Origin of the sequence: Enterococcus mundtii (assembly GCF_003957375.1) — a bacterium.
Classification (GTDB): domain Bacteria; phylum Bacillota; class Bacilli; order Lactobacillales; family Enterococcaceae; genus Enterococcus_B; species Enterococcus_B spodopteracolus.
This window is the reverse complement of sequence record NZ_CP025473.1, coordinates 1,053,529-1,111,199: the sequence shown is the minus strand read 5'-3', so window position 1 is coordinate 1,111,199 and position 57,671 is coordinate 1,053,529. Positions and strand designations below refer to the sequence as shown.

The 57,671-nt window shown below is 38.2% G+C and carries 54 protein-coding genes and 1 pseudogene (2 of these 55 only partly in view); 7 read left to right on the top strand and 48 right to left on the bottom strand.

Translation table 11 applies throughout. From position 1 onward, the window contains the following. The 4 genes from CYK55_RS05610 to CYK55_RS05595 form a co-directional block, all read right to left on the bottom strand. Positions 1-349, bottom strand: partial view of a helix-turn-helix domain-containing protein gene (locus CYK55_RS05610; RefSeq protein WP_034687849.1) — the 5' end (the start) only. The gene continues 1,136 nt to the left of window position 1, outside the view; the window shows 349 of its 1,485 coding nt (coding positions 1-349); it begins with the start codon at positions 347-349; its stop codon lies off the left edge, out of view. Positions 350-758: 409 nt separating this feature from the next. After that, complete coding sequence (locus CYK55_RS05605; RefSeq protein ID WP_034687851.1) at positions 759-1,706, bottom strand: ABC transporter ATP-binding protein; 948 nt, start codon at positions 1,704-1,706, stop codon at positions 759-761. Then, complete coding sequence (locus CYK55_RS05600; RefSeq protein ID WP_034687853.1) at positions 1,703-3,241, bottom strand: ABC transporter permease/substrate-binding protein; 1,539 nt, start codon at positions 3,239-3,241, stop codon at positions 1,703-1,705. The genes CYK55_RS05605 and CYK55_RS05600 overlap by 4 nt, the downstream gene beginning before the upstream one ends. 129 nt (positions 3,242-3,370) lie before the next feature. After that, positions 3,371-3,586, bottom strand: coding sequence for a hypothetical protein (locus CYK55_RS05595; protein ID WP_034687855.1), 216 nt, complete (start codon positions 3,584-3,586; stop codon positions 3,371-3,373). A gap of 504 nt (positions 3,587-4,090) precedes the next feature. Between CYK55_RS05595 and CYK55_RS05590 the strand changes: the two genes are divergently transcribed. Further along, complete coding sequence (locus tag CYK55_RS05590) at positions 4,091-4,756, top strand: YitT family protein (RefSeq protein ID WP_034687857.1); 666 nt, start codon at positions 4,091-4,093, stop codon at positions 4,754-4,756. 132 nt (positions 4,757-4,888) lie between these two features. Here the strand turns inward: CYK55_RS05590 and CYK55_RS05585 are convergent, their stop codons facing one another. The 5 genes from CYK55_RS05585 to CYK55_RS14010 all read right to left on the bottom strand — a co-directional run bounded on the left by CYK55_RS05585 (position 4,889) and on the right by CYK55_RS14010 (position 9,126). After that, on the bottom strand, positions 4,889-5,935 hold the full coding sequence (locus tag CYK55_RS05585) for a zinc-binding alcohol dehydrogenase family protein (RefSeq protein ID WP_425321190.1): 1,047 nt from the start codon (positions 5,933-5,935) through the stop codon (positions 4,889-4,891). Between the two features lie 154 nt (positions 5,936-6,089). Then, positions 6,090-6,782, bottom strand: coding sequence for a hypothetical protein (locus CYK55_RS05580; RefSeq protein ID WP_126134030.1), 693 nt, complete (start codon positions 6,780-6,782; stop codon positions 6,090-6,092). Positions 6,783-6,844: 62 nt separating this feature from the next. Beyond that, positions 6,845-7,813, bottom strand: a complete 969-nt coding sequence (locus CYK55_RS05575) for a LacI family DNA-binding transcriptional regulator (protein ID WP_034687860.1) — start codon at positions 7,811-7,813, stop codon at positions 6,845-6,847. A 156-nt stretch (positions 7,814-7,969) separates the two neighbouring features. Next, on the bottom strand, positions 7,970-8,731 hold the full coding sequence (locus tag CYK55_RS05570; protein ID WP_034687862.1) for an alpha/beta fold hydrolase: 762 nt from the start codon (positions 8,729-8,731) through the stop codon (positions 7,970-7,972). Positions 8,732-8,739: 8 nt separating this feature from the next. Further along, complete coding sequence (locus tag CYK55_RS14010) at positions 8,740-9,126, bottom strand: hypothetical protein (RefSeq protein ID WP_034687864.1); 387 nt, start codon at positions 9,124-9,126, stop codon at positions 8,740-8,742. 137 nt (positions 9,127-9,263) lie between these two features. On the opposite strand from CYK55_RS14010, the gene CYK55_RS05560 reads away from it, so the two are divergent. Beyond that, positions 9,264-9,812, top strand: a complete 549-nt coding sequence (locus tag CYK55_RS05560) for a DUF2179 domain-containing protein (protein ID WP_034687865.1) — start codon at positions 9,264-9,266, stop codon at positions 9,810-9,812. Positions 9,813-9,950: 138 nt separating this feature from the next. Continuing rightward, a complete protein-coding gene (locus tag CYK55_RS05555; RefSeq protein ID WP_034687866.1) occupies positions 9,951-10,562 on the top strand; it encodes a hypothetical protein in 612 nt (203 codons plus the stop codon). A 163-nt stretch (positions 10,563-10,725) separates the two neighbouring features. Here CYK55_RS05555 and CYK55_RS05550 read toward each other — a convergent pair whose 3' ends face one another. From CYK55_RS05550 to CYK55_RS05520, 7 genes are all read right to left on the bottom strand, one after another. Beyond that, the gene (locus CYK55_RS05550; RefSeq protein WP_034687868.1) at positions 10,726-11,577 is read right to left on the bottom strand and encodes a DUF1803 domain-containing protein; all 852 of its coding nucleotides are present in this window, start codon (positions 11,575-11,577) and stop codon (positions 10,726-10,728) included. Positions 11,578-11,675: 98 nt separating this feature from the next. Beyond that, on the bottom strand, positions 11,676-12,602 hold the full coding sequence (locus CYK55_RS05545; RefSeq protein ID WP_034687869.1) for a manganese-dependent inorganic pyrophosphatase: 927 nt from the start codon (positions 12,600-12,602) through the stop codon (positions 11,676-11,678). Positions 12,603-12,686: 84 nt separating this feature from the next. Next, the gene (gene pflA / locus CYK55_RS05540; protein ID WP_019724233.1) at positions 12,687-13,448 is read right to left on the bottom strand and encodes a pyruvate formate-lyase-activating protein; all 762 of its coding nucleotides are present in this window, start codon (positions 13,446-13,448) and stop codon (positions 12,687-12,689) included. Between the two features lie 203 nt (positions 13,449-13,651). Further along, positions 13,652-15,883, bottom strand: coding sequence for a formate C-acetyltransferase (pflB, locus tag CYK55_RS05535; protein ID WP_034687870.1), 2,232 nt, complete (start codon positions 15,881-15,883; stop codon positions 13,652-13,654). A 272-nt stretch (positions 15,884-16,155) separates the two neighbouring features. After that, on the bottom strand, positions 16,156-18,606 hold the full coding sequence (parC, locus tag CYK55_RS05530) for a DNA topoisomerase IV subunit A (RefSeq protein WP_126134029.1): 2,451 nt from the start codon (positions 18,604-18,606) through the stop codon (positions 16,156-16,158). Between the two features lie 11 nt (positions 18,607-18,617). Next, a complete protein-coding gene (gene parE / locus CYK55_RS05525; RefSeq protein WP_034687873.1) occupies positions 18,618-20,663 on the bottom strand; it encodes a DNA topoisomerase IV subunit B in 2,046 nt (681 codons plus the stop codon). Positions 20,664-20,930: 267 nt separating this feature from the next. Then, a complete protein-coding gene (locus CYK55_RS05520) occupies positions 20,931-21,356 on the bottom strand; it encodes a CoA-binding protein (RefSeq protein WP_034687875.1) in 426 nt (141 codons plus the stop codon). A 97-nt stretch (positions 21,357-21,453) separates the two neighbouring features. Here CYK55_RS05520 and plsY point away from each other — a divergent pair, with 97 nt between their 5' ends. After that, positions 21,454-22,089 (top strand): glycerol-3-phosphate 1-O-acyltransferase PlsY, encoded by a 636-nt coding sequence (gene plsY / locus CYK55_RS05515; RefSeq protein WP_034687876.1) that lies wholly within the window; start codon positions 21,454-21,456, stop codon positions 22,087-22,089. Positions 22,090-22,226: 137 nt separating this feature from the next. Here plsY and CYK55_RS05510 read toward each other — a convergent pair whose 3' ends face one another. The 12 genes and pseudogenes from CYK55_RS05510 to CYK55_RS05455 all read right to left on the bottom strand — a co-directional run bounded on the left by CYK55_RS05510 (position 22,227) and on the right by CYK55_RS05455 (position 35,437). Further along, positions 22,227-23,102 (bottom strand): aldose 1-epimerase family protein, encoded by an 876-nt coding sequence (locus tag CYK55_RS05510; RefSeq protein ID WP_034687878.1) that lies wholly within the window; start codon positions 23,100-23,102, stop codon positions 22,227-22,229. Between the two features lie 66 nt (positions 23,103-23,168). Next, positions 23,169-23,960 (bottom strand): GTP-sensing pleiotropic transcriptional regulator CodY, encoded by a 792-nt coding sequence (codY, locus tag CYK55_RS05505; protein WP_010735738.1) that lies wholly within the window; start codon positions 23,958-23,960, stop codon positions 23,169-23,171. 15 nt (positions 23,961-23,975) lie between these two features. Next, the gene (gene hslU / locus CYK55_RS05500) at positions 23,976-25,373 is read right to left on the bottom strand and encodes an ATP-dependent protease ATPase subunit HslU (RefSeq protein ID WP_034687882.1); all 1,398 of its coding nucleotides are present in this window, start codon (positions 25,371-25,373) and stop codon (positions 23,976-23,978) included. Positions 25,374-25,384: 11 nt separating this feature from the next. Beyond that, entirely contained in the window at positions 25,385-25,933 is a 549-nt protein-coding gene (hslV, locus tag CYK55_RS05495; protein WP_126134028.1) for an ATP-dependent protease subunit HslV, read from the bottom strand. 24 nt (positions 25,934-25,957) lie between these two features. Beyond that, positions 25,958-26,854 (bottom strand): tyrosine recombinase XerC, encoded by an 897-nt coding sequence (gene xerC, locus CYK55_RS05490; protein WP_034687884.1) that lies wholly within the window; start codon positions 26,852-26,854, stop codon positions 25,958-25,960. 278 nt (positions 26,855-27,132) lie between these two features. Beyond that, a complete protein-coding gene (trmFO, locus tag CYK55_RS05485; protein WP_034687885.1) occupies positions 27,133-28,458 on the bottom strand; it encodes an FADH(2)-oxidizing methylenetetrahydrofolate--tRNA-(uracil(54)-C(5))-methyltransferase TrmFO in 1,326 nt (441 codons plus the stop codon). A 22-nt stretch (positions 28,459-28,480) separates the two neighbouring features. Then, positions 28,481-30,559 (bottom strand): type I DNA topoisomerase, encoded by a 2,079-nt coding sequence (topA, locus tag CYK55_RS05480; RefSeq protein ID WP_019723732.1) that lies wholly within the window; start codon positions 30,557-30,559, stop codon positions 28,481-28,483. A gap of 126 nt (positions 30,560-30,685) precedes the next feature. After that, a pseudogene (gene dprA, locus CYK55_RS05475) lies at positions 30,686-31,542 on the bottom strand (DNA-processing protein DprA). Between the two features lie 55 nt (positions 31,543-31,597). Further along, positions 31,598-32,365 (bottom strand): ribonuclease HII, encoded by a 768-nt coding sequence (locus CYK55_RS05470; RefSeq protein ID WP_034687891.1) that lies wholly within the window; start codon positions 32,363-32,365, stop codon positions 31,598-31,600. Beyond that, positions 32,358-33,218: a ribosome biogenesis GTPase YlqF gene (ylqF, locus tag CYK55_RS05465; RefSeq protein ID WP_034687893.1), complete on the bottom strand. Its 861-nt coding sequence runs from the start codon at positions 33,216-33,218 to the stop codon at positions 32,358-32,360. Before ylqF ends, CYK55_RS05470 begins: the two co-directional genes overlap by 8 nt. Before the next feature lie 120 nt (positions 33,219-33,338). Further along, entirely contained in the window at positions 33,339-34,115 is a 777-nt protein-coding gene (locus tag CYK55_RS05460; RefSeq protein WP_034687895.1) for an aminoglycoside phosphotransferase family protein, read from the bottom strand. Between the two features lie 677 nt (positions 34,116-34,792). Next, positions 34,793-35,437, bottom strand: a complete 645-nt coding sequence (locus CYK55_RS05455; RefSeq protein WP_034687897.1) for a helix-turn-helix domain-containing protein — start codon at positions 35,435-35,437, stop codon at positions 34,793-34,795. Positions 35,438-35,649: 212 nt separating this feature from the next. Here CYK55_RS05455 and CYK55_RS05450 point away from each other — a divergent pair, with 212 nt between their 5' ends. Together CYK55_RS05450 and CYK55_RS05445 are read left to right on the top strand one after the other, a co-directional pair. Then, the gene (locus tag CYK55_RS05450) at positions 35,650-36,117 is read left to right on the top strand and encodes a hypothetical protein (protein WP_034687899.1); all 468 of its coding nucleotides are present in this window, start codon (positions 35,650-35,652) and stop codon (positions 36,115-36,117) included. Between the two features lie 87 nt (positions 36,118-36,204). After that, a complete protein-coding gene (locus tag CYK55_RS05445) occupies positions 36,205-36,603 on the top strand; it encodes a VOC family protein (protein WP_034687900.1) in 399 nt (132 codons plus the stop codon). A gap of 53 nt (positions 36,604-36,656) precedes the next feature. On the opposite strand, the gene lepB is transcribed toward CYK55_RS05445, so the two are convergent. The 14 genes from lepB to CYK55_RS05375 all read right to left on the bottom strand — a co-directional run bounded on the left by lepB (position 36,657) and on the right by CYK55_RS05375 (position 49,618). After that, entirely contained in the window at positions 36,657-37,208 is a 552-nt protein-coding gene (lepB, locus tag CYK55_RS05440; RefSeq protein ID WP_034687902.1) for a signal peptidase I, read from the bottom strand. A 248-nt stretch (positions 37,209-37,456) separates the two neighbouring features. Then, the gene (locus tag CYK55_RS05435) at positions 37,457-37,684 is read right to left on the bottom strand and encodes a YozE family protein (protein ID WP_034687904.1); all 228 of its coding nucleotides are present in this window, start codon (positions 37,682-37,684) and stop codon (positions 37,457-37,459) included. Further along, positions 37,681-38,199, bottom strand: coding sequence for a peptide-methionine (S)-S-oxide reductase MsrA (gene msrA, locus CYK55_RS05430; RefSeq protein ID WP_126134027.1), 519 nt, complete (start codon positions 38,197-38,199; stop codon positions 37,681-37,683). The genes CYK55_RS05435 and msrA overlap by 4 nt, the downstream gene beginning before the upstream one ends. Positions 38,200-38,231: 32 nt before the next feature. After that, on the bottom strand, positions 38,232-38,888 hold the full coding sequence (locus CYK55_RS05425) for a YpmS family protein (protein WP_034687992.1): 657 nt from the start codon (positions 38,886-38,888) through the stop codon (positions 38,232-38,234). Beyond that, the gene (locus tag CYK55_RS05420) at positions 38,881-39,777 is read right to left on the bottom strand and encodes an SGNH/GDSL hydrolase family protein (RefSeq protein ID WP_034687993.1); all 897 of its coding nucleotides are present in this window, start codon (positions 39,775-39,777) and stop codon (positions 38,881-38,883) included. The genes CYK55_RS05425 and CYK55_RS05420 overlap by 8 nt, the downstream gene beginning before the upstream one ends. A gap of 243 nt (positions 39,778-40,020) precedes the next feature. Further along, complete coding sequence (locus CYK55_RS05415; RefSeq protein WP_034687994.1) at positions 40,021-40,863, bottom strand: DegV family protein; 843 nt, start codon at positions 40,861-40,863, stop codon at positions 40,021-40,023. Positions 40,864-41,127: 264 nt separating this feature from the next. Then, on the bottom strand, positions 41,128-41,640 hold the full coding sequence (locus CYK55_RS05410; protein WP_034687996.1) for a dihydrofolate reductase: 513 nt from the start codon (positions 41,638-41,640) through the stop codon (positions 41,128-41,130). Between the two features lie 14 nt (positions 41,641-41,654). After that, on the bottom strand, positions 41,655-42,602 hold the full coding sequence (locus CYK55_RS05405) for a thymidylate synthase (protein ID WP_034687998.1): 948 nt from the start codon (positions 42,600-42,602) through the stop codon (positions 41,655-41,657). A gap of 10 nt (positions 42,603-42,612) precedes the next feature. Beyond that, positions 42,613-44,499, bottom strand: coding sequence for an ABC-F family ATP-binding cassette domain-containing protein (locus CYK55_RS05400; protein WP_034687999.1), 1,887 nt, complete (start codon positions 44,497-44,499; stop codon positions 42,613-42,615). A gap of 221 nt (positions 44,500-44,720) precedes the next feature. After that, on the bottom strand, positions 44,721-46,817 hold the full coding sequence (locus CYK55_RS05395; protein ID WP_034688001.1) for a cation:proton antiporter: 2,097 nt from the start codon (positions 46,815-46,817) through the stop codon (positions 44,721-44,723). A gap of 12 nt (positions 46,818-46,829) precedes the next feature. Next, on the bottom strand, positions 46,830-47,105 hold the full coding sequence (locus CYK55_RS05390) for a hypothetical protein (RefSeq protein WP_034688003.1): 276 nt from the start codon (positions 47,103-47,105) through the stop codon (positions 46,830-46,832). Positions 47,106-47,333: 228 nt separating this feature from the next. Further along, a complete protein-coding gene (locus CYK55_RS05385; RefSeq protein ID WP_010735761.1) occupies positions 47,334-47,789 on the bottom strand; it encodes a hypothetical protein in 456 nt (151 codons plus the stop codon). 265 nt (positions 47,790-48,054) lie between these two features. Then, the gene (locus tag CYK55_RS05380) at positions 48,055-49,260 is read right to left on the bottom strand and encodes a CCA tRNA nucleotidyltransferase (RefSeq protein WP_126134026.1); all 1,206 of its coding nucleotides are present in this window, start codon (positions 49,258-49,260) and stop codon (positions 48,055-48,057) included. A gap of 19 nt (positions 49,261-49,279) precedes the next feature. Next, positions 49,280-49,618 carry a nucleotide pyrophosphohydrolase gene (locus tag CYK55_RS05375; RefSeq protein ID WP_010735763.1) on the bottom strand — a complete coding sequence of 113 codons (339 nt, stop codon included), beginning with the start codon at positions 49,616-49,618 and terminating at the stop codon, positions 49,280-49,282. Between the two features lie 247 nt (positions 49,619-49,865). Between CYK55_RS05375 and CYK55_RS05370 the strand changes: the two genes are divergently transcribed. Further along, positions 49,866-50,744, top strand: coding sequence for a YitT family protein (locus CYK55_RS05370; protein ID WP_034688006.1), 879 nt, complete (start codon positions 49,866-49,868; stop codon positions 50,742-50,744). Positions 50,745-51,473: 729 nt separating this feature from the next. On the opposite strand, the gene CYK55_RS05365 is transcribed toward CYK55_RS05370, so the two are convergent. From CYK55_RS05365 to rpsA, 6 genes are all read right to left on the bottom strand, one after another. Continuing rightward, on the bottom strand, positions 51,474-52,034 hold the full coding sequence (locus CYK55_RS05365; protein ID WP_029594129.1) for a YpiB family protein: 561 nt from the start codon (positions 52,032-52,034) through the stop codon (positions 51,474-51,476). 5 nt (positions 52,035-52,039) lie between these two features. After that, positions 52,040-53,299 (bottom strand): tetratricopeptide repeat protein, encoded by a 1,260-nt coding sequence (locus CYK55_RS05360; protein WP_126134025.1) that lies wholly within the window; start codon positions 53,297-53,299, stop codon positions 52,040-52,042. After that, complete coding sequence (locus CYK55_RS05355) at positions 53,300-54,346, bottom strand: hypothetical protein (protein ID WP_034688010.1); 1,047 nt, start codon at positions 54,344-54,346, stop codon at positions 53,300-53,302. Between the two features lie 241 nt (positions 54,347-54,587). Beyond that, positions 54,588-54,863, bottom strand: a complete 276-nt coding sequence (locus CYK55_RS05350; protein ID WP_002290178.1) for an HU family DNA-binding protein — start codon at positions 54,861-54,863, stop codon at positions 54,588-54,590. A 245-nt stretch (positions 54,864-55,108) separates the two neighbouring features. Further along, complete coding sequence (der, locus tag CYK55_RS05345; protein WP_126134024.1) at positions 55,109-56,419, bottom strand: ribosome biogenesis GTPase Der; 1,311 nt, start codon at positions 56,417-56,419, stop codon at positions 55,109-55,111. A gap of 212 nt (positions 56,420-56,631) precedes the next feature. Next, a protein-coding gene (gene rpsA, locus CYK55_RS05340; protein ID WP_034688014.1) for a 30S ribosomal protein S1 crosses the window boundary here: on the bottom strand, positions 56,632-57,671 show its 3' portion. The gene runs 193 nt beyond the window's last position; 1,040 of the gene's 1,233 nt are visible here — the last part of the coding sequence; the start codon falls outside the window, past its right edge — the gene reads right to left on this strand; its stop codon occupies positions 56,632-56,634.

Sequence of the window (57,671 nt, the reverse complement as noted above, 5' to 3'; positions counted from 1 at the left end):
ACTGTGTCTCTGAGATAAACAAGCAATCACATAACTCACCTTTAGAAAGCTTCGGATTGAAGAAAATTTCTTCGATGATCTGGCATTCGATGCAATTTTGTAAAAACAAAGAATAAAGATGTGTTTTTGAGACTCCAAGTGTTTTATCCAAGAAAACACCGTGTTTAAAAGATGTTTCAATTGTAAGTGGTTTGATTATCTCATTTAAATGTTTGATATCCGTTCGTATCGTCTTTTCGACTCCCCCGATGACTTGGACAATTTTCGATACGGTCAACCATTCATTCTCCCACAGCAATTCTAATAAAGCTAATTGCCTTGTACTTTGTTTATTTAATATTCCTTTCATTTTACTCCCCCAAATCTAATAAAAAAGCACAGTAATAAACAAAAAAAATAACACCCCGTCTGTGATTTTTTCAATTTTTTCTTATATGATTATTCAATTTTCATTTAGATTTATCATTGAAATAAGATTTCAAAAAATATATGTACTATTACTTAATTATAAGTTTAAAATATAAATCGTCTTATGTCTATAAGAAAAATGAAGCTAACGTTAGATATTTTTAATTTACGGTTAAATAATATTAGTAATAATAAATGATCGAATAAAAGCATCCTAAAATCAACGCCTTCATTCGATCATATCTTTCTTTGATATTCTAATATGTTTTTAAATAACTTTTATTGAACTACTACTTCTTTGTGTCCAGTTATCTAAATAAGTCATAGTTCACCTGTCTAAAACATTCAAATCAACTCTGCTTTCCACTTAGAAATGCAAAGACATTTTCTCTGGAGATCGATCCAATCGGAATTTCTTGTTTATAGATGTTGACTGTTTCGACAGCTTCTAGTTGAGCAAATAATTGTTTTAATGGTGTATCAAGCTGAATCACTCTTCTTTGTTCAGTGATCTCTTTCTCAAAAAAACCAGCAAGTATAAGTTGTTCAACTGTCTGATCTTTTTCTTGGATCGATTCCTCGAAGAAACTACGTACAAAGTCATTCTTAGGATGCATCAATAATTGTCCTGGTGTATCACATTGGATCAATACCCCTTCTTTCATCACAGCAATGCGATCCCCTAGTTTAATTGCTTCTTCCATGTTATGGGTAACAAAAACAATCGTCGTACCTAATTCTTTATGAAGTGATAAAACAAGCTCCTGCAAGGAAGTTCTTGATAGAGGGTCCAACGCACTGAAAGGCTCATCCATCAAGATCACTTCAGGATTGGCTGCTAACGCCCGAATGATCCCTACACGCTGTTGTTCTCCTCCAGACAATTCTTGTGGCATTCGATCACGATAGACATCGGGATCTAAACCAACTTTTGCCAGTAACTGATCCGAAGTCTCGGCTCGTTTTTGTTTTTCCCAGCCTAACATTTCAGGGATCACTTCGATATTCTGTTTGACAGTCATCGTCGGAAACAATGCAATCTGTTGCAAGACATATCCCATTTGCCAACGCATTTTTTGCAAGTTATAGTCCTTTAATGATTTACCTTTGAAATATACCTCACCGTCACTTGGTAAAGAGAGCCCATTGATCATTTTTAGTGAAGTTGTCTTTCCACTTCCCGAAGGACCTACCAATACAAAGATCTCTCCCTCATTGATCGAAAGGTCTAATTGTCTAATTGCATACTTGTCATTAAAGGTTTTTTGGACGTTTTTAAATTCAATCAGTTCGGTCAATTGTTATCCTCCTTCACTAAACTTTGGTCAACCAAAAATTGTCGTGCCACTTCAGCTGGTTGTTTTTTCTCGACATTTACTTGGTAATTCATCGTTTGCATCTGTTCTTCCGTTATTTTACCGCTAAGTTTCTCTAAAGCTGCCACGACTTCTGGATGATCATTGGCAAAATCTTCATTCATCAATGGTGCGCCTTGGTAGGTAGGGAACAAGCCTCGGTCATCTTCTAAGACGATTAAATCGTATTGTTTCAGTTCACTGTCGGTAGAATAGGCATCAACTACATTGACATCACCATTATTTATTGCTTGGTAACGCAAACTAGGTTCCATGCTTTGGACACTCGGAAAATCTAACTGATAAAGTTCTTGTATCCCTTTGTACCCATCCGCACGGTCGATAAATTCTAACGTGAACCCTGCCTTGATTTGATTCTCGATTTTAGCTAAATCCGAAATTGATTTTAATTGGTGTTCATCCGCAAAGTCACGTTTAACAGCCAGAGCATATGTGTTTTGATAAGCCATCGGACTTAAAAGTGTCATTGAGAACTGTTCATTTAACAGTCTATTGGCCTCATGATAAGTTTCTTCCTTTGTTAATTTTTGGTCCTTGATTGATTCCGGAACTGTAACCAAACTCTCTAATACTGTTCCAGTAAACTCAGGATAAATATCAATTTGTTTGTTTTCTAAAGCGCTGAATAAAAAACTGGTTTTACCGAAATTCGGTTTTAATTCGACTTCCGCTTCGGTTTCTTCTTCGATCAATCCTTTGTACATCTGGATCAATATATCTGGTTCTGCACCAAGCTTACCGGCAATCGTGATTTTCTCTTGTTTTAAGAAACCAGTTTGATATATGGAAGCACCTGCGACTAAAGTCAAAATCAAGCCTAAAGTGATCATCGTATAACGAGGTTTCAAGTGTTGTAATAGACGGATCAAGCTACTGAAAATAATCGCTAACAAGGCAGAGCTGATTGCGCCGATCAAAGTTAAAACAGGTGTATTCCGATCGATCCCTAGTAAGATAAATGTTCCTAGCCCGCCAGCACCGATCAAGGCTGCTAATGTCGCTGTACCAATGATCAATACCAACGCTGTGCGGATACCTGAGATAATGACAGGCAGCGCGATGGGTAACTCTACTTTGATCAATCTTCGAAAACGAGACATCCCAAAAGCAACTGCTGCTTCTTCGATTGATGGATCAATTTCTGCTAATCCTATATAAGTGCTTTGAAATATCGGTAATAAGGCATATAAGATCAAGGCGATCAACGCCGGTAAAGTGCCGATCCCTACAAATGGAATCAATAATCCTAAAAGTGCAAGTGAGGGAATGGTTTGTAGCACACTCGTTACTTGTAACAAAAATTCTGCCATTCTTTTATGGTTGACTGCCCAAATAGCAAGTGGGATCGCAATCACTGCGGCAATCAATAATGCAATCAATGAAATAGATAAGTGCTGAAATGTTGCTGCGAATAATTCTTCTTTTCTCTCACTGAGCGTTTCGATAAACGTATTCATATGACCTTCCTTTCTGTTCTCCTTTAAGTATAAACATAGCGAAGTAAAACCCCAACTAAGTTGTTTTAAAAAAAACTTGCAATCGACTAGATGGTGAGAAGTGATTGCAAGTTTTGTTTTTGTATTTAGTTATTTTGAATCGTACGTAGCTCTATGTTGATAGAAGATTTTTTCATACCTGCGTTTTCGTTCATTTTGTCGATACTTTTTTTCATCCCACATCACAAACCATAATACAAACGAAGGTAAAAAAATCAATAATGCTGTTTGTAACCCATAATTACCTATAATAATTCCGAAAAATAAAATCAACAACATCGCACCAAAACGTCTCATTGATTGCATCTCTGATCACCTCTATTATTTTATACCGAACAATGGTTCGCTCTTTCATTATACGAACTATTGTTCCCGTTGTAAAGTAGAAGTTGGAATTAAAAAAAAACAGCCAGTAACTTTTAAAATCTCGTGGGGGAGATACTTGTTTACTGGCTTGTTCAATAATTATTATACTTTAAGTTGTGTGTCAGTGACCAAAAAAGTAAAAATCGGTTGTTTTAACATCATAATCGTTAAATTTAATAAAATAATTTATATTTTTTTATCTTTAAATACATTTTTTTATTGATCACACTATTTTATTCACTATTTTTTTATCCCCTAAATTATACAATACATATTTTTACAGAGAATCATTTTTGCTTTAAATGATTGTTTTACAAGGAATGATTGACCGAAATAAAATACACTTCATCATGTATATTTTTTCTATTTACCTATTGAATTTATAGAGCCATTCAGTGTAATATAAAGATTGCTGAAAATTTTCAAAAAGAAAAGAGGTTAGAGATGAAACAAGTAAAATTCTTATTAGACTTATGTGGAATTATTTTTGGGGCTGCTCTTTATGGATTAGCGGTTACCGGAATCAATCTCCCTTCAAAATTAGCTGATGGTGGTGTCACAGGAATTGCTCTTTTACTTAATCATTTATTTGGCTTTGCGCCTTCCATCACCTCACTGATCATAAATTTACCTTTATTGCTGATTTCCTTGTTTATTTTTGGAAAACATGCATTTATTCGAACGATCGTCGGAACATTTTCTCTGGTCTTCTTCTTGCATGTATGGGAAAATTTAAATGTCCACTTTGCTGTTGGAAATCTTTTAGTGAATAGTCTAATGACTGGCATTCTCTCGGGAATCGGTTGTGGCTTAGTTTTTCGTTTTGGTGGCAGCACTGGCGGAACAGATATCGTTTATCAAGCAATTGAAAAATATTACCATGTGAATATCGGGAAAAGTCTATTTATTATCACGTTTGGGATTTTAGTTGTGTCTTTGTTGTATTTGGATTTTACGCATTTTGCTTATACTCTTTTGAGTTGCTCAATTTTATCTTATACATTGAATAAAGTGAAGTACTTCCGCTTCGCTAATCCTTTCAAAAAAATCACAGCTCCATCCCCAACAGTCAATCAATTAGAACCTGTGGAAGATTCATATATAGATTGAACTCTTACCATAAAAAGCAACTGAGGTCGGAACAGAAGTGTTTGTTTATCGCCGTTTATTTGGTTTTAGGTGGTGCGAGAGAAACAATGTTCCAGACACAGTTGCTTTTTATAGTCATTCTTACTACTTGTCTTATCGATCCATTTTTCCACCGATGGTTTTGAACCCACCTGACAGAACGACTTTTCCTTGCTGGCTACCTTCACTCACCAGCTTCATCGCATGTTCAAGTGAAGCTCGGCTGATACCATCTGAGTAAACAGTTGTTACGTGGCTATGAAGTTTATTTTCTTCAAATAACTTTGTCAATGTCTCTAGGATTGTGCCTTGTGTTGCGATTTCTTTATTATGATCTGTTTTCGTGAAAACATACTCCCAATGGAAGCTGATTGAATCATTTTTATATTCATTCCAATCGATTTTCGCTTTTGTATTAACGATCATTCCGATATGCCCTAAAGGTTGAATGATTTTTTTTATTTCTGGTAGATAAGATTCAATATCATACAACACTGCGATATAGTCAACACCATCGCTCCCAGCTTGTTTTAACTGGTCATAAAGAGAATGATGGTAATCTATTGGAACATCTACGCCATTTTTTTCAAGCCATCCAAAATTTTGAGGACTAGCGGTTGCATACACTTTCATACCTGTCCACTTCGCTAGTTGCGTCATGATCGAACCAACACCACCTCCTCCATTGATCACCAAAAGCTCTTTTCCTTCATTTGCTTTTTCTTGAGGAACTAACTGAAATTTTTCAAATAGCAATTCATAGGCAGTGAGTGCAGTCAAGGGGATTCCAGCAGCGGCTTCGTCGCTAAGATTCTTAGGAGCTTTTGCAGCGATCCGTGCATCAACGATTTGATACTCTTGTTGACTCCCTTCACGTTGAGTCGTTCCTGCATAATAGACACGGTCATTCAGCTCAAACCCCTTTACAGCCGCGCCCATTTCCCGTACATAACCCACACTATCATAGCCGAGCACAGTGAACGTTTCTTCTTTGACGATTTCTCTTCGCTTTGTATCTACAGGATTGATCGAAAGTGCTACAACTTCGATCAATAAGTCATGTTCGTCAGGTTTTGGTACCATAGTATCTTCTTCAATCAATTGCGGATAAGGGGTCTTATAAGTAAAACCAAACCTTTTCATTGATGAGGGTCTATTTATCATTTTCCTGTTCCTTTCTACTGCAATAATATAGTTAGTCAAAAAAAAGCTGTTCCGCTCCAACATCCAGACATTTTTTTACAGGTCCTGCCTGTTTCTTATTTGTCTGGATGTTTGAAGGAACAACTTTTTCTCATACTTGATTACTCACTACTTATTGGAAATAACCATTGCCTTTCAAGGAATTACCTTGGTCATTGATCAGGCCTTCCAGCGAACGATCTAATACTCCATGAGTTTTCTTACTTGAACTTTTCTCTTGGTTCATTGTTACACCTTGTTTTCCATCATAGGGTGTATTTTCTGTTTCAAATAAAAGATACGCATTCTTTTCTTTTTTGATCGAAGCGAGCAATTCTTCTTCAGAGATTTTATTTTTCTTCGGATCAGAAATGATCGAAGCTGGTACGTATTTAGGTACAAAATAAGAACGTTCTCTTCCCGAACTATTGAATACACTTCGTGATTGGCTTGTTTTTTCTTGTGTTGGTCTCTGCTCTGAAGGGCTGGCATGACGAGTATAGCCAAAATTCGTCTGACTGTTTCGTTTTGTTTGTGTTTTTTTACTCTGTCTATAGTCTGGCAAATTTTGTTTATGTTTTGCTAGATTTGCTTTTTGTGTCGAAGCATGCCGAACATTGACTGTCGAATGAGGATTTTTTTGATTTTTTGAATAATCCTCAAAATGAAATTCATTGATTTGCTCGAACAATGGTTTGTCGCTTGTATCGGTCATCAGATCATCTTGTCCGTCAAACAGCACACGCCTATTTTCATTTTTTAACTTTACACCTATGTGATCATCGTATGCAGGAAAGCGAAAATGTTTTCGTTTGATTTCTGTCATGTAAACCATCCTTTTTAAGTGGACTTTCTCTTATAATAGCACAAATCGTCTATTTTCTATAGCTAAGCGTTAGTCTTATTTAACTTTCTTGTCGTTTCACGAATGATCAATTCTGGGAAAAAGTGACGGTAGCCTTGGCTTGCTCCTTTTTCAGTAATTTTCTTTAATAACATTTCGCCGCACACTTCCCCCATACGAATGATGTCTTGTTTAACGGTAGTCAGTTTTGGGGAACTAATTTGATCAAGAAATACGCCATCAAAACCAATAACGCCAAATTGTTCGGGTAACTGTCCGCCCACTTGTGTGATGCCACGAACGATACCAAGCGCTAAACGATCAGAACTGCAAACAAAACACGTTTTATCTAAAAATTCGTCCCAATGTTCTGTGATATATTTTTCTGGTGTGGTTGAATGATTATCAAAACGCAGCATTTTCGGAGTTAGCCCAGCCTCTTCCATCACTTTTAGATAGCCCGCTTCTCTAGATAGTTCAAAAGGTTCTGCCTCATCAATGCCGATATAAACAACCGTTTGATAACCAACTTCTAAGGCATATTGTGTCGCTTTGGCAGTCCCATATTGATTATCGCTATCAACATAATCATAGCCCATACGATTTTCACCAAATAACACGACTGGCTTTTCTAGACGATTGATCCAATCAAAATCTCTTTGACGCACGCCAGTGATGATATAACCATCGCAGGACCCAACGTCAAAAGCATCGTTGGTCACTAATTGCAAGGAATAGTGCTCTTTACCAATTCTTTTAGCAATCCCCATGAGTAGATTCATATAATAGGGTTCCGTGGTATCGATTTCCTCAAGTATAAACAACTTGATGATCTGTGAACGGTTCGAAACTAACGCTTTTGCTGCAATATTCGGACGATAATCCAATTCAGCCATGGCTGTAAAAACTAGTTCCTTTAGCTCATCAGTGACTTGTTCTGGATGATTGATCACCCGAGAAACCGTCATTTTTGAGACATTTGCTCGTTTAGCTACATCTGCCAATGTTGGCATAAAATCTCCCCTTCCATGCCTAATTCCATAACTATAGTCATTATAACAAAGATTCGTGCTAAAAAAGAGCAACTCTCACGTCGTTCTGAAAAAAAGTCTATCAAAGAAAAAAATTTCTCTTTGATAGACTTTTTACCTATTTAAACCTCTTACTTACTATATAGACGTAGCCATCATTTGGCTCAAAAAAACCGCTGCTTCATCCATCAATGGGACTTCTACCATATGACGTTTTTCCGAAGAAGCACGAAAGACAATTCCCTTACCATAAGGCTTATCTTGGTTTTTTTCGACAAATTTAGATACTTGTCGAAAAGGAATCTTTTCATCTTTTTCACCATGCCAGAAAAATAAAGGACGACCTGCTAATTTTTCTGGTTGTAAAGATAGATCATAATGGTTGACCCAAGAAATCAAATCAAAGTAGTCAACGGGCAACTTGTACTGAAATTCTTTTGCCCTATGTGAGATTTCTTCACCATATTCAAGTGGTGCTGGTGATCCCATCAAACAAATTCCGCCAGTGATTTCTGGGTGTTTGGCTAGCAATGCACAAGTGGTCATTCCACCCATTGACACACCACCCACAGCTAATTTATCTGAAAGAAGTTCACGTTTTTTTAGATGTTCAATCAATGTATCAAACTCGAATAGATTCCCGTAGATACTACTCCAAAAAGTAAAGGAAGGAATTTTTGAAACCGGTTGTTTACGCTCGCCATGATTCATCGCATCTGGAAGCAAAACTCGCATCCCTTTCTTAGCCATTTTTCTACCTTGAGTCAATACAAGTTCCTTGCTTGTCTGCCAACCATGATAGTAGATCACTACTGGGATTTTCTCTGTCTTCAACTCTTTTTTGACAACTTCTAATACGGGTATGTTTTTGATGGTTCGTTTCAAAATAATTGGATTCACTGATTGATTCACCTGATTTTCATTAAATTCGTTGACCGTAAAGTCAACCATAAACTTAGCATGACTTGTACAAGGCATAGTAGCCCAAATGTAATAGTATAAAAATCCATCCTCTTAACAAAGAATAACATGGCGAATATTCCTATGGTTCCTAATCCTATGGATAAGGCTGGAGAAATCGACATTTTAAAGAAGCTAGCCACACTACCAAAAATATTACCAATAAACACCATTAGAAAAAGAAAAATACTTAATATTACCCCATCAGTTAGTGAGATTGGGAATAACAAGGAATTCGCTTCAATGGGTTGTTGGATCGCATGAGTCCCTAAATACATACTGAGAAAAATACTACATATATGACTGACTCCAATGACCCTATTCATTCGCTTCATCGCGCTCACCTGACTCTCTTTATAATTCTATTATAATCATTTTATCATTTTTTTAAAGTAATAAACGTTTATTCTTTTCTTCAATCGCATTATTTCTGATATGATGAACATAGACGCTACTGAAAGGAGTTCTTATTATGTTCGATCCAAAAATGTTAGCGATGATCTTTTTCATTAATTTCGCTTACATCACATTAAATACCTTACGCTTTATGTTGACCATGAAAGGCTATCGCTACATCGCTCCATTAGTAAGTATGGTTGAGATCACTATTTATATCGTTGGTTTATCTCTGGTTTTAGACCGCTTAGATAATCCATTGAATTTATTCGTTTACGCATTAGGCTATGCTGTTGGGATCAGTGTTGGGATTGCCATTGAAGATAAATTAGCACTAGGATATATCATGGTAACGACGATCCTACCAGCAAATACTTCAGAGGATAAAAATTTACCGATCATTCTTCGACAAAATGGGTTTGGAGTAACACAAACGTCCGCAACGGGTTTAGAAGGTGAGCGGTTAGTCCTTGAGATTTTATCTCCACGTAAAAGTGAACGTGAGCTTTATCGCTTGATCAAAGAAGTCGAAGAACGCGCCTTTATTATCTCCTACGAACCAAAATATATTTCTGGCGGATTTTGGACAAAGAAAGTGCGGAAACGTCGAAGCGATGTGAAATGAATATTCACGAAGTAGGCGATGATCGGAACAATTTATTTCATCCGACCATCGTCTATTTATTTGTTTTATTAAAAACCATCGACAATTCCTCATCATTTTGTTATTATATTGTATATCATTAAATTTATGGGAGTACTTATGGAAATACAACAAAAAACAACGACCTATCTACATTGGGGATCTGTTTTTGCCGTTTTGAATGCTTTACTTTTTTTCTTTTATGCTTATTTTAAGACTTCAAGCATCCCATGCAATTCATTTGGCTGGTTATTGCTTGACCATTCCGAGCTAAACCAATCGACTGACAACCCAACATTCTTGATTCTTTCTACTTTCTGCGGCTTTATCTTCTCGTTATGTTTTGCCGCCTATTTTGCAAAAAAAAAGATGAATACATTTAATGAAGTAAATATAATTTTCGTGATACTGAAATCACTGAACCTTTTAACAGCTATGCTCTATACGGTTGATCAAGATTCACTTTTTTTCTTCATTATTAACGGTTTAGTTGTGATTTTAACGATATTTATTTTCTTTATTTTTTCATTGATCACCAAGCAATTAAGAATGCCAATGGTCATACAAACCAGCACCTTTTTCTGTTTTTGTTATAGTCTCGTAGCACTATTCATCCTAGCCTTTGCGCCATCGATCAATTCTGCCAATATCCAAATCACTAGTAATGTTCTAGATATCTTGTTTATTGGGAATTTGGCTTATATGATGCGGCATTTTCGTACAACAGCATGAGCCTAATGAGATCTGTACAGGAATGTTTAGCCTCGAAAAATCAGGCAGCATCCACAAAAATTATTTCCTAATTTTTGTGGATGCTGCCTGATTTTTCGAAGAGGTTCCTTCTGTTCCCACTTTTTTCGGTTTTAGTCGGTGGAGTCCCCCACAATTGTTGAGGTCATATTTTCTTGATATAAGAATACGATTTTAAATCCAATTGCTGCATGACTTCGACCAACGCTTGTTCTTTAATAAAGGCGGCTTGCATCGGTGTCTCCGTTGAAGGTTCATATTTTTGTAGCAATGCGTCATTCCTATCCTCTGTTACAGGCAAGAGCAATTGATATTGCTCCTGTTGGACAACAACCCCCGCTAATAATAAAGCATCTAAAAAAATCGACTCACGGCGTTTTTTGTATTTGTTTTCACAAATCCGTTCGATAATCACTTCTATTTGGTCAAAAAAATAGGTTTCATTCACATCGCCAATCAACTGGCCTAGTACCTGAAATTCCTCAGATAGTGGAGTTTGCTGTTTTTGAAGGTGGAAGTACGTTGGTAAAGATACCACCTCTTCTCCTTGGGTGAGCGTCCTGAAACGATAGTTTTCATTTCCTGCTTCCAACCGCACAATCGTAGGGACTGAAAAAGTAGTTGCATAAAAATAAGGAGATGTTCTTTCATGACAGAAATCCCAAATTTCTTCTGATAAGAAGAGATTTCTACGGTGTTCTGGTTGTTTCATTAATTCATTGACCAATTCTTTAGTCAGTTGATTGATCTCTGTTTGGAAATCTCCTTGGTCATAGACCGGAAAAGCACAGCGATAGCGGCGATTTTCTCGGAGGATCAAACCACTATCGATCATTTGATCAAGAAAGTGTTCCATTTTCTTTTGGGGAAATGCTTTCTTTAATTGGCGTAAAATCACCTCTTGCGAGCCTTGTTCGATCAAATAGTCGATCATTGGTTGGAAGAGGGGATGTTCAATTAGTTTTCGTTTGTTCTCTAAAGAATAAAAATATTGCATATCTGTTTACCTGCTTTCTATGTGACACCTTGAATGAAAAAAGCGGGAGGTCCCAGTCAACTGGTTACACTCCCACTCCCTTCTTCCAATCTCATTGCCTAATTGAAAACTTCTGTTAATTGAGGTACCACTTGTTTTTTACGTGAAACGACCCCTTGTAAAAATGCGCGATTGTTTTCTAACTTCACGCCAAAAGCTTGTTCAACTTGTTCTTTTCTTTCGCCAGCAATCAATAATTCTGAGTTGCTGTTCAAGATGTCTGTTACAACAAGAACAAAAAGATCATAACCATTCGTCGCGATCTCTGTTTGCATAGCAGTTTCAAGTTCAGCTTGACGATCCATTACTTCATTTAGATCAACTGTATTGATTTGAGCGATACGAACACTTGCTTCACCCATAGGGAAACTTTTCGCGTCTAGATCAAGTAATACTTCTGCTGGTTTATCATTTAGATTTGTACCTGCTTTCAACATGTCTAAACCATACGCCTCTAAGTCTACACCAGAGATTTCAACTAGCTCTTTTGCAGCCAATTGATCTGCTTCTGTTGAAGTTGGTGATTTGAACAACAATGTATCTGAAATGATTGCTGATAACATGATTCCAGCGATTTCTTTCGGAATCTCAATTTGATTTTCTTTAAATAATTTTAAAATGATCGTACTTGTACAACCTACTGGCTCAGCACGATAATACAATGGATTCGCTGTTTCAAAGTTGGCGATACGATGATGGTCAACTACTGCTAAAATCGTAGCTTCCGCAATATCTACTACGCTTTGTTGGAATTCATTATGATCGACAAGCATGACATCTGCTTGCTCCTCTTTGATCGATGTGATCACACGAGGCGCCTCTAATTTGAAGTAATCTAGTGCAAATTGTGTTTCTTCACTTGGCGTGCCTAAAGCGACAGGCTCAGCATTTACTCCTAATTGATTTTGCAAATATGAAAACGCAATCGCTGCTCCAATTGCATCTGTATCAGGATTTTGATGACCAAAAACTAAAACTTTTGACATTTGACTCGCTCCTTTTTGTTTTCTCCTATTCAATAATAGCAAAAAAACGGAAAGAAGCAATACTTATCTTCCTTCCGTTCGCGTCTATCTGGTTAAATACTTTGTATAATCTTCGATATGAAGAAGACGCTTTGCATTTTCTACTCGTTCTTTTGTCGGTGGTTCGATTCCTTCTAATGGATACGTCAAACCAAGCGTTTCCCATTTGTATTTACCCATTGTATGATAAGGAAGGATTTCCACACGATCGACATTTTCAAGTGTTTTGATGAATGCATCAAGGCGGATCAAATACTCATCATAGTCACTACGTTCTGGGACTAACACATGACGAATCCAGACAGGTTTCTTGATATCTGAAAGATACTGAGCCATTTCTAAGATATTTTCATTGCCCCAATGAGTTAATTTTTTATGTGCTTCGTTATCGATGTGTTTAATATCGAATAACAGTAAGTCCGTATAGTTCATCAACTCTTCAAAACGAGAAAAGAAAGGCTCATCATGGCTAAATGGTTTTCCACATGTGTCGATTGTTGTATGAATACCACGTTCTTTCGCCTTTTGGAATAATTCAATCAGAAAATCGATCTGCAATAAAGGTTCACCACCACTGATCGTGATCCCTCCTTGTTTACCCCAATAAGAACGGTAACGTTCTGCTTGGTCTAAAATTGCATCTGCGGTATATTCTTTTCCTCCACCAATATTCCAGGTGTCTGGATTATGGCAAAATTCACAACGCATGCGACAACCTTGCATGAAGACGACAAAGCGAACGCCTGGTCCATCTACAGACCCAAATGTTTCAATCGAATGGACATAGCCTTTTGTTTGTTCTTCCATTTTTAATCACTTCTTTTCTTTAGTTTCTTTCGTTATGAGCCACGGACAATGTTACGACTTCTCAACACGCTGTGAAGAGGAGAACTATCTGCTTGCCTCTAACAAGATATACATCCTTTTTTTACATACATATAGTTGTAAAAAAGGAAGACAAAAGCTCATGCGGAACTTTTGCCTTTCCTTTTTACACTGCATTAATTGTCTTACATTCTGTCGTGTGATGTTCTCATTAATACGTCTAATTGTTGTTCTCTTGTCAAGTCACGGAATTTAACCGCATATCCAGAAACACGGATCGTCAAGTTTGGATATTTCATTGGGTTTTCCATTGCATCACGCAATAAGTCATTACTGAATACGTTCACGTTCAAGTGGTATGCTCCTCTTGAGAAGTAACCATCTAAGACGTTACGTAAGTTGTCGATTCTTGTTTCTTCATCTTTCCCTAAACCGGAAGGGTTGATTGTTTGTGTATTAGAGATACCATCACGAGCGTGTGCATAGTTAAATTTCGCAGTTGAGTTCAAGCTTGCAAGTAACCCATTTTGTTCTGCTTGATAACTTGGGTTTGCACCAGGTGCTAAAGGTCTACCAGCTTCACGTCCGTCAGGTGTATTGCCTGTATTTTTTCCGTAAACGACATTTGATGTAATCGTTAATAATGAAGTTGTCGGAGTTGAATTACGGTAAGTTTTATGACGTTTGATTTGACCCATGAAGTATTCTAAGATCCATTCAGCGATCTCATCGGCACGGTCATCGTCATTACCATATTTAGGGAAGTCACCAGCTACTTCAAAGTCAACTGTGATCCCTTTTTCATTACGGATTGGTTTAACTTGTGCATATTTGATTGCAGACAAGCTATCCGCTGCGTGAGAGATACCTGCGATACCTGTCGCAAATGTACGTTTCAAGTCAGTATCCATGACAGCTAATTGTGCTGCTTCATAAGAATATTTGTCGTGCATGTAGTGGATGATGTTTAGCGTATTGACATAAAGCTCAGCTAACCAGTCCATGATGTTCATGAAGTTGTGTTTCACTTCTTCAAAGTCTAATGTGTCACTTGTGATCGGACGATACTCAGGACCTACTTGTGCGCCTGTCATTTCATCCACGCCACCGTTGATCGCATATAATAATGCCTTAGCTAAGTTTGCCCGTGCACCGAAGAATTGCATATCTTTACCAACAACCGTTCCAGATACACAACATGCAATCGCACAGTCATCTGAACCCCATTGTTCACGAAGCAAGTTATCATTTTCAAATTGGATCGAAGAACTTTCGATCGCAATTTTACTTGCATACGTTCTGAAGCCTTCTGGTAAGTTTTCTGAGTATAAAACAGTCAAGTTTGGTTCTGGTGAAGGTCCCATATTTGTCAATGTGTGCAACATACGGAAATCATTTTTTGTCACTAATGAACGTCCGTCTAAGCCCATACCAGCGATTGATAAGGTTGCCCAGATTGGGAAGCCAGAAAACAATTGGTTGTATTCAGGCGTACGTGCAAATTTCACCATACGTAATTTCATTACTAAATGGTCGATTAATTCTTGTGCTTCTTTTTCAGTGATCACACCGTTGTCTAAATCACGTTGGATATAAATGTCTAAGAATGCAGAGATACGTCCGATCGACATAGCTGCACCATTTTGAGATTTGATTGCTGCTAGATAACCAAAGTATAACCATTGAACAGCTTCTTTTGCGTTTGCAGCTGGTTTTGAAATGTCATACCCATATTTTGCAGCCATTTCTTTCATTTGTGCTAATGCACGATATTGTTCTGAAATTTCTTCACGAAGACGGATGACCTCTTCACTCATTGTATGGTAGCCTGTATTGTCATGGTCTTTTTTCTTTTGAGCCATTAAATAGTCGATTCCGTACAATGCGATACGACGGTAGTCACCGATGATGCGGCCACGTCCGTAAGCGTCAGGAAGTCCAGTGATGATCTTGTTTTTACGTGCAGCACGCATTTCTGCGGTATAAGCATCGAATACACCTTGGTTATGTGTTTTTCTCCAGTCTGTGAAAATGTGTGTTAACTCTTCATTTGGCTCATAGCCGTTACTTGTTAACGCATGATTCGCCATGTTGATGCCACCAAATGGCATGAATGCTTGTTTCAAAGGAGTTTCAGTTTGCAGACCGACGATTTGTTCTAAATCTTTGTCTAGGTATCCCGCCTCGTGAGAAGTGATTGTTGATACGACATCTGTATCCATGTCATACACACCATTACGTTCAAATTGGATATCATTCAATTTTTGTAATTTTTCCCACAAATTTTCTGTTGCTTCAGTAGGTTTTTCTAAAAAGCTGTCATCACCGCGGTATTCTGTATAGTTGTTTTGAATAAAGTCACGTGTATCCACGCCTTCTTTCCACTTAGTTCCTTTAAATCCATTCCATTGTTCCATCGTATGGACCTCCCGTTTCTGTTTTATGTAACAGTTTTTACGTGATAAGTATAACACATGTCGCCTTCAATGCAAGGGTTTTCTTGTTTTTTTGTTAACAAATAAAGCGAATATAAAATAATAACCGTTATTAATGCTTTTATATAGGCATTTATCTATTGTGAATCTATTCATATTTTGTTTGTGCAATCCTTAATTTTGTGTTAATAAATAAAAATAGCTGACAACTGTAATAATACAGTTGCTAGCTATCCTACAAAAAACTATAACAGTTATTCCTTGATATCCATCATCGGAGAATCAATCACTATTTGTACTTCTCCGCCTTTTTTCTCATCTAAAACAAATGAACCGTTCGACGTACGATCACCGATTGGATAATCTGTCGGATCGATCGGTAATTCTTGTCCTTTTTGATTGATCAATGTCATCGTTTTGGCGTGACCCTCTGACATATAGATCACTCGATGTGGTTGTTTCTTCAATTCTCGCAATACAGTCACACCTCGTTTGGCACGAGAAGTCTGACTGATTTCTTGTGCAAGCATTCGTTTTACTGCCCCACGCTGGCTGACAATAACGACAGGCGTATCTCCTTCTGCTAAGACAAGTAAACCATTAACGATATAATCTTCTTCTTTCAAATTGATCGATTTGACACCTGCAGCCTTCGTTCCAACGACTGGCACTTCAGTCAACGGATAACGTAGGCCCATTCCTTGATGCGTAACAAGGAAAACATCACGATCTGTTTGCTCTTTTTCAAGATAGACAGCCACTAATTCATCTTCACTGGCTTTTAGCTTCATGCCACTCAATGGTCGACTCTTATACGTACGCCATGGTTCAAAATCTGTCATCCGCGTCTGTTTGATCAAGCCGTTTTTACTGATAAATACAAATGTTTTTTCGGAATCGATTTTCTGATAGGGGAATACCGCTAAAATCGATTCATCAACAGCTAGATTCACTATCGTTTGTGAGATATGCTCACCAGCATCTTTCCATTTCAAATCTGGTAGTTCGTGGACTGGTCGATAGATCACATTGGCTTTATTGGTGACCAGTAACAAATGATCTAAAGTATTCAGTTCCCCAGCATATAGAAGATAGTCTCCTTCACGCATACCGATTTCTTCTGGTTTTGACGCACTATAGGAACGAAGGCTTGTTCGTTTCACATAGCCTTCACGTGTGACACTGACAATGACATCCTCTTGCGCAACTAATACTTGTGTATCGATTTTGATTTCTTCGATTTCATCTTCGATCATCGTCAAGCGAGAAGAAGCATATTTCTTCTTGACTTCACGTAGTTCTTTTTTCATGACAGAAAATAATTCTTTATCGTTTGAAAGGATTTTATTTAATTCAGTAATCAGAGCAATCAATTCTTGCGATTCACGACGGAGTTCAGTAATGTCTGTATTCGTCAAACGATAAAGCTGTAACGTAACGATTGCTTCAGCTTGTTCTTCTGTAAATTGGAACATTTTAACTAAATTATGCTTCGCATCTTTTTTATCTTTACTCTCACGGATCGTTGCAATGACTTCATCTAAAATCGATAGAGCTTTCATCAGCCCTTCGACGATATGTTGTCTTCTTTGCGCTTTCTCCAAGTCAAACTGACTACGTTTGGTGATCACTTGTTTGCGGTGCTCGATGTAACTACTTAAAATATCCTTCAACCCTACTTGATGAGGAGTCATATGATCGATTGCCACCATATTGAAGTTGTAGTTGATCTGTAATTCGGTATTCTTGAATAAATAATTCAAGATTCCTTGAGCGTTAGCGTCTTTTTTCAATTCCACAACGATCTGTAGACCCGTACGATCACTTTCGTCACGAACTTCTGCGATCCCATCGATTTTCTTGTTCAAGCGTATCTCATCCATTTTTTTAACAAGTGTCGCTTTGTTCACTTCATAAGGAATCTCAGTGATCACGATTTGTTGCTTGTTTCCTTTGATAGATTCGATCGCCGTTTTTGAGCGTAGGATCACTTTTCCACGACCAGTTTCATAAGCTTTCTTGATTTCATCTTTTCCTTGTAAAATGCCCCCAGTTGGAAAATCAGGACCTGGAATGAATTCCATCAATTTGTCTAAGCTGGCTTGTGGATGGTCGATCATATAGACAGTTCCATCGATGACTTCAGCCAGATTGTGTGTTGGTATCTCCGTCGCATAACCCGCAGAGATACCTGTAGAACCATTGACCAACAAATTCGGGTATCTTGCTGGTAAGACCGTTGGCTCTTTTTCAGTGTCATCAAAGTTCCAAACAAGATCAACCGTATTCTTTTCGATATCCGCGAGCATCTCACCACTTAGCTTCGATAAGCGTGCTTCTGTATAACGCATTGCTGCTGGTGGATCTCCGTCCATACTCCCGTTGTTTCCGTGCATTTCTACGAGTACTTCTCGGAGTTTCCAATCTTGGCTCATACGAACCATTGCATCATAGATACTGCTGTCACCGTGGGGATGATAATTCCCCATGATATTCCCGACAGATTTTGCTGATTTACGGAATCCTTTATCAAACGTATTGCCGTCTTTGTTCATAGCAAATAAAATACGACGTTGAACGGGTTTCAGACCATCACGGATATCCGGCAAAGCACGTTCTTGAATAATATACTTCGAGTAACGTCCGAAGCGGTCACCCATCACTTCTTCTAACGTTAATTCTTGGATTTCTTGATGTTCTTCCATTAGGTGACCTCCTATTCTACCTCTACTGATTGTTCATTTTTGTTTTCTTCTGCGCGTTCTTCTTCTAATAGGTCATTAGAAACAGACGCGGAAGTCTCAGTTTCTTCTTTTTTGTCTAGAATACTACGTTCTTCTTCTAAGCTGAATTGGACATGGTTTTCGATCCATTTACGACGTGGTTCGACTTTATCTCCCATCAAGGTGGTTACGCGTCGCTCTGCTTGCGCAGCATCATCGATCCTCACCCGGATCAAAGTCCGAGAGGTTGGGTCCATTGTCGTTTCCCATAACTGCTCCGCATTCATCTCACCAAGACCTTTGTACCGTTGCAACATATAACCTTTACCGACAGTCTTAATGATTGCAGCTAATTCGTCATCGGTCCAAGCATACTCGATTACTTGTTTTTTCCCTTGGCCTTTAGATACTTTATATAGCGGCGGTAAAGCAATGTAAACCTTCCCTGCTTCGATCAATGGTTTCATATAGCGATAGAAAAATGTCAACAATAAGACTTGGATATGGGCACCATCGGTATCCGCATCGGTCATGATGATGATCTTGTCATAGTTGCAATCTTCAAGTGAAAATTCAGGGCCGACACCGGCACCGATCGTATAGATCATCGTATTGATTTCTTCATTTTTTAAGATATCTTGCATTTTTGCTTTTTCGGTATTGATGACTTTTCCTCGAAGTGGCAATATCGCTTGGAATTTCCGATCTCTCCCTTGTTTGGCTGATCCACCGGCTGAATCTCCTTCGACAAGATACAATTCATTTTTCTTAGGGTTTCTCGATTGTGCAGGTGTTAATTTTCCAGAAAGTAATGATTCGCCCTTTTTACGTTTTTTGCCGTTACGGCTTTCTTCTCTGGCTTTACGAGCGGCTTCCCGTGCTTCTCTCGCTTTGATTGCTTTACGGATCAGCATTTGACTCATTTCGCTATTTTCTTGCAAGTAGAAGCCCATTTGTTCGCTCATGACATTATCAACGACGGAACGAGCAATCGGTGTACCCAGTTTTTCTTTCGTTTGTCCTTCAAATTGTAGCAAATGTTCAGGCACCCGGATCGACAAGACTGTCGCAAGTCCTTCACGGAAGTCACTACCTTCTAGGTTCTTATCTCGTTCTTTCAACAAGCCTACTTTACGGGCATATTCATTGTAGGCTTTGGTCATTGCTGTTTTCATGCCGACTTCATGTGTCCCACCATCTTTTGTTCGCACGTTGTTAACAAACGACAGGACATTTTCAGAATAGCCATCATTGTACTGATAGGCCACTTCTACTTCGATTCCTTCTTTTTCACCAGAGAAATAGACTACTGGCGTCAACGTATCTTTTTCTTCATTTAAATACGCAACGAATTCTTTGATTCCTTCTTCGTAATGAAAGACTTCTTGAACTGTTTCGTCACCTCTTAAATCTGTCAAAGTGATTTCTACACCTTTTAACAGAAACGCAGACTCTCTTAAACGTTCAGATAACGTATCATAGGAAAATTTTGTGGTTGAGAAAATACTATCATCTGGTAAGAAATGAACAGACGTACCATTGGCTTTCTTCGTTTTTCCAATTTTTTTCAACGTTCCGTCTGGTTTTCCACCTTGTTTGAATGTTTGTTGGTATTCGATACCATCTCGGACGATTGTCACTGTTAACCATTTAGATAAAGCATTGACGACACTGGCACCTACACCATGAAGTCCACCAGAAGTTTTATATCCTCCTTGGCCAAATTTACCACCGGCATGTAGCACAGTGAAAATAACTTCGACCGTTGGTATCCCTGAAGCATGCATGCCAACAGGCATACCACGTCCACTATCCGTAACAGTCACACTGTTATCCTCGTGGATCGTCACAGCGATTTCATTTCCGTAGCCTGATAAAGCTTCATCTACGGCATTATCAACGATTTCATAGACTAAATGATGCAAGCCTCGGCTATCAGTCGACCCGATATACATCCCTGGTCGTTTTCTTACTGCTTCTAATCCTTCAAGAACTTGGATCGAGGCATCATTGTATTCATTTTTAATTTTTTTTGCCAAGGCAAACGCTCCTTCAATAATACTTGCGATATAACCGCACCACGCTTATCATACTAGAAAAGTTCTCAAAAAAAAAGAGGGAAGGTCAGAATTGCAAGAAACAACCAACTCTCCCACTTTTTTCTCTTTTCTCTCAGCTTGTCAGTGGTAACGATCACTTACTCTTTTTGATAACAGGTCAAAACATTTTCTCATCACCCAGCTAAATTGTTTGCCAGTAAAAGTGGCACTAAGTATCAGAAAATGTGCTTCTGTTACTCCTGTTTTTTATTGTTCCATTTTTGCTAATTCGATCTTGATGCAGCGATCCATGACGATATCATTTCTTCCAGCTGCTTGGAGCATTTCAGCAGCTTCTTCATTCTCAATGCCTAACTGTGCCCAAAAGACTTTCGCATCTGTTTTCAGAAAATCTACCGCTACTTCTGGTAAAAACTCACTACGTCGGAAAATATCCACGATATCAATAGGTTCACTGACATCTGCCAGCTGAGCGACAACGGTTTCGCCTAACACTTCTTCCCCTGCTAATACTGGATTGACTGGAATGATACGATAGCCGTGTTCTTGTAGTAATTGTGCGATCTGATAACTTGTCCGTTCGGGCTTATTACTTAAACCAACGACCGCGATCGTTTTTGCTTCTTGAAGATAGCGAAAGATATTCGATTGTTCTGGATTTTTAAATGACATATGGATGACTCCTTTCCATCATTCGATTTTTTCGATTGTTTGAAGCATTCTTTCATGCTAAAATATACATTAGTTTCAACTTGAAAGAGGTTAAAAAATGAAAATAATCTTATTGTTTATTGTAGCATATCTTTTGGGTTCCATTCCATCTGGAGTATGGGTTGGTAAAATCTTTTTTAAAAAAGACATCCGCGAACACGGTAGTGGAAATATGGGAACGACCAATACATTTCGTGTTTTAGGTAAAACCGCTGGAACAGTGGTATTATTCATGGACATCTTAAAGGGGACATTAGCGACTGCCTTACCCGTCATTTTCCATGTCACTTCTGTCAACCCGTTATGGTTTGGTGTCTGTGCGATCTTAGGACATACCTTTCCGATGTTTGCTAAGTTCAAAGGTGGCAAAGCAGTGGCGACAAGTGCCGGTATGTTATTAGGCTTCAATCCACTGTTTTTTCTTTATTCATCAGCAATTTTCGTGATCAGTTTATACTGCACGAGCATGGTAAGCTTAACGAGCATGATCAGTGCGGTCTTGATCACTTTATCCACCATCTTCTTACCATACATTGCACCAGCAATCTTACCAGAACCAAATTTACTTTTGACGTTGATTGCTTGTGGTGTCTCCGCTTTTATTTTTTACCGTCATAAAGACAATATCAAGCGCATCAAAAATAAAACAGAAAGCCGAATCCCATTCGGTTTGAATAGTAGCAAAAAGAAATAATCTTTTTGATGAATGATAAAAAACAATGCCTTCTTAACAAATGACTGATCGATTGCACAACAATTCGTTCATTTGTTCAGAAGGCATGTTTTGTTTCATCGAACTAAATCAAGAGAACACATGTAATCGTCTTGTGTTTACTTGACAGTGATCGAATATTTCGTCTTGAATAATTCGTGAGCCCCTAATTGATTGATTCCTGCTTTTTCGTTCAACTGACCATTACTATCAACAGTATCTGCGATTCCAAACCACGGCTCAATACAAACAAATGGTGCTTCTTTAGGATATGGCGACCATATCCCAACGTAAGGCATATCTTTGTAACTGAGGGTGACACTGTGACTAGACTTTTCACTACGGATACTGTAAGCATTCAAACCTCTTGTTTCAAATACTAATGCATCCTGGTCAAACAGCTCCCGAAATAACGCAAGGTTGGTATTCGTTTGTCCAATCGTTTTTTGTTCCATGTCGATGAATGGTCCAGCTAATGGTAATCGCAAACGTGATTTTCTAGGAGAGAAAGCCAAATAAAAGTCTTCAAAAGTCAAACCTTCTTCTAATGGCACATTGAATGCTGGATGACCGCCAATCGAGAAATACATCTCTTCTTCCCCAATATTTTCAACATGATAATGAACAGTGATCCCGTCTCCCCCTAATTCATAAACAAGTACCAATTCAAAATCAAACGGATAATTCTCTTTTGTTTCAGGGGTACTTTTTAGGACAAACTTCGCACGTTCTTGTTCGTGCTCCGCCACTTCAAAATCCATATCACGAGCAAAACCATGTTGACCCATTGAATACGTTTTTCCTTGGTACACATATTGATCGTTTTTCAAACGTCCAACAATAGGGAAAAGAACGGGGGCATGTCTTCCCCAATACTTAGGATCGCCTTGCCAAATATATTCTAGATCATGTTCTTTTGATTTCAAACTGATCAATTCTGCTCCATGTTCGGAAATTTCAGCAATCAGCTGATCATTTTGAATAATAACAGTCATCGTCATCCTCCATCTTTTCTCAGACACTCACTTCTTCAATTAGCAAGCCTCTGAAAAATCTTCCTTTTAATAACTATGCTTCGTCAACTCATCTTTAAAACGAGCATTCAATACTTTTAAATACGTGCCTTTCATTCCCAGAGAGCGGGATTCAATGATTCCAGCTGATTCAAGTTTACGTAAGGCATTTACGATGACCGAACGAGTAATACCGATCTTGTCCGCAATATTTGAGGCAGTCAATCGCCCTTCATTACCTTCTAAAGCATCAAAAATGGCTTGAACTGCTTTTAATTCACTGTATGACAACGTATTGATCGCCATTTGTACAGCAGTCGTACTACGAACATCCGCTTCGATATCTCGTGATTTTTGATAAAGGATCTGCATCCCTACTACTGTCGCGCCGTATTCTGCTAAAACAAGGTCTTCATCGTTAAAGGCTTGTTCCATTCTTGCTAAAATGATCGTCCCTAAGCGTTCACCTGCGCCAAAGATCGGCACAACTGTCGTCAATCCAAAAGGATATTTTTCGCGACTTTCAAATGGAAATGCCGTCATATCGCTTGTGATTGGGATATTAGATTCCGTTTTCGTGATCATATCGACTGTTTCTGTGTAGGCATCAGGAAATTGCTTTTGCACAAACATTGTTTTCACACGATCATTGTTCACATCGTGCCGTTCATTATAACCAAGTAAAACCCCTTCACTGCCAATGATATACGTATTGCTGTCTAAAACAGCACCTAAAGTGACCGCCATTTTATCGTAAGGTAAATCCGCCTGCATATCAAACGTATTTTTTTGTTGCAATAATTTGTTTATCTTTCGAGTGTTCGTCAACAAATCCGTCATTTTTTTCCTCCGATTTTATAATATATAGCGACTTAGATCTTCATTTGCCGCAATTGATCCTAATTTATCATTGACATAGGCTTCTGTAATGGTAATTTCTCCCATTTGCATTTCTGGCGCTTCGAATAACAAGTCTTCCAACAATTTCTCTAATATCGTGTGTAAACGTCTTGCACCGATATTATCGGTATCACGATTCACATCATAAGCAATTTGAGCAATACGTTCGATAGCTTCTTTAGTAAACGTGACAGTCACATTCTCAGTACCAATCAAGGCAATATATTGTTTGACTAACGCATTGTTTGGTTCAGTCAAGATCTTGACAAAGTCCTCAGCAGTTAAGTCATCTAACTCAACACGTATTGGGAAACGACCTTGCAATTCAGGAATCAAATCGCTTGGTTTTGACAAATGAAAAGCTCCTGAAGCGATAAATAAAATGTGGTCTGTTTGTAAGGTACCGTATTTCGTATTGACTTGTGATCCTTCAACGATCGGCAAGATATCTCTTTGGACACCTTCTCTTGATACTTCCCCAGATTGTTGCGATTTAGAAGTGATTTTATCAATTTCATCAATAAAAATGATGCCACTTGATTCGGCTAATTTGATTGCCTCACTGTGGATATCGGCATCATTGACTAATTTTGCCGATTCTTCTTTGATCAATAATTCTAACGCTTCTTTGACTGTCACTGTCCGTTCAATTTTTTTCTTAGGCGTCAACGCACCAAGTGTTTCGTTCAAATCAATCCCCATTTGTTCAAGTCCATTGTTCATCATCGGTGCTGGTTTTTTTTGATCTTGGACTTCGATCGTCACTTCACGGTTGTCAAGCAAGCCTTTTTGCAATTGCTCTAACACTGTGCGACGATTCACTCGAATCTCTTCAGTTACTTCTTCTTGTGTATCTGCCGGTTGTTGCGAAGCATTGAACATATTCATCATTTGCTCAAACTGGTTGTTTGATTGTTTTTGTTCTTTTTTGATGCCTGGCACAAGGATCTTCACTAATTGTTTTTCCGCATTTTTCTTGGCTTGTGGGCGAATACGAAGATATTGATCTTTTTCAACGATCTGGATCGCATTTTCGACAAGATCACGAACCATCGATTCCACGTCACGTCCTACGTAACCAACTTCAGTAAACTTCGTTGCTTCAACCTTAACAAAAGGTGCGTTGACGATTTTTGCCAAACGACGAGCGATCTCTGTTTTACCGACCCCAGTTGGCCCGATCATCAACATATTTTTAGGTGTGATATCTTGTTGCATCTTTTCATCTAATTGAAGACGTCGATAACGATTTCTAAGAGCAACTGCCACTGATTTTTTTGCTGCTTGTTGACCAATGATATATTGATCTAACTCACTGACGATTTGTTTTGGTGTTTGTTTTAATTCATACATGTCATTCACCTCTATAATTCTTCTACAATAATGTTGTGGTTTGTAAAGACGCAGATATCTGCTGCAATATTCAACGCATTTTCAGCAATTTCTTTTGCACTCATCTCAATTTGTGCATAGTTTTTCATTGCTCGTGCGGCAGCTAACGCAAAGTTTCCACCAGAACCAATGGCTAATATTCCGTCATCCGGTGTAATCACTTCACCTGTACCAGAAACGAGTAACATTTCTTTGTCATTCATCACGATCAACATTGCTTCTAGCTTTTGCATCGACTGTTGTGTACGCCATTCTTGGGCTAATTCAACGGCTGCTCGTTGAAGATTTCCGTTGTATTCATTTAGTTTACCTTCAAATTTTTCTTCTAAAGTAAAAGCGTCAGCAACGCTCCCTGCAAAGCCAACGACTACTTCATCGTTGTAAATACGACGTACTTTTCTCGCACTACCCTTCATTACGACAGATTCGCCCATCGTTACTTGGCCATCACCTGCCATCGCGAATTTCCCGTTTTTTTCAACTGCACAAATGGTTGTTGAATGAAACTGTGATTCTACCATAGATATTTCCTCCTAATAATGTGATCACGCTCGTGGATGGAAAGAGCGATAATTTTTTTGTAAGCTTTCTTTTGTGACATGCGCATAGATTTGAGTCGTTGATAAATTTGCATGACCTAAAAGTTCTTGCACTGTACGCATATCGGCACCATTATTCAATAAGTGCGTCGCAAAAGTATGACGTAACATGTGAGGATGGATATCACTATCCAAACTACTCTTTTTAATGATTTGATTTAATACATATTCGATCCCAGTAGGTGTGATCGGTTCTCCATGATGATTCACGAAGACATAGTCATGTGACTTATGGTATTTCGTCATTAAGACGCTGCGCCCTTTGGCAAAATACTCTTGCAAAGCATCTTGCGCAAATGAACCCAACGGTGCATAGCGTTCTTTGTTTCCTTTTCCATGGATCAACATCACCTCTGAGCCAAAATCGATGGCAGACATCATCAATTGGCTACATTCACTCAAACGGATACCTGATCCATAAAGTACTTCTAATAATGCCCGATCTCTTAATGCTAAAGGACTATCCCCTGTCACACTTTCAAATAAGCTTTGCATCTCATTCTCATAAAAAAAACGAGGAAGTTTAACATTTTTTTTCTTCAAATGAACATACGAAAATGGATTTTCAGCGATTTTTTCTTCACGAAGAAGATATTGATAAAATGAGCGTAAACTCGCAATTTTCCGACTCACCGAATTTCGACTGTATGACTTATCAGATAGATAACTTAGATAAACTCGTACATCCAAATAGCTAACTTTCAGCGGATCAGCTTCACCTGATTCCGCCAAGAATCGTTGAAAATCATTGATATCTTCTTCATAGGCAGATTTTGTTTTTTCTGAATACCCGCGCTCTATGATTAAATAACGCAAAAAATCTTCTTGTAAAGTTGGCTTCATTCTTTTTACACCTACCTTTAGATCCCAAAATAAATTTAGCATAGGCCCAGAGAAAAAACAAACAAATTGTCAGAATTTAACTAATATTTCTAAGTTTGTTCACAATTCAATTCGTTTGCTTGACAATTAAAGGATAAGCTGGCTAGAACCAACGTTAAAAAAACCATAGTTATTATATAAATTGGCATGAGTTCAGTCAATAACCGAGAAATAAGCCGAAGTACTCAAAAATGGCAAACACCATCCTGAGACACTTCGACTTATTACATAACATCCATTTAACGAGAAGCAAATTCTTTATTCAAGACTTCTTGCTTTACTTTTTCATTGGCTGCTAAGGCACGTTGTGCAATTGCTTCATATCGAGATTTTTTATCACGGATTCGTTCAGGTAATTCTGGGAATAATCCGTAGTTTGCATTCATTGGTTGGAAATGTTTGCCTTCCGCATGTGTGATGTAGTAGGCCATACTTCCCATGGCTGTTTCTTGTGGCAAAGTCACAGGTTCCAATTCTTTCGCTAAGCGAGCAGCGTTGATCCCTGCAAGCAAGCCACTTGCCGCACTTTCAACATACCCCTCTACACCCGTCATTTGTCCTGCAAAAAATAGATCTTCGCGTTTAGTCGATTGATAAGTCGGCTTCAAGAGTTCTGGTGAATTCATGAAACTGTTGCGATGCATCACACCATAGCGGACAAATTCTGCATTTTCTAACCCTGGGATCATACGGAACACGCGCTTTTGTTCGCCCCATTTTAAATGCGTCTGGAAACCAACGATATTATAAAGAGAAGCGGCTGCATTATCTTGTCTTAATTGGATGACTGCATAAGGTCTTTTTCCTGTTTTAGGGTCTTCTAGGCCGACTGGTTTCATTGGCCCAAATAGCATTGTCTTAAAGCCACGTTGCGCCATTACTTCGATTGGCATACAACCTTCAAAATATTTTTCTTTTTCAAAAGATTTCAATTCAGCGACTTCCGCATTGACTAAGGCTTCATGGAAAGCTTTAAATTCTTCTTCGGTCATCGGACAGTTTAAGTAAGCCGCCTCGCCTTTATCATAACGTGATTTTAAATACACCTTGTCCATATCGATCGTGGATTTGTCGACGATCGGTGCCGCAGCATCGTAGAAATAAAAACCGTCTGAGCCGTTAAATGCTTTGATGCTTTCTGCTAAAGGATGAGAAGTCAGAGGTCCTGTAGCTATCACCGTGATTCCTTCTGGTATCTCAGTGATTTCTTCATTCACCACTGTAACTAAAGGATGCTCTTTGACCTTACGAGTGATGGCTTCAGCAAATGAATCGCGGTCCACTGCTAAGGCACCGCCTGCAGGTACAGCTGTTTCATCTGCTGAATGGATGATCACTGAATCTAAGCGACGCATTTCTTCTTTCAATAATCCAACTGCGTTCGCAAGACTATTCCCTCGTAGAGAATTGGAACAGACTAATTCAGCAAAATTATCTGTATGATGCGCTTCTGTCTTCTTAACTGGTCTCATTTCATATAACTTTACAGGTACACCCGCTTGAGCGATTTGCCATGCTGCTTCGCTTCCAGCTAGACCTGCACCTACTACATTGACGATTTTCAACTAAAAACCTCTTCTCATTTCTTTATTTTTGAACATCTTCTTCGTAATCGCCATTCGTACAAACCACTTGTTTGCCGCCTTTGACTTTTTTCTCGACCAGATAATGGTCACATTTCGGACAATTTCTGCCGATTGGTTTTTCCCATGAGGTGAATTCACATTCTGGGAAACGAGAGCAGCCATAAAATAGACGATTTTTCTTGGATTTACGTTCGATGACTTGTCCTTCATGACACACGGGACAAGTGACGCCGATTTCCTTGACGATTGGTTTGGTATTTCGGCAATCTGGAAAATTACTACATGCATAGAATTTACCATACTTCCCTAATTTTATCACCATCGGATGCCCACACAAATCACAATCAAAACCAGCTGGTTCATCTTTGATCTGGATTTTCTCGATTTTTTCTTCGGCATTCGATAATTCCTTTTCAAATGGTTTATAAAAACGATCGACGACCTCGATCCATTCTTCTTTCCCCTCTTCGACTTTGTCTAAGTCATCTTCCATTTCAGCTGTAAAATGGATATCTACGATTTGTGGGAAGAACTCACAGATCAGCGAATTGACGATCTCACCTAATTCGGTTGGTTCAAAACGTTTCTGTGTCAACTTCACATAATATCGTCGTTGAATCGTATCTAACGTTGGCGCATAAGTCGAGGGACGACCTACCCCGTTTTCTTCCAATGCACGGATCAACGTCGCTTCACTATAACGTGCAGGCGGTTGTGTGAAATGTTGTTTCGGTTCGATATCGACAGATTGCACCGTATCGCCTTCTGCTAACTCTGGCAAAATATTTTCTTTGTCTTCTTTCCCATCATCGCGCCCTTCAACATACACTTGCATGAACCCTTTGAATTTGATTTTTGAGCCATTCGCAATGAATCTTACATCATTTTGTTCCAACGTGACTTTCATCGTATCCAATACAGCTGGTGTCATTTGACTTGCAACAAATCGTGACCATATCAACGTATATAATTTCAATTGGTCTTTATCCAAGTATTGTTTCAACTCATCTGGTGTACGTAATGCACTGGTTGGACGCACTGCTTCATGGGCATCTTGTGCCCCTTTAGAGTTCGTTGCTTTACGTTCCGAATGACTGGAGAATTCTTTTCCGTATGTTTCTTCGATGAACGTTGCGACTTCGGCTTTAGCGGTATCGGCGATCCGTGTAGAATCGGTACGCATATACGTGATCAACCCGATCGTGCCTTGTTTGCCAAGTGAGATTCCTTCATACAACTGTTGCGCCACCATCATGGTTTTACGTGTTCTGAAATTCAATTTACGAGCAGCTTCTTGTTGCAAACTACTTGTCGTGAATGGGTTCGCAGGATTTCGCTTACGTTCTTTCTTTTCGACTTTTGTTACTGCAAACTCTTTACCAGTGATCCGGTCAGTCACTTCTTTGACAGTTTCGGCATCGGACAATTTTTTCTTTTTGCCATCGACTCCCCAAAAGTTTGCTTTGAACTTCTTACGTTCTTTCTTAAAGTTTCCGTCAATACTCCAATACTCTTCTGGCGTAAAATCACGGATCTCTTTTTCGCGTTCAATGATGATTTTCAATGCGATTGATTGGACTCGACCAGCACTCAAGCCTTTTTTTACTTTACGCCATAAGATCGGACTAATCGAATAACCAACGATACGATCAAGCGTTCGACGTGCTTGTTGCGCATCGACAAGATCCACATCGATCGTACGTGGCTCTTTAAATGCCGCTTTGACTGCATCCTTGGTGATTTCATTGAAGACAACACGATTTTTATCATTGAGATCCAAGCCTAACAAATAAGCCAAATGCCAAGCAATTGCTTCCCCTTCCCTATCCGGGTCACTTGCGAGGTAAACTTTTTGCGCTTTTTTTGCCGCTGCTTTTAGACTTTTGATGACATCGCCTTTTCCTCGAATCGAGATATAATGCGGTTCATAATTATTTTCAAAATCGATTCCCATCTTACTTTTAGGTAAGTCACGAATATGTCCTACACTAGCCATTACTTTATAATTACGACCAAGATATTTTTCAATCGTCTTGGCTTTTGCAGGTGATTCTACGATCACTAAATATTTATATGCCATTCCTGAATGGACTCCTTTCCATTTTCGGGTTCCTACTATATATATGTTACAAGGACTTTTACAAATCGTAGCTTATCATATCCATTCAGAAATCGTTTGTCAAGGAAAGCAATAATAAATCCATCGTTATGATTCCAATTCATCCAGGATATCTTGTCCTGAAAAGGTACATATCGCTCCATCTTGGATCAATTGATGACAACCAGTGGATTGACCTGTCAAAATATTCCCAGGGACAGAAAAAATCGGACGTCCAATCTCTAAGCCTTGCTCTGCTGTGATCAATGAGCCGCTTTTTGCTTTTGCTTCAATCACACAGATTCCACTTGATAAAGCGGCAATCAGACGATTTCTCATAGGGAAATGAAATTTTTGTGGGCCCACATCTGGTAAAAACTCACTTAATAAAAGATGCTCTCTAGCAATTCCTCGTTGCAACTGCTGATTTTCTTTTGGATAACTATGATTGATCCCCGTACCGATCACTGCAATCGTTCTGCCTGAACAACGGATCGCTACTTGATGCGCATAAGTGTCTATGCCTTTCGCACAGCCACTAACAACTATGTAGTCATGGTCAATCACTGGAGTAATCACTCGCTCTACGATTTTTCTCGCATAACCAGATGTTTGTCTACCACCAACGACAGCGATCATTTTTCGTTTCATCAGCGAAAGATCCCCTCGATAAAATAATAAGATCGGGGATTTGCCAAATGAAGCAATTGTGAAGGGTAGATTGGATCAAGAAAAGTTATGTATGGATTCTTTCCTATTCTATTCCGCCAAGTATAGTTGATCTGGCTCCAATAGTCATAAAAATTTGCTTTAGAGCGATTGAAGTGCGAAACTTTCAACATATCATCAACAGACAACCATTCTTTCTTTTCACTCAATAGATGACGGATCACACGCCATTTTTGCTCTCCACTCAGTCCTTTGACCAATGCCAACTTTGTAATAAATTCATTGTATATAACCATAAAGCGCCACCTTTTCTAATCTTTTTTATAAGATACGTGAAAAGTGGCACATCGCTTATGATAAATATTGTTTGACTGGTGCAAAACTTTTACGATGGATTGGCGTGATGCCATGTTGTGCTAATCCTAACAGGTGTTCTTTTGTTCCATAACCTGCATTCTTGGCAAAACCATAGCCAGGATATTGTAACTCGTATTCTTTCATCAAACGGTCACGATAGACTTTTGCAATGATACTTGCAGCAGCAATCGAAATTGAACGGGCATCTCCTTTGATCAATTTTTTTTGTGCAATCGGCAAATCTAAAGTCATCGCATCAATCAATAAATACGTAGGTTCTGGTGTCAATTCTTTAACAGCTTCACACATCGCTAATTTACTTGCTTCGTAAATATTGACACGATCGATCGTCTGCTCATCGATCACACCAATCCCAATGGAGAGGGCTTTTTCTTGAATCTGTACATACAGTTCTTCACGTTTTTTTTCAGATAATTGCTTGGAATCATTCAATCCGTAAATCTCTACACCTTTAGGTAAAATAACAGCTGCGGATACAACAGGGCCAGCCAACGGGCCTCTTCCTACCTCGTCGATCCCTGCAATCAAGTCATACCCTTGAGCGTATCCTTCATTTTCGTAGAAGGACATCGTCTCATATTTTTCACGAAGCAAAGTTTCCTTTGCTAAGCGTTTTTCAAAAGAGTCTAACGCTTGTTGGACACCTTTTCTTGTGTCTAATCTTAGTTGTGTGACTATCGGATCATCAAGCGTTGTGATTTGTTTCAGTTTTTCTTTGATACTCTGGATCGACTCACTCATGAGTAGTCTCTTCCATTTCTTCACAACGATCTAAAGTATAGCGACCAAGTTTCCCTTGGCGGATATCAAAAACGACTAGCTCGCTCCCGCGGTCATAATCTTGGCGATACCCTCTCCGTTCCGTGATCGTCATCAATAACTCAGGTGCAACTTGTTGCTCTTCTTCTATTGATAGTCCATAACGTTCGCTGATTTTGTTAGGGTAGTAACGGGCAAAGAAATCTAAGCCGTAAATTGCTAGATCATCAAGGTGTACCAATTGGTCTTTGATTGCACCAGTCAAGGCTAGTTTTTTACCGATTTCTTCATCTTCAAACTTAGGCCATAAAATACCAGGTGTATCTAGTAGTTCTAATTCACTTCCTAAACGAAGCCATTGTTGCCCTTTCGTTACTCCAGGCTTATTCCCTGTTTGTGCAATCTTTTTGCCCACTAAACGATTCATCAATGTCGATTTTCCTACATTAGGAATTCCTAGAACCATCGCGCGGATTGCTCGAGGTTTGATGCCACGAGCTGCGTCTCTTTCGCGTTTTTCTTTCAGTGCTTCTTTTGCTGCAGGAATCAACGATTTGATTCCTTTACTTTCTTGAGCGGTGATTGCTAAGGCTTGATGTCCTTGCTTTCTAAAGTATTGCTGCCATAATTTTGTTTGTTGCGGATCCGCTAGATCAGCTTTATTCAATAAAACAAGTCTTGGCTTTTGTTGGATGATTTGATCTAGCATTGGATTACGTGAAGACAAAGGTAGGCGTGCATCAACTAACTCAAAGACGATATCAACATATTTCATCTTTTCTGAAACTTCACGTCTAGCCTTCGCCATATGTCCTGGGAACCATTGAATAGTCATTGGTGTTTCCTCCTTTAAAACTTAAAATCTAAAAAAGTTGCTCTTTACTTATACAGTACTTGAATGAACTACACTTCTAGGAGTATACAAGAAAAAAACTAAAAATCAAACGGCTTATTCTCAAGTTTCTTCATTTTGCAACTTTCTAAGAATTTTTTTCTCATTGTCGAGCAACCATTGAATATCTTGCTCATATTTTTTTAGATGGCCTTCATGTATATTTTTTTGAAAATTTGCTTCCCCGCGACTCGCTGCTTTAGTGATGAAGTCCATCATATAAGAAAGTCGCTCGCTCATCGTAGGAATCAAATCTGGATACTCGGACTCATCTAATCTGTATGCTTCAACAAATTTATTTAAACGATGACACGTTTCATCCGTGATCGGATCTCCTTGATTTGCCGCTAAAGGTACCCAGCGATAGGCGGCATAACTTGCATCCCAGATTCTTGATCCTGGTGTGATCGTGTCAAAATCAATGATACCAATGGCTATACCATTTTCCGTTATCACATTGTATGGCGCAAAATCATTGTGACACATTACCTCACGCTCTCCAAATGGAGGTAGCATCCACGGTTCTGCGCCACTTAAAGAAGTAAGGTATCCTTGATTCTGGTCGTGGAAATCTCTTAACAACCGACCTGCTGAACAAATGGCACTGTCCGTCAACAATTGAGAGGGCAAAGGATAATCATAGACCTCACCTGCGAGATAAGATACCACTTCATTTCCTTTCTCATCATAGCCTAATGGTTCTGGCACATAAATTACACCTTGGTTCATTAGGTAGCTTAAAAATTTTTGGACCTCCTCCGACCAGACTTTCTTAGGACGAATTACTTGCTCTTCTTGGATCACTACACCGTCTCTTCCTTTTAGTTTCTTTTCGATCATCTAGCTCCTCGCTTTCGACTCTTTTCTTCAGTTTACCATATCAATTCCACCTCATGTTCTAAAAATGGAAAGAGAGACGTTAGTTCAACAAGCAGATTTCCATTTGTTAAAGTCAATCAAGGAGAATGTTAACTATCCTAAAAATATTTACCATTGAACCTAGTCTTCTATTTCATAGTTATCTCAGAAAGTGTACTGATATATGATGCGGTACTCTGGAGAAGTGAATCCATGCTTATTCAGATCGTAAACTGGACAAAAATATTTGATGAGGAGGGAATATCATAACAGGATAAAATACTTTGTCCGTTCTATCCACAAGAGAAATACTTCATATTTTTGATTTCTAGGCGATCTTTTGACGTACATCATGAGTCAGTTTTAAGAAATGTCAAAAGATCAATCAGCCAAAGTTAGAAAGCAATCAATGTAAAAAAGAGCTTTCATAGTAATGAAAAAAGTAAGCTCCGTAAAACAATCGACTGAACGATTCGTTTCATGAAGCTTACTTTTTAACCTGATCCGACTCGAAGTATACAGCTCGTTGACAAGAAGATCCACCTGATTTCTAAAAGTTTTTTAGAAGATTTTTATTTTGCCATACTTACCTTCACTAACCATCGAACTCCTTCATTTGTCCTCATACAGCTATCTTTGAGTACTTCTTGCAATACGATTTATTTTTTATAATTCACACTAATTTTATTCACTTTTGAAAACATATCTAAATCTACTTCAATCAGTCCATCATGTACTAATTTCCGCTGATTGATATTAGAATTAGCAGTCTTATATAAATCAAGATTCACAAAACCTTTTTGATTACTTCCGTCAACATAGTAGCCAACATATTCACTGTCTTTAGGTATAGTAAAAAGAACAGTCATTTTCTTGTCCTTGAGAGTAATATCTTTAATGTCTTCTTTGTTAAAGAGCGCTACATCTTCTGAATTGACGTTTTCAACTGCATTCAAGACAATCGTCGGTTGCTTAGAAAATGAAAAAAATAAAAGCGACATGACTGAAATAATTGAACAAAGTGCTACTATAAAAAACAATTTTCCTTGCTTTTTTTTCTGATTCACCTCCACTTCTTTAGTAGTATCAATCATCGTGTCAGTTATGGTAGAATTTTCCAATAGTTCGTCTAAAGACACACCTAAGCTTGTCGATATTTTCACTAGTGTATGTATGTCTGGGTAATTTCTGCCGATTTCCCAATTAGAAATAGCTGAACGACTAACATTTAATCTCTTTGCCAATTCTTCCTGTGTAATTCCTGCTTGATACCTTTTTTCTTTTAATGTTTTACCAAAATCCACAACATCGCCTCCTTATTCTATCTCTCATTATAACCATTTCATAAAAGAACTTAAAAGCGAATTATTGAAACGAATCGATATATTTCCGATTATTCGATGTCACAATCTGTGACACCTTGTAAAACAAGGATTCTTGCTATTGAAAATGTGAAACAAAACACTTATTATCAAGAGGTGAATGTTCGCTAAAAAATAACAAAAAAGGAGTACTTATGAAAAAATTATTTATGTTCTCTACTATTTTCTTATTATTTGGTTTGTCCACTCCACAACAGTCAGTAGATGCAGGTCAGTTAAGTGTTGAAGCCACATACCCAGAATCAAGTTTAATCAATTTGACGCCTTCCTTGGTCAGAGGAGCCAATGTGCCAACGGCAAACTGGAACGTAGTTTCGTCATGGCGTTGTTCAATATCTGGCACTTATAGTGGCAAATATTATTTATATTCTAACTACAATATATTAGGAAAAAATACGTATAATTATTACTTCCACAATCAAGGTCGCGGAACCTTAGAAATTCGAATGAGAAATTCTGTCAATCATGCCGTCTTGAAAACACACTTCGTTCCAGCTGGCTCTACGATTTCTAATACTCTTAGTATGACAGATCAAAGTTCAAGATTTTATTATGAGTTTTATAGTACTGTTGATTATACTTTTAGCGGATACGTCCAATAAAATAAGAAATTATTCTTCAAGTTAAATACTTTGACAACGCTTACCAACGGGCGCATGATAGAGGAAAATGAAAGGGGCTGTAGCAAGATGGACACAATGGTTTTTGTCAATTTCCCTGTGCAAGATGTTGGTCGCTCGGTCGAATTCTATACAAAATTAGGATTCAAACAAAATAAAGAATTTTCGACTGAGGAAGCAAGCGCAATGGTTTGGGATGACACATTTTGGGTGATGCTCTTGACACATGACTTTTACAAAAAATTCTTGAAAAACAAAGAAATCGCAGACACAAAAAAAATGAGCGGTGCACTGATTGCTTTTAGTTTAGCAAATGCTGCTGAAGTCAAACGTTTTGGTGAAATTGCAAAAGAAAATGGTGGTAGCTACCATACAGTCGATATGGGAATACCAGAAGAAGAAATGTATTCTCTTGAAGTACAAGATCCTGATGGAAACACATTGGAACCAATGTGGATGAAAATATAATCAAAAAAAAGAAGACTTTCCAACATATTGTTATTGGGAAGTCTTCTTTTATTTTACCTGATCCATTTGATTTCAGTTAATGGGTAATACACAAATCTCGCTTTTCCTAAAATTTCATCTCTAGATATTGTTCCAAATGAACGACTATCTTTTGACACACGACGATTATCCCCCAAAACAAAATAGCTATCTTCAGGTAATTCTGTATATCCTGTCAACTCTTCCAAGGTAAAATCGGTAGTATAAGGTGCATTTTCATGGTCCGAACGGATATTTTTACTTAAATAAGGTTCTTCGACTGGCTGGCCGTTGATTTTTAGTTGGTCCTTTTCATAACTAATAGTTTCTCCCGGTAGACCAATGACTCTTTTAATATAGATCGTGCCATCTGAAAGTTGGAAAACGACTACATCAAATCTTCTGATTTCAGAAAATTTTTCCATAACGACCATATCACCTTGCTTAAGGACATTCTCCATCGAGTTTCCTTCCACTGGTACTGGGATCAATATAAATCCCCGTAAAATAAATGCAATCACTATGGAACAAAGTAAAAATTTAATCAATAACCAAAAACGGTCAATATAACGCTGCTTTTTTGTCAAAGCCCATCAATCCATCCCTCGTAAAATCTTAACCTATTATCCTCATTATATAGAATAACTACAGAAAAAGCGAATGGTTCAATAATCATTTAAAAATAGATGCGAAAAAAGACGGACATACGTACTATGTTTTAGAAATAATTGCATAGGCTAAAATCATTGTATCAAATAGGACTATTCAAAAATATTGCCTATGCAGTACTTGTCTCGTCTTTTTTAAGTCATCCCCTTCGTACCAGATCCATTGTTCAGGCGAGATGATTATTCTCTAGATAATGATCCCAAGCTGTATCAAAGATATCCATAGAGGGCAAATAATCAACATTCATTTCTAAATAATCAGAGATTTCTTCATAACTCGTACTATGTTTTGGAAACTGGATGTCCTTACCGGCTTCTGTTGCAAAAGTGGACAGTGCATCCGTTGGTTTTCCGCCACGAAGAGTCATCAGATAGTGATAGAAGCTGCGATTCATTGATTTCCCTCCCAATTGTCAGCAATAAATGCCGCACGACGCGCATGATTACGCTCAAAGTTCTCAGGATTTTTTTTGTAGTAATCTTGATGTTCCTCTTCAGCTAAATAAAAGGCCTCCGCTGGTTCAATCGTCGTAACGATGGGTTCACTAAAGCGACCACTTGCTGCAAGTTGTTGTTTGCTTTTTTCAGCTTTTTGACGTTGTTCTTCTGTAGTATAAAAAATCACAGGTCGGTAATTATCGCCTCGATCTTCGAATTGACCAAAAGCGTCTGTAGGATCTGTTTGTTGCCAATAAAGCTCAAGTAATGCCTCGTATGAGATCAATTCAGGATCATACAAGATTTCTACTGCTTCAGTATGTCCTGTTATTTTGGCTTTCACTTGTTCATACGTTGGATGTGGCACATGCCCACCAGTATAACCGGACATGATCGTGTGGATGCCAGGTAATGTGTCAAAAGGTTGGATCATGCACCAAAAACAACCCCCTGCAAATATTGCTCGTTCCATTATTAATTCCTCCCTTACTTTCGAGATATCACTTAATTAGTACTAGATTCGGTCGTTTCTTCCGTTGTTGAGGAATCTTTTGGTAAATACAAACTAAATCGAATATCATCGTTGACTAAATCAATTTTGTCCGCTTTGATGTACATGCCATTTTGCATACGGAATTGATCTAATCGTAACATGATCGTTAAATCATCTGTATTGATCTCGATCCATTCAGGTAGTTTGTAATTTCGCTTGATCATATTCATCACATCTCTGATCGGTAGATTCAATGTACCGATCGATAGACTTTTTGCTTTTAACTGAACATTGCCATTTTCCATTACATACGGATCAAAATACAAGTAAAAGTCGATAGGGAAACCTAACACTTCAAACGTCCCATTAAGCAATGCTTCATTTTCTAAATAAAATTTGTACTTGATATCTTGTCCTTCTTGGAAATCTGTCAAGAAAAAGCTGATCAGTTGGTTGACTTTTTCTTTTTGAGTATTGATCGTCAATACCGGATCGCCTTGTCTTTCTGTAATCGCTGGTACTTCTGGCAAATCAGGTTCACGATTGGCAAATATCCGCGTACCCAAGAAAATCGTCGAACCAATGATCAGGCCTAATAAAATCAGAAATGCGTATTTCCAGTAGTTATGCCTTTTGTTTTTTTCAACTGTTGAACTACGTTTATCCATCCTTGTTTCCCTCCTTGACCAGCCATTTTTCATGCGTTTCGATCAATTGATCCCTCACAGCATTAGCCATCAATTGATAGCCTAAGTTATTAGGATGAAAATGATCTTCTTCATATAACACATTATTTTTCGTCCCGTTCGAACTATCACTAGAAGCTGACTGATCAGAAGCTTCAGTAATTCCGACCTCTTGATTCAATCCTTGATACAATAGATCATTGATCGGGATAAAATAGCTATTTTCTGCTTCATTTACTACCTGCTGTGTTCCTTCATTCCAGTTATCCACAATCGTTTGCATATCCGTGATCTCAGGGAAGTTCAAATAAAATGGATTGTAAATCCCTAAAATATAGATAGGTACCTCTTTATTTAACACTCGTATCTCTTCGATGATTGCTTGGACGTTTTCTTGATACTTCTTGATTGGTTTATTGAATGACCGAATACTGATACCAAAAAGGTTATTTTGGATCACTTTCATTAAATCATTCCCACCAACAGTCAAGGTAATAATGTCTGCGGTTTCGATATTCTTTTGGATTTCTTCATTGTTTTTCAATCTTTTTAATATTTGATCACTTCGTTCGCCATTTACACCATAGTTTTCAATTTCAATGGCTGTCAAACCGTATCTTTCTTTTATGTCATTTGCGACTAACGGAACAAAACCACCTTGTTTCGTCTGGTCGCCTACTCCTTCAGTCAATGAATCGCCAATTGCTACATAGTGTAACTTTTCCTTTTGATTGCTTTCAGAAGTAACCGATGCTGCCGGTTTTAACAAAGGCTGTGCTTTCGGCACGCTTAAAGAGAGTCCGACAAAGAGAAAAACTGCAGTGAACAAAGGGATCAAAACAAGCAACCACTGTTGTTTCATTCGTTTCATTGTTTCACCTCTAAACCATGATTGTTTCTTATATTACCAAAATTCCGATTAAAAAAATAGCCCTTTTCTGAAAAAAGAAAGAGGCTGTTTCTCATCTGCTAAAGGAAGTGGAGCATCTCAAAATGTCTTTTCCTCCTCACTTCCTTATGCTAGTAGCACTTGAACGAATAAAAAGACAGATCACAAAGAACACGTTTATTTGTCTTCACATGATCTGTCCTCCTATTACTTATTTTACATTCATCAATCGGTATAATACATGATTGCAAAAGCATTTTCCCCTGTATGGGTAGCAATCACTGGATTTGTATGCAATACTGGGATGTCCATATCGGGAAACAATTGTTTCAAGCCTTCTTCAAACTCGCGAGCAAGGTCTGTGGCACCTGCATGTGAGATACCGATCTGGCGAACGTTCGGTAGAGCCTTCAGTTCTTTCTTCAAGCCATCGAACCACTTGTCGAAAGTCTTTTTCCCACGACCTTTTGTCACAGGAATCAGCTCTGAATGAGTAAAGTTCATCACCACACGAATGTTTAACATACTTGATAGTAAACCAGTTGCACGACTGATTCTTCCACCTTTTACTAAGTTATCCAATGTGGAGATACCGATATAAAGTTTTGTATTATTTTTGATCTTCTCGATTTCAGCAAGGATCTCTTCTGCTGATTTACCTTCTTTGGCCATTTCAGCCGCACGAATAACTTGGAAAGATAATCCTTGATCGGTTGTATCACTATCGATCACTGTTACTTTTGTTTTGGTTAAGTTACTCGCTTGTCTTGCAGCTTCAACCGTTCCACTTAAGCCTTTTGTCATATGGATAGAGATCACTTCACTACCATCTTGACCTAATTCATCATAAGCTGAAATGAACTCACCGATTGGCGGTTGGCTTGTTTTAGGTAATGCCTTTGATTTAGCCATCATATCCATGAATTTCTCTCCGCCAAGTTGGTCGTCATCAGGATATACAACACCATCGATCATAATTGATAATGGCATAACATGAATATTCAAATGATCTCGTACTGCTTTTTCCATTGTACAAGAAGAATCTGTTACTATTTTTACGTTTGTCATTATTTCACACTCTTTCTTTCACAAAGTGCCTAGCATTTTTCAGGCAGGTCCACTTTCAGTATACCAAAGAACTTTTGTTTTTTCATCAAATTCAGTTATAAACAAGTTTAAAATAAATTGTTTGTTATGATAACATGATTCTATTAATTTTGGTTTATATATACTCCTTCTTTTTATGGACTAGCAAAATAAGAAAAAGAAACCTGAATGATCAACCATCCATTCCGGTTTCTTCCGCTTTGAATCTATAGGTTCAACGAGACATTATATCTCTTCTGTTGTGTGTTCTTCTTTACGTTTATACGTTTCGAACTGATGGGCGTAACTATTTTTTTCATCGACTTCTCCCGGACTGATATTGATCAACGACCAAGCTTGCCAGTCAACAGCAGGGAAATACGTATCTCCTTCAAAAGAATGATGGATTACTGTACGATATAAAATCGTGCAGTAAGGTAAGAATGCTTCATAGATCGCTGATCCTCCAGCAACAAATAAAATCCCATCTGCTTCTTTTTCATACGCTAAAACTTCATTGACATCATGCATTACCTGCACGCCTTCAGCTGTAAATTCACGGTCCCTTGTCAAAACAATCGTTTTACGGTTAGGTAATGGCTTACCGCCCATTCCCATAAATGTTTTTCGTCCCATGATCAATACATTCGCTTCGGTCATCTGCTTAAAAAATTTCAAATCATTTGGCAAATGCCAAGGAAGTTTGTCTTCTTTTCCAATCAGACCATTTTCATCCTGTGCCCAGATTGCAGCGAACATTTTCTCATCCTTTCTTAGACCGCGATAGGTGCCTTTATTGAAGGATGCGGCTCATATCCTTCAACTTTGATATCATCCATTTCAAAATCAAATACAGAGTTTTTTTCTGTATTCAATACTAGCTTCGGAAATGGACGAACTTCACGAGACAATTGTTCCTTCATTTGCTCTACGTGATTTGAGTAAAGATGCGCATCGCCTAAAGTATGGATAAATTCACCAACTTCTAATCCCGTTTCATGTGCAATCAGATGTGTCAATAAAGCATAGCTAGCAATATTGAATGGGACACCTAAAAATACGTCAGCACTTCTTTGATACAGCTGACAACTTAATTTATTGTCATTTACATAGAATTGAAACATCGTGTGGCAAGGAGGTAAAGCCATACTTGGCACATCTTCTGGATTCCATGCTGAGACGATCAATCGTCTTGAATCAGGTGTCTGCTTGATAGCTTCGATCACTTCTTTGATTTGATCGATGAAACTACCTTCTTTTGTTTCCCAATGACGCCATTGATAGCCATAGATATGACCAAGATCTCCATGCTTTTCTGCAAATGCTTCATCTGCCACTATCTTTTCACAGAATTTCTTGCTTTCTTCTTGATAGACTTTATTGAATTCTGGATCAGTCAAACTACGATGTCCAAAATCTGTCATATCCGGCCCTTGATAGTCCTCGCTTTTGATATACCGTTCAAATGCCCATTCATCCCAAATATGGTTATTATTTTGTAAAAGATAACGGATATTTGTGTCTCCTTTTAAAAACCATAATAATTCGCTTTTGATCAAACCAAAAGGTACACGTTTTGTCGTCAATAACGGAAAGCCTTTTTGCAGGTCAAATCGCATTTGATAACCGAATAAACTAAATGTTCCTGTTCCCGTACGATCACCTTTTACATGTCCTTCAGATAATAACTTTTTCCCTAGATCAAGATATGCTTGCTCCATCTTTTCCCTCCTAATTATCTGCCCATTCACTTAAATATTCCCAACGTGACATTTTTTCTTCCAGCAGTTCCTCAGTTGTGGTTACTTCTTTTTGTAATTCTTGCAATCGTGTGAAATTATCCCCTTGATGGTTCATCTCTTCTTGCAATTCACCCAAACGAGTCTCTAGTTCTGCAATCTCATCTTCGATTGTTGCCCATTCTTTCTGTTCCATATAAGAAAGCTTTTTCTTTGGCTCAGATTTTTTTTCTTCAATCTTAGCTGTGACTTTTTCTGGTTGAATATGTTGATCTTCTTTGCGTTTAGCTAAATAGCTAGACATATCGCCATAATAAAGCTCTTGTTTGCCATTTCCTAGAAAAACTAACAGTTTATCAACTACCTTATCTAAGAAATAACGGTCATGAGAAACGGTGATCACCGCTCCAGGGAATGTCCGGAAATAATCTTCCAAGATCGTTAAAGTAGCGATATCTAAGTCATTGGTTGGCTCATCCAGCAATAGAACATTTGGTTGCTGGATCAATAATTTGAGTAAATATAAACGACGCTTTTCCCCACCAGATAGTTTACGGATCAGTGTTCCGTGCATGAATCTAGGAAACAAGAACCGCTCCAAAAGTTCAGCGACACCGATTTGCGTTCCATCCGCCGTTTGGACTTCTTCTGCCGCTTCTTGCAGATAAGCAATCATTCGTTTGTCCGGAGACATTTTTTCGTTTTCCTGTGTATAGTAAGCTAATCGAACAGTTTCGCCAATCGTATAGATGCCACTATCTAAGGATAATTTGCCTGCTAAGATATTTAACAACGTTGACTTCCCAGCACCATTCTCTCCAGTGATTCCTAGACGCTCTCTTGATTGGATCAATAGATCCAAGTGTTGGAGCAAAGGTTTTCCTTCAATCGAATACGAACCATCCTTGATCTCAAGCACTTTTTTACCTAAACGTTGTGTCGCGATATTTAGTTCGATATCCGTATCATGATTGACTTGATATAAGTTTTCTTTTAAATCTTCAAAGCGATTGATACGTGCTTGCTGTTTCGTCCCACGAGCTTGTACTCCCGCTCGCATCCAAGAAAGCTCCTGCTTATACAGGCGTTTACGCTTTTCTTCTTGTTCGACTTCGACACGATCTCGCTCGGCTTTTTCAATAAGATAAGCTTCATAATTGCCTTTATATTCATAAAGATTCCCAAAGGCAAGTTCAAAGATCCGATTCGTGACACGATCTAAGAAATAACGATCATGGGTAACCATCAATAAGGCACCACGATATTGTTTCAAGTAAGATTCCAACCATTCGATCGCTGCATAATCTAAGTGGTTTGTCGGCTCATCAAGCAATAAAAGATCAGGTTCATCGATCAAAACCTGTGCTAAGCTGACACGTTTTTTTTGTCCACCTGAAAGCTCACCGATTTTCTTTTCTAGTTGGTTGATCCCTAATTTTTGCAAAATGATCTTGGCATTTGTATCCGTCGTCCAAGCGTCCTCTTTATTCATTCGCTCTTCTGCCAATGCGTAGCGTTTTTGGACTGCTTCATCATCGCCATTTTCAGCTAATGCAATCAAGGCTTCCTCATAGAGTCGTACAGTCTCGATCAATGGACTATTCCCTTGAAAAACAGCTTGTAAGACCGTATCATTTTCTGCAAATGAATCGGTTTGTGATAAATAACCGATACGGTAATCATTCGGATAAAAAACTGTCTGCTGATCACCATCTCCACTGTCAAGTCCAGCGATGATATTCAAAAGACTTGTTTTACCAGTTCCATTGGTACCAATCAAACCGATGCGATCATGTTCATGGATCAAAAAGGAGATCTGATTAAATAATTCTTTTTCTCCATATGTTTTTTTGAGGTCAGTTATTTTTAGCTCTTTCACCAGTACTCCCCCCTTATCTTGGATATTGTAACATAAAACAATTGTTTAAAAGATAGTTTTTTTCGAATATTCTTTTTTTAGGTAGCATTGAAGATACGTGTTCTCTCACTTCATATAACCAAATACACAGGATTCAAAAACCTGACTTCCAGGATGAACTTAATTATTAAGGTTGAACGACTTCTGTCACAACCCCCAAAAAAAAGAGGAGCTGTGCTTTGTCACAACTTCCTCTTTTGGTCTTGTTTTAATTGAAATTTCTTTGCTTTCGCTTGGAACGCAAAGCGAAACGAAAAGCGATCTGTCGGTTGATTCATTGTATAGGACTCCAACAGATTGATATTTCGTCTATATTGATTCGCAGAAAAAGTCGTGATCGTTTCGGCGACTTCATATTCATCAATGACTTTTCTTTCTAAATAATAACCTCTAAGCATTTTTTTCGTAAACAAACGATCTTGTTGGATCAGCCAAGTGGAAATCAGATTACCACTCATCATCCGAATCCCCTGAGCTTTTCGTTGTTCGATAAAGAATCCAATCATCGTATCATCATAAACGTCTGTTAAATTCTCCAAACTTTCAATGATCAATTGTGTATTCTTTTGATACGTCTCTCGGATTTCTTGAATATCTTTTTCTGAGATCATTGTTTGCTGATCTGTCTGGCGTCTTTGCCAAAACATTTTAGGGTGGAGAACGATCCGCATCAATCGGCGTACCACAATAAACCAAAATCCAATAAATGACAAAATTTGACTTGTGATCGACTGCTCAAAGTTAGCTAGGAATCTTGAATAAAAACGATAGCCATTAGAAGACAACTTCCCAGAACGATATCGTTCATCCAAGCTGTCTCGCTCAATCGATAAAATCAACGCTTGGATTTCTTGGACTTCTTGCTTTTCATCTCCACTCAAATCAGATAAATAAAGCTCACTGATTCTTTCTTGATAAGTCTCAATCACTGCTTCTATTGCTAAATAAGCTTTTGATCCTGGTTCTTCCGCTTCTTTTTCTACGCGTAGTGTTTCAATCACTTCTTCCAAGATCATCAAAGCTTTTAAATCAGTTGTTGCTGCTTCTTCTGTTTCAGTCAACATAGGCAATACAATGATCCCGATGATCAACGTGACCAAAATAACACCTGCCGTTAAAAATAAAAGCAATGATCGTTGGTTGAATGCCATTTGATTGATCGTGAATGGTAAAATAAAAATAGTCGCTAAACTGACTGTTCCTTTTACGCCCCCGAAGGTTAAAATCAAGACTTCATTCAGTTGTTTTTTGAAACTTTGTAAACCGCCCTTAAACATATAAAACAGGCTGATTGAAACGAAACGTATGACGAATAGCATGATTGAAACCAATAAAATGATCATTAGCAACAAACTATTCGAATACAACCCATCCCCCCAAACTGGTGTAAAGACTTGTGTCAGTTCGATTCCTAAAAATATAAATACCAGCGCATTCAATGTGAAGGCAATCGTTGTCCATGTACTATTCGATAAAGTTGACAACTCTGCATCAAAAACTGAGATTTTTTTAAATCCTGAGGCTTGTAATACCCCTGCAACCACTGCTGCAATAATTCCTGAAACATGAAAGACTTCGGCTAAAACATACGCTAAGAACGGCAACAACAATTCAATCAATAAGTAGCCTGTTACGTCACGTGCCGATGCTTTCTCGATCAAACCAATGATTTTTCTTTTTACCCAGACAAGCAAAAAGCCGACTACTGCCCCGCCAATACTTGATAAAATCAGTGTAACGCCTGCATTTACCGCAGAGAACGTCCCAGTGATCAAAGCAGCTAAGGCAAATTGGAAGGCTGTTACGCCAGAAGCATCATTCAGTAACCCTTCACCTTCTAAAATATGCATGGCTTTTTTCGGAATGTTCACACGATTGGAAAGCGAACTGACTGCCACCGCATCTGTCGGACCTAGTGCTGCACCAAAAGCGAAACACGCGGCTAAAGGAACACTTGGCAACAGAAACGATAACGTTGCTCCAACGCCAATCAAAGTCAAGATCACCCCACCAAAAGCGAGAAACAATATCGTATCGAAATTTTTCAGGATCGACGCGATATCCGCTTTTTCTCCTTCTCTAAAAAGTAAGGGAGCGATGATCATCACTAAAAATAATTCAGGTTCAAAATTGATGGATTCACCCCATTCGGTCAACCCTAAAACCACGCCGAGAAATATTTGGATCAGTGGTGCAGGAATCATCGGCAAGATACGACTTGCTATGTTGGATAGCGTGATCGTGACTGCAAAAACAATCACTAACTCTGCAAATTCCATGCTTGATCCCCTTTATTTTTTATTTTGTGCAAGAACTTTCAAATATTGCTCTTTTTTCTTTAAAATTTTGTTTTCAACAATTTCCGCTTGGGTCACTCGACCGTCTAACTCACATTGCACACGTTTTGATTCTAAACGGAGCAATTCGTGTTTCAAGCGTCCCAATTGACGATACATCAAGATATTCCTTTTACGCAACTTACATAAGATCTGGCGACGATCTTCCATTGAAAAAGTACCATAGTGGTCAACCAGTCGTTTCTTTTTTTCTTCAAAACTCTCTCTCATTTTCAAGATCTCCTATATTCAAACTGCACCAATTATAGCAAAAAGTTTTTAGAATGCAACTAAAAACTTTTTACTTTTAGGATGAAGCATTCGTTTCAATTCCAGAAACTCATTCTAGTCCAATCACTATAAAATATCAATTGTAATCATAAAATAAAGACAAAAGAAAAACACATGCAAAACCAATTCAAAAGTTTTGCATGTGCTATTTTTAAACGGCATTTGATCTTATTCGAAATATTCGCCATAAACATCGTCAACACGTTGTTCTGGGTTGATCACAATGTATAAGTTACCAGTTTTTTCACTGATTTTTGTTGATTGATATTGATTATCTAATCCCTCTGTTCCTTTGTCCAAGTAAGGGAAGTATACTAGATCAGGTGTACCATTGCGATACAAGATTTCCATACGTTCAATATCTTCATATTTCAAAGCACGATTGAACATACCCATTTCTAAACCACCTAGATTGATATCATGAGTAGCTACTGAATCTCCCTCATGGAAGATTTCGATTTTAAAACCGGCACATGGATGGATCTCGATAAATTCGCTTCCATTAATACGACCAAAACTTGTTGTGATTTGTTTGATCCAAAGGTCGCCGATGTGACGACGATTGATCGTCCATGTTTCGCCGTTACGGAAATAAAATTTTAGCGCTGTCATTTCTTTGCTCATTAAAAAAATCTCCTTTTTTGACGCATTATATTCTGTTTCATTACTAGTTTAGCATAAAACAACAAAAGCGGTCATCTCTCAGGTTTGCTTTTCTATCAGCTTTTTTGATAAAAATCCTCCTCTAAAAGAGAAAAGGGACATGAAAAACATCCTACAAAAAAGCCAAACGCTTCTATAGATAACTCTCATGCCCTTACTTTAGCCATGTCAGTATATGATTAGACCGCTAATCAGACGTAATTAGTGCTTGTTACGATTTCGTTGACTAATCTTGTTGCTCTTTCAGATAGGTTAATAATGCAGCTTGTTCATTCTGTACCAGTCCGTTCACTACCGCTGACTCCGCAAGTGCTAACGCTTCACTGACCCATTTACCTGGTTTTTTCTCACTCGTAGCTAATAGCACCTTTCCATCAATCGCCAACTCACTCATTGTCTTGATAGGAAGTGCATGATAAATGTCTAGCACAGTTGTTATGTCAGGGGTTTGTTGGAAGTAAATCATCAATTCTTCCACATCCATCGATGCGTCTTTTCCAAGATGATAAATCTCCAATGGTGTTAATCGTCGTTCTTGTCGCTTCGCCAATCCTTTGACCAAACGTTGGACTTCTCGAATCATTTGGTTGGAACATTTCCAGGCTTTTAAGAAAGGTGCCACCTCTTGCTCAGATCGACCAAGTTGGTTGAGTAATAATGCCCAAGCTTGACTTTCTTTTTTTAATGGAATAGATGGTAAATCGGCAAATCTTAGTAATGCCTCACCATCTTCTTTTAATTGTGGACAATAGATGTAACATTTTGTTTCAACAAATGCGGCCAAGCCATGATTACGAAAATCCCCTAAAAGCATTTTGATAAATTCAACATTCATTCGTTCAATAGAAATTTTATCCAATAAGGCATGGTTGTCTTCGATTGCCTTGGCTGTTTCTTCCTCCAATTTGAACCCTAACTGACTTACAAAACGAAGCCCACGCATCATTCGTAAGGCATCTTCATGAAATCGTTCAAAAGGCCGGCCAACTGCTCGTAAGACGTGATTTTCTAAATCAGCCAAGCCGTCGAATAAATCGATGATCTCACCATCTTCTTTCAAAGCAAAAGCATTGATCGTAAAGTCTCTCCGCTTTAGATCCTCTTCTAGTGTACGAACAAATGAAACACTATCAGGACGCCGATAATCTTGATAAGTCGATTCCGTACGAAATGTCGTGATCTCGTATTGCTCCCCTTCATACAAGACGAGGACCGTTCCATGTTCGATCCCGATATCGATCGTTTTTGGAAACAACTGCTTGATTTCTTCTGGAAACGCACTAGTAGCAATATCTACATCATGAATTTTTTGTCCGAGTAACGTGTCACGTACACTACCACCAACAAAGTACGCCTCAAATCCAGCAGCCTCAATTTTTCTTATTACTGGAATTGCTTTTTTATATTCGATCGGTAATTCACTTAGTCTCATTTTTACTCCTTCTATCCTCTCACTGTTCCTCATCTTTTCGGGCAAAACGATGATGGTCCCTTCGATTGAACTTCTCCATATTTTTTTCAAATACCGTCGTCAAATCAATTCCTAACGAGTTTGCCATGATCATTGTTACAAATAGAACATCGCCTAATTCTTCTGCCACTGAATTACTAGGTTCTGTTGCTTTTTTACTTTTTTCGCCATATGAATGATTGACCTCTCGTGCCAATTCGCCTACTTCTTCGGTCAGACGTGCCATTTGCGCCAATGGCGAAAAATATCCAACTTTAAATTGTTGGATGTACGCATCGACCTCTTCTTGCATACTTTTTAGTGAACGCTCTTCTTTCATTAAGAACCCTCCAATCATCTCTTCCTAAAAAACTTTACAGCAAAACGGCAAGAAGTGCAATTGTGAAAACAAAGAATACATGCTACATTATGTTAGGTACACTTAATAAATTCTTAGCATCAAGCCAACTTGGTCTATTCTATAACTATAAAAATGAAGAACCAGTTTGCTAATCCTTAGGTTTATATCTAGGATTTACCGCTTGTTGCACAATGAATCATATCATATAGTAGAAAGTGGGGATTCGATGACATCATTGAAAACAATGAAAGAAGTTATTTTTATTATTTTAGGAACAAGTATTTATGCTTTTGGACTAGTCTATTTGAATATCGCAAACCAGCTAGCTGAGGGTGGAGTTTCAGGTATTACTCTGATTTTGCGTGCTCTTTTTCATATCGACCCAGCTTATTCTACTTTATTGATCAATATTCCATTGATCCTACTAGGCGGAAAAATCTTAGGAAAACGCGCGCTCGCTTATACTGTCTTAGGTACTGTCTCGCTTTCTGTCTTCTTATGGATTTGGCAAAGGATTCCCTTACAAATCAACTTAGAGCATGATTTACTAATCGTCTCTTTACTTGCAGGACTGATTGCCGGTGTCGGCAGCGGGATCGTTTATCGTATGGGAGGTACTACAGGAGGAAGTGACATCATCGCTCGGATACTTGAAAAAAATCATGGAATCTCTATGGGACGTTCCCTTTTAGCTTTTGATGTCATAGTTTTACTTGCTTCATTAACTTATATCGATTTGAAGCGAATGATGTACACGTTAATCGCTTCCTATGTATTTAGTCGTGTCATCGATTTTATCCTTGATGGCGGCTACTCTGCTAAAGGGATTCTTGTGGTCTCAAATAAAAGTGAGGAAATTGCGCCTTTATTGATGACTGGCTTACAACGTGGTGTCACATTCTTGCATGGAGAAGGTGGCTTTTCTGGTATCGATAAAAAAATGATCTATATGGTAGTAAGTACCAGGGAATTAAACGAAGTAAAACGGATCATTCATGAAATTGACGAACATGCCTTTCTTTCAATTCTAAATGTCCATGAAGTAGAAGGAGAAGGCTTTACGTATCTTAAACTACAAACGAGGCGGTATAAAAAAATAACATAATGATTTTGAATCGACCAACCTAGTACTGAGCTTTCTATGTATATAGAATAACGTAGTTCTGCGTATTTCGTGATCAAGGAGTTGCAACTGTCTACTTAGAGATATTCTCAGTTCATTCAGAAGTACCTGGGCGATTAGGCCTTTTGCGCTTCCTAAAACCGAATATATGGTGCCCCACAAGCTTACGTTCATAAATAAGCGTGAAACACGATAATGGCTTTTTAAATTTTTGGGATTCACGCTTATTTGCCATAGCTGGGTACTTGTGTCACATCTTTTTTTGATCAATAGCTTTACCGCTTCATATTTTTTGTACAGAATGAAAGATATATGAACTATATAAAATATAACTGATAATATTTAAGAGAGCCTATACTACTATCCGAAAATATCACTGGAATCAAATATGTATACATTGATAGCAGATCAACGCACCTTCCAAAAATCTATAATATGTAAAGAACTTTGTACATTTCGTTCATACGTATCAACCAAAGGAATTTAGGGAAGCGACAAGAGATATTCTTGAACAAATTTGATTATAATAAGCTTTTCAAGAAATTTTATTATTGAAATCCATTTTTGTTGTTCTAAAAAACTTAATAAAAACTAGGCTTCCTTTACGAATATTACTCGGAAGGAAGCCTAAGCTTTAATTATAATATATATTTTCACTATAGATACTTACTTATCATAATTTTACTTTTCCAAAGCCAGCTTTCCCCACATTCAGCTCTTACTCTTCTGCGGCGCTTGAAGGATCATGCGGTTCACTTCATCTGATAGTTCAAGAAACGCATCTTTATCGCCTTCTTCTAAGGCCTGATCGATCTGTTGGTAAAGCATGTTTAGTTTTGCGGCTTGCTCTTTTTCTTGGAAATAATGCTCGATTAATTCTGTTGATTCTTCACTGATTGCATCTTCCCATGAGGCTAACGGGTTGTCTTCGATGATTGCTAAATATTCTTTCGTTTGCCACGCATTTTCAAAAAGGCATTCGACATAGAGTGGATTTTTCCAATTCAGACGGATTTCGTGGAAGATTTGATCAGTGTCAGTAAATTCCTTTCCATCTAAAAATAGCTTCATCGGCTCACCTTCATAGGAAAGATCGGTGATCTGTAAACCACGTCTTGTTAAGTTTGCACCTTCAACAAAACGCACATTGTGTAAGATTGCTTCATGATTTGCCAGATAGTTCAAAATCCAAAATACTTCTCTGCGACTGAAAGAGACATGGTTAACCATCCAAGTTAAGAAATTCTTCTTTTCTTTAACATCAATCAACATATTCATCACCTCTCTGTTAAATCATCTAATAGCGACAATACCTCCATATCTCCTGGTTCATAAGTTAAATATTGTTCCAATAATTCTCGTGTTTTTGCTAATTGACCCTCTTCACGTAAGAATAAAGCATATTCTTTCAAGAAATCCGGCTCATGATCTAATTCATGGGCTGCTTGTTCATAATGGACTGCTGCTACCGCAAAATCTTCTAATTGATTATAGGCATGAGCGAGGTTCCATTCTGCATATGGATTAGCAACTTCTTCCATTTGGTTGACTGTTTGAACAACGTCTTCATAACGTTCTTGATCCAAGTAAAGATTACTCAACGTCAACAACGTTTCATCTTGCTTGTCACCGACGTTCAATGCATCAAGTAGTAACTTCTCTGCTTTTTCTTTCTCATGTAGACGAAAAGCATTTTCCGAAGCTAGGTGATAAAGTTCTACTTGGAATGGATTCTCTTTGATACCATCTTCTAAGACTTGTTGTACTTCTTCGATCATCTCTTCTTCTTGAAGGGCCTGACCTAGATAGAGGTATAAGGATTGATACTGTGGATTCAATTCCCGTAATTCTTGCAAATAATTGATAGCTTTTTCATTCTCATGTAATTGTAGATTCGTGAACGCTAATTGGAACAAACGATCATCTGTCCGCTCTTCGGCTAAAGCTGCTTCCAGTGGTGGGATTGCTGCTTCAAAATCCCCTTGCATACTCAACGATTGTCCTAAGCGTTCTTGCATGGAAATACTAGAAATTTCTTCTATACCGTTCGCTAACAACATTTCATAAAGTGCGGAAGCTTCATTGAAACGGTCAACTGAAAAATACAATTCAGCCAATGCAAATCGAATCAATGGTTCTTCTGGTAATAGCTTCGCTGCTTCTTTCAATTTTGCTTCACTTACTTCAGGAATACCGATTACTTGGTACAAGTCAGCGATTGCTAATAGTGCTTGTGGATAGTACTCACTATCTTGCTGGATTTTTTCTAAATAGTCAAATGCCTGATCGATCTCATTGTCTTCGATAGCGATCTCTGCCAAAGGAATATTCCATTCATCATTTTCAGGCGATACAGTTAGCAGATGCTCAAAAATTGCTTTTGCTTCTTCTAAAAAACCAATGGCTAATAATTCTTCTCCTAACTCATGTAACACATCAGCCGGATCTTCTTGGAGCGCCTTTGCCAAATATTCATTTGCTTCTGTCAAATTTTCGTCTGCTAATGCTTGTAGCATTTTTTCACTATTTGTCATCATCTAAATCCCTCTAATCTCTTGAACGATCCTTTCATAGGACGCCATTGTTTTCAATAGTTCTTGCTCGTTTGGCAATTGATATCCATCTATTATACCAATTTTTTCCAAAACGAGAATTTTTTTGCTCTTTTCCGCTAAAACCAGCACATTTTCTAGATAATCCATTTTTGATATCTCTTCAGGCCAAATAATTGGATAACCTAGATGCTGCAGCCAGATAAAAAAATTCTTCAATTGAAATGAAAGCGACTTGATTTCTGAATTCCATATGAGTTGTATTAAGATACCTAAAAATTTTTTCATACTGGCGGAAAGCAAATGACTATTTTCAGTCAGATAAAAAGCTTGCTCAAATAGTTTACCATAATTTGTCACTTGTTCAGCGTCTTCTTGATAAAAATAAATGATTTCTTCTAGCATACCAGCAAAAGGACGATTGAATAATTTTTCGCGATTCGGATAATTTTTGTAAAGATTTTGAAGAAACGGATGATCACAGACTAACCCACAACAGATAAAAATCAAAAAATCGATTTGTTTCCCTTCGATTTGTTTTTCACTGATCGTCCGATCATAAATGATTCGTTCTGGAAGGTTCGTCGTTTGAAGAGCCGATTCGTTAGACCCATGTAATATCTCGCATTGAGGATTAAGTGCCCGTGCCATGGAGCGGATCGAGACGGGGATCAACCAAAGTGTAGTCTGAAGATACGTATGTTTTTGAAAGAAGCCCGCCAACTCCATAATTCCCTCATTGCCAAAACCTATTACTAAAAGCGGTCGATTTTCGGGATAGCGTCTCGCATAAGACAAGAGGCTATGCAATTCAGACAATTGATTACACTGCGTATTGCCACAAATATACCAATCAATCGCTAACTTGTTCGTGAATGACTGTGTCATTTTCTCAGCGTATAGATCATAATAACGTTGGTTCGTCAAAAAAAGAATCGCTTGATCAATCGATTCATTTTTCAACTGACTGACAAATGTTTCCCCATAAAAGATTGTTGTTTCTTCTTGTTGGTAGCGATAGGATAACTCCATGTTGCCCTCCCCTTTTCTTTTATTTTACCATTAGTAAGTAAAATAAAAAAAGAATAAGAAAACTAGTTAATGAACCCATGCCTTTTTGATCAACTCTATTCTTTTATTTGATATGTAAAGAGTTCCATTCAGTTGCTGAACTATTTGGTTGTTGCCTTTCTACTGCTTTCCGCCTCTTTTATCCATCTATATAAAAAATAAAGCGCCTGTAGCCGTAGCCACAAGCGCTTTTTCAACTGTCTTATTTAACAGCGTCTTTCAATGCTTTACCTGGTTTGAATGCAGGTACTTTGCTAGCTGGGATTTCGATTTCTTCACCAGTTTGTGGGTTACGTCCTTTACGAGCCGCGCGTTCGCGTACTTCAAAGTTACCAAAACCAATTAATTGAACTTTTTCGCCGTTAGCTAAAGCATCTTGGATAGTTGAAAATACAGCGTCAACTGCTGCAGTTGCGTCTTTTTTAGTTAAATCTGTAGCTGAAGCAACTTTTTCGATTAATTCTGCTTTATTTGCCATGGATAGATTCACCTCCTCCAACAAGAGATATGATAGGAACATCATTTAGTTTAAAAACTTTCTGAGTGGTCCAGAAGTTTATAAGAAATATTGATTAAGTTTCAATATTCTGTTATCACGATATCATATGAATCGCTTAATAGCAAGGTTTTTGGCATTATTTAACCGCTTTTTTTAGTCATAAAAACGTAATACAAAAATATGCTTATTTTTTTTGAAAAAAACGGACTACTATGGTAAAATGCCTATTTTCTTCGACGTGGAATAATTCGGATCGAAGTTCCTTCAAACGTAAATGCTTTTCTGATTTGATTTTCCAAAAAGCGTTCATAAGAGAAATGCATCAATTCTTCTTCATTAACAAAAACAACAAAGGTTGGCGGTTTGACTGCGACCTGTGTTGCATAGAAAATCTTTAATCGTTTACCTTTATCTGTCGGTGTCGGGTTGATCGCTACGGCATCCATGATCACATCATTCAAGACTGACGAAGAAACACGTAAGTTTTGGTTCATACTCACTTCTTCGATCATTTCAGGCAAACGTTCTAATCGTTGTTTAGTCACAGCTGAAACAAACAGAATAGGCGCATAATCTAAGTAACGGAATTCTTCACGGATCTCTTGTTCGAAGTCACGCATCGTATTCGTTTCTTTTTTGACTAGATCCCATTTATTGACAACGATGATCACACCACGTCCAGCTTCATGCGCATAGCCAGCTACTCGTTTATCTTGTTCACGAATGCCTTCTTCTGCGTTCAAGACCATTAACACAATGTCTGAACGGTCAATCGCACGCATTGCACGCATCACGCTGTATTTTTCTGTGGTTTCATAAACTTTACCACGTTTTCTCATACCAGCTGTATCGATCATCATGAATTTTTGACCGTCTTCTGAGACGAAGTGCGTATCGATAGCATCACGCGTCGTTCCTTCAATGTCCGAAACAATCACTCGGTCTTCACCTAGGATCGCATTGATCAAGGAAGATTTACCTACATTCGGGCGACCGATCAAACTGAATTTGATGGTATCATCCTCTTCTTCTTCTGCTTCTTCATCAAAGAATTTCACTGCCTCATCTAATATGTCGCCGATTCCTAATCCATGACTTCCAGATACAGGGTAAGGATCACCTAGACCTAATGCATAAAATTCATAAATATCATTTCTCATTTCAGGATTGTCGACTTTATTAACGGCTAAAATCACCGGTTTATTGCTGCGATATAAAATTTTTGCTACGACTTCATCTGCATCAGTGATGCCTTCACGGCCACTGACGACACAGACGATTACATCTGCTTCATCGATTGCGATTTCTGCTTGGTGCTTGATTTGATCCATAAATGGTTCATCGCCTAAGTCGATCCCACCAGTATCAATAATACTGAAATCACGACCTAACCATTCCCCTTTAGCATAAATACGATCACGAGTAACTCCTGGAGTATCTTCGACAATCGAAATACGCTCACCGGCGATACGGTTAAAAATCGTCGACTTACCGACGTTTGGGCGACCAACGATTGCAATTGTTGGATTTGCCATATTTTTTCCTCCTCACATGTTTCCAATCTCACTTAGTGTACCGAATACTTCGCGAACTTTCAAGCTTAGATCGGTGAACATTCAAGTATTTTTCTGGATCACTGCCTATTACAAAAGAAAATGGTCTGGGACGTAATCCCCAGACCACTTGTTTTACACATGTACAACTTCCCTTGATGCTGTAAATTCGCGCTTCGGGAACGATCATTCATTTATTTTTCAGCATCATCTGTTGCTGTTTCTTCTACTTCCCCTTTTAAGGCTTCGCCTAAGATGTCACCCATTGTAAATCCTGTGTTTTCTTCAGGTAACTCATAAGACTCAACTTCTTTTGGTTCTTTATCAGAAGCAGGTTTTTCTTCTAATGCTTTGATACTTAATGCAATCCGGTGCTCTTCTGGATTGACTTCCAAAACTTTCACTTGGACATCATCGCCCTCATGCAACACTTCATGTGGTGTCGCGATGTGTTTATGTGAGATTTGTGAGATGTGGACAAGCCCTTCTACTGTTGGGAATACTTCAACAAAGGCACCAAAGCTAGTTAATCGTTTCACTTTACCTTCAAGTACAGCGCCTACTGGAGCTTTTGTTTCGATATCTGTCCAAGGTCCAGGCAATGTGTCTTTGATCGATAATGAGATACGTCCTTGTTCTGGATTGATTGAAAGAACTTTGACTTTCACTTCATCGCCAACAGCTAAAACATCACCGGGTTTAGCAACATGTCCGTGAGAAATCTCAGAAACATGTACTAATCCATCGATGCCGCCTAAATCAACAAACGCACCAAAATCTGTGATACGAGCAACACGTCCCTCGATCACGTCATTTTCTTGGATAGTTGATAATAATTCTTTTTTCTGTGCTTCTTTTTTTGTTTCAACGACTGCTTTGTGTGAAAGGATCAAGCGATTTTCTGATGGTTCGATTTCAACGATTTTGAATGTCATCGTTTTTCCTTTGTACTCAGAAAAATCAGCGACAAAATGATCTTCTACCATTGATGCCGGAACAAATCCACGAACACCGACATCGACAACTAAACCACCTTTAACTACATTTGTCACTGGTGCTTCGATGATGTTTCCAGCTTGGAAATCTTTTTCGATATCCTCCCAAACTTTTTTCGCATCTAAGCGCCGTTTTGATAAAAGGTAACTGCCGTTTTCTTTGTCTTTACCAATCGTGCTGATCACGACTAGATCTAACGTATCGCCAACCTTTACCACTTCGTTGATATCTTCAACCG

Excerpts from the sequence above, each read along its gene's own strand:
- CYK55_RS05600 (WP_034687853.1), bottom strand. The coding sequence starts at position 3,241 with ATGAATACGTTTATCGAAACGCTCAGTGAGAGAAAAGAAGAATTATTC.
- CYK55_RS05595 (WP_034687855.1), bottom strand. The coding sequence starts at position 3,586 with ATGCAATCAATGAGACGTTTTGGTGCGATGTTGTTGATTTTATTTTTC.
- CYK55_RS05590 (WP_034687857.1), top strand. The coding sequence starts at position 4,091 with ATGAAACAAGTAAAATTCTTATTAGACTTATGTGGAATTATTTTTGGG.
- CYK55_RS05580 (WP_126134030.1), bottom strand. The coding sequence starts at position 6,782 with ATGACAGAAATCAAACGAAAACATTTTCGCTTTCCTGCATACGATGAT.
- CYK55_RS05575 (WP_034687860.1), bottom strand. The coding sequence starts at position 7,813 with ATGCCAACATTGGCAGATGTAGCTAAACGAGCAAATGTCTCAAAAATG.
- CYK55_RS14010 (WP_034687864.1), bottom strand. The coding sequence starts at position 9,126 with ATGAAGCGAATGAATAGGGTCATTGGAGTCAGTCATATATGTAGTATT.
- CYK55_RS05560 (WP_034687865.1), top strand. The coding sequence starts at position 9,264 with ATGTTCGATCCAAAAATGTTAGCGATGATCTTTTTCATTAATTTCGCT.
- CYK55_RS05555 (WP_034687866.1), top strand. The coding sequence starts at position 9,951 with ATGGAAATACAACAAAAAACAACGACCTATCTACATTGGGGATCTGTT.
- CYK55_RS05550 (WP_034687868.1), bottom strand. The coding sequence starts at position 11,577 with ATGCAATATTTTTATTCTTTAGAGAACAAACGAAAACTAATTGAACAT.
- CYK55_RS05545 (WP_034687869.1), bottom strand. The coding sequence starts at position 12,602 with ATGTCAAAAGTTTTAGTTTTTGGTCATCAAAATCCTGATACAGATGCA.
- pflA (WP_019724233.1), bottom strand. The coding sequence starts at position 13,448 with ATGGAAGAACAAACAAAAGGCTATGTCCATTCGATTGAAACATTTGGG.
- pflB (WP_034687870.1), bottom strand. The coding sequence starts at position 15,883 with ATGGAACAATGGAATGGATTTAAAGGAACTAAGTGGAAAGAAGGCGTG.
- parC (WP_126134029.1), bottom strand. The coding sequence starts at position 18,606 with ATGGAAGAACATCAAGAAATCCAAGAATTAACGTTAGAAGAAGTGATG.
- CYK55_RS05520 (WP_034687875.1), bottom strand. The coding sequence starts at position 21,356 with ATGTCATTTAAAAATCCAGAACAATCGAATATCTTTCGCTATCTTCAA.
- plsY (WP_034687876.1), top strand. The coding sequence starts at position 21,454 with ATGAAAATAATCTTATTGTTTATTGTAGCATATCTTTTGGGTTCCATT.
- CYK55_RS05510 (WP_034687878.1), bottom strand. The coding sequence starts at position 23,102 with ATGACTGTTATTATTCAAAATGATCAGCTGATTGCTGAAATTTCCGAA.
- codY (WP_010735738.1), bottom strand. The coding sequence starts at position 23,960 with ATGACGGATTTGTTGACGAACACTCGAAAGATAAACAAATTATTGCAA.
- hslU (WP_034687882.1), bottom strand. The coding sequence starts at position 25,373 with ATGTATGAATTAAAACAAACACCAAAACAAATCGTCAGTGAGTTAGAT.
- hslV (WP_126134028.1), bottom strand. The coding sequence starts at position 25,933 with ATGGTAGAATCACAGTTTCATTCAACAACCATTTGTGCAGTTGAAAAA.
- xerC (WP_034687884.1), bottom strand. The coding sequence starts at position 26,854 with ATGAAGCCAACTTTACAAGAAGATTTTTTGCGTTATTTAATCATAGAG.
- topA (WP_019723732.1), bottom strand. The coding sequence starts at position 30,559 with ATGGCATATAAATATTTAGTGATCGTAGAATCACCTGCAAAAGCCAAG.
- CYK55_RS05470 (WP_034687891.1), bottom strand. The coding sequence starts at position 32,365 with ATGAGTGAGTCGATCCAGAGTATCAAAGAAAAACTGAAACAAATCACA.
- ylqF (WP_034687893.1), bottom strand. The coding sequence starts at position 33,218 with ATGACTATTCAATGGTTCCCAGGACATATGGCGAAGGCTAGACGTGAA.
- CYK55_RS05460 (WP_034687895.1), bottom strand. The coding sequence starts at position 34,115 with ATGATCGAAAAGAAACTAAAAGGAAGAGACGGTGTAGTGATCCAAGAA.
- CYK55_RS05450 (WP_034687899.1), top strand. The coding sequence starts at position 35,650 with ATGAAAAAATTATTTATGTTCTCTACTATTTTCTTATTATTTGGTTTG.
- CYK55_RS05445 (WP_034687900.1), top strand. The coding sequence starts at position 36,205 with ATGGACACAATGGTTTTTGTCAATTTCCCTGTGCAAGATGTTGGTCGC.
- CYK55_RS05435 (WP_034687904.1), bottom strand. The coding sequence starts at position 37,684 with ATGAATCGCAGCTTCTATCACTATCTGATGACTCTTCGTGGCGGAAAA.
- msrA (WP_126134027.1), bottom strand. The coding sequence starts at position 38,199 with ATGGAACGAGCAATATTTGCAGGGGGTTGTTTTTGGTGCATGATCCAA.
- CYK55_RS05425 (WP_034687992.1), bottom strand. The coding sequence starts at position 38,888 with ATGGATAAACGTAGTTCAACAGTTGAAAAAAACAAAAGGCATAACTAC.
- CYK55_RS05420 (WP_034687993.1), bottom strand. The coding sequence starts at position 39,777 with ATGAAACGAATGAAACAACAGTGGTTGCTTGTTTTGATCCCTTTGTTC.
- CYK55_RS05415 (WP_034687994.1), bottom strand. The coding sequence starts at position 40,863 with ATGACAAACGTAAAAATAGTAACAGATTCTTCTTGTACAATGGAAAAA.
- CYK55_RS05410 (WP_034687996.1), bottom strand. The coding sequence starts at position 41,640 with ATGTTCGCTGCAATCTGGGCACAGGATGAAAATGGTCTGATTGGAAAA.
- CYK55_RS05405 (WP_034687998.1), bottom strand. The coding sequence starts at position 42,602 with ATGGAGCAAGCATATCTTGATCTAGGGAAAAAGTTATTATCTGAAGGA.
- CYK55_RS05395 (WP_034688001.1), bottom strand. The coding sequence starts at position 46,817 with ATGGAATTTGCAGAGTTAGTGATTGTTTTTGCAGTCACGATCACGCTA.
- CYK55_RS05390 (WP_034688003.1), bottom strand. The coding sequence starts at position 47,105 with ATGAGAGAGAGTTTTGAAGAAAAAAAGAAACGACTGGTTGACCACTAT.
- CYK55_RS05385 (WP_010735761.1), bottom strand. The coding sequence starts at position 47,789 with ATGAGCAAAGAAATGACAGCGCTAAAATTTTATTTCCGTAACGGCGAA.
- CYK55_RS05380 (WP_126134026.1), bottom strand. The coding sequence starts at position 49,260 with ATGAGACTAAGTGAATTACCGATCGAATATAAAAAAGCAATTCCAGTA.
- CYK55_RS05375 (WP_010735763.1), bottom strand. The coding sequence starts at position 49,618 with ATGAAAGAAGAGCGTTCACTAAAAAGTATGCAAGAAGAGGTCGATGCG.
- CYK55_RS05370 (WP_034688006.1), top strand. The coding sequence starts at position 49,866 with ATGACATCATTGAAAACAATGAAAGAAGTTATTTTTATTATTTTAGGA.
- CYK55_RS05365 (WP_029594129.1), bottom strand. The coding sequence starts at position 52,034 with ATGTTGATTGATGTTAAAGAAAAGAAGAATTTCTTAACTTGGATGGTT.
- CYK55_RS05360 (WP_126134025.1), bottom strand. The coding sequence starts at position 53,299 with ATGATGACAAATAGTGAAAAAATGCTACAAGCATTAGCAGACGAAAAT.
- CYK55_RS05355 (WP_034688010.1), bottom strand. The coding sequence starts at position 54,346 with ATGGAGTTATCCTATCGCTACCAACAAGAAGAAACAACAATCTTTTAT.
- CYK55_RS05350 (WP_002290178.1), bottom strand. The coding sequence starts at position 54,863 with ATGGCAAATAAAGCAGAATTAATCGAAAAAGTTGCTTCAGCTACAGAT.
- der (WP_126134024.1), bottom strand. The coding sequence starts at position 56,419 with ATGGCAAATCCAACAATTGCAATCGTTGGTCGCCCAAACGTCGGTAAG.